Genomic DNA, 56,721 nt, shown 5'->3' with positions numbered 1-56,721 from the left:
GCGGCGAAGCCTTCCGGGTCGGTCTCGTGGACGGTGTGCCCGGTGTCCAGCTCCACAAGACGGGTCCCCGGCCGCCGCCCGGCCATGGCCCGCGCCTGCCCGGCGGTGAGGACGCGGCTGCGGCGCCCCCGCACGAGCAGCGCCGGGCAGGTGCTGCCGAGCCAGTCGCGCCAGTGGTCGCCGTTGAGCGCCCGCTGCGAGGCGGCCATGTCCGCGGGGTGGAAGGCGAGTCCCCAGCCGTCGGCGTACGCGCGCACCGCGCCGGACACGTGGGGGGCCGACGCGCCGAGCGCGCGCAGCAGCGCGGCCCGGGTGGGCGCGCGCCGGGGCCAGTCCAGGCAGAAGGACAGGTCCCCGTCCGGCGCGGCGCCGATGTCCTCGACGACGAGGGCGCGGACGAGGGACGGGTGCCGGGCGGCCAGTTGGTAGGCGTTGACGCCGCCGAGCGAGTGGCCGAGTACGACGGCCTCCGTCAGCCCGAGGTGGCGCAGGGCCGCCGCGGCGTCGTCGACGTAGCCGCGCCGGGAGTAGTCCGCGGCCCGGTCCGAGCGGCCGTGGCCGCGCTGGTCCAGGGCGAGGACGCGGTACCGCCCGGCGAGGGCCCGCGCCAGGGGCGCGAACGTCCGGCCGTCGGCGAAGTGGCCGTGCAGGGCGAGCAGGGCCGGACCGGGGCCGCCGTGGTCGCGGCAGTACAGGCGCCGGCCGTCGGCGAGGGGCACGCGGACGGGGGCGGGGGCGGAGGTCACAGGGACGTGGGCGGGGCGAGGTGAGGGCCGGGCAGGGAGGGCGTCAAGGGGCGCGTGCGGGCGTCAGGCGTCCGCATACCGGTCCCGCAGCTCCCGCTTGAGGATCTTGCCGCTGGCGTTGCGGGGCAGTTCGTCGACGAACAGGACGCGTTTGGGGGCCTTGAAGGAGGCCAGGCGCGCGCGGGCGTGGGCGATGAGGTCGGCCTCGGTGACGTCCGGGGCCGCCGCACCGCGGACCACCACGGCGGTGACGGCCTCGATCCAGCGGGGGTCGGGCAGGCCGATCACCGCCGCCTCGGCGACCCCGGGGTGGGTGTAGAGGGCGTCCTCGACCTGGCGCGAGGCGACCAGCACGCCGCCGGAGTTGATGACGTCCTTCACCCGGTCGACGACGGTGAAGTAGCCCTCGGCGTCGCGCACGGCGAGGTCGCCGGAGTGGAACCAGCCGCCGCGGAACGCCTCCGCGGTCTCCTCCGGCTTGTCCCAGTAGCCCTCGCACAACTGCGGGGAACGGTAGACGACTTCGCCCCGCGTGCCGTCGGGCACCTCCTTGCCGGAGTCGTCGACGACCTTCGCCTCCACGAACAGCACGGGCCGCCCGCAGGAGTCCATCCGGCCCTCGTGCTCGCCGGGGCCGAGGACCGTGGCGAGCGGGCCGATCTCGCTCTGGCCGAAGCAGTTGTAGAAGGCGAGTCCCGGCAGCCGGGCCCGCAGCTTCTCCAGGACCGGCACCGGCATGATCGACGCGCCGTAGTAGGCCTTGCGCAGCGCGCTCAGGTCGCGGGTGGCGAACTCCGGGTGCTGGGAGAGGCCGATCCACACGGTGGGCGGCGCGAACAGGCTGTCGGCGCGGCCCGCCGCCACGAGGTCGAGGATCCGCGTGGCGTCGGGCGCGTCGAGGATCGTGTTCTCGGCGCCCACCGCCAGGTACGGCAGCAGGAACACGTGCATCTGCGCGGAGTGGTACAGCGGCAGCGAGTGCAGCGGCCGGTCGGTGTCCTCCAGGTCCAGCGCGTGGACGGCGCTGACGTACTCGTGGACCAGGGCGCTGTGGCTCATCATCGCGCCGCGCGGCAGCGCCGTGGTGCCCGAGGTGTACAGGAGCTGCGCGAGGTCGTGCGTGGCGGGCCCCTCACCGTCGTACGGCGGGGCGGTGGCGAGCCGGGTGAGCAGGGAGTCGGCCGTGTCGCGCAGGGGCAGCACGCGAGTGCCGTCCGGCAGGCGGGGCGCGAGGCCGGGGTCGGCGAGGACGAGCCCGCTGCCGGACTGCCGGACGATGTAGGCCAGGTCGTCGCCGGTGAGGTTCTGGTTGACCGGCACGTGGACGAGGCCCGCGCGGGAGCAGGCGAGGAAGCCGATGAGGTAGGCGTCGGAGTTGTGGGCGTACGCGCCGACGCGGTCGCCCGGGGCGAGACCGCTCTCCCGCAGCACGCGGGCCGCCCGCGAGACGGCGTCGTCGAGTTCGGCGTACGTCCACGCGCGGTCGCCGTAGCGTACGGCGGTGCGGTCCGGGGTGCGGCGTGCGCTGCGCCGCAGGACTCCGTCGACTGTGCTGCTGCGGACATCTGCCATGGCGTGATCCTGCGGGGGCCTGGGGCGGGGGTCAAGACACCTGCGGTGGTCGGCCTCCCCTGCGCAGCCGCCCTCTCCTGCACCTTGAGCGTCCCTCGACCCCGGCGCGGGCCGCGCCGCCCGCCCGGGCCGCGCCGCGGCGGGGCCCTCCCTCCGGTGCCGCCGGGCCCGCGTCTTGCCCAGGCCTTCGTCCCTCGGTGTGTGCCTCCTCCGGTCGTGTCGCAGGGTGCGGAGCCGTCGTGGCTGGTCGCGCAGTTCCCCGCGCCCCCAACGGGGCGCCACCACGCCCGGGCCCTCGCGTCACAGGCTGCGGAGCCGTCGTGGCCGGTCGCGCAGTTTCCCGTGCCCCTTCGGGGTGCTGCTTTCGGTCACTTCCCCGCTCGTCCCTCCAGACACTCCCGCCCGGCACTTGTACGCTCCAACAAACCCTTCCCTCATGTCAGTTGGGAGGCACGATGCGCTTGCGTACCAGAACCGCCGTGGCGGTCGGCACGGCGTTGTTGACAGTTCCCGCACTGCTTCCGCCCATCGCTGCGGCCGCGCCGGAGCGGGGTGAGCGGCCGTCGGGCGGTGGGCTTTCGGCCACGATCCGCTACACCGAGTACGGCGTCCCGCACATCCTCGCCAAGGACCACGCGAACCTCGGCTTCGGCACCGGCTGGGCGCAGGCCGCCGACCAGGTGTGCGTGCTCGCGCGGGGCTTCGTCACCGTCCGCGGGGAGCGCTCGCGCCACTTCGGGCCGGACGGCGACCCGGGCGGCGACCTGTCGTCGGCGGCCACGAACCTCTCCAGCGACCTGTACTTCCGGGGTGTACGGCAGGCGGGCACCGTGGAGAAGCTCCTGCGGCAGCCCGCGCCGCGCGGTCCGAGCCGCACCCTCAAGGAGCTGACGCGGGGCTACGCCGCGGGGTACAACGCGTGGCTGCGGCAGCACCGGGTCACCGATCCGGCCTGCGCGAAGGCCGACTGGGTACGGCCGGTGTCCGCGCTGGACGTGGCCCGCCTCGCCTACGCGGTGTCGGTCCTCGGCGGGCAGGGACGCTTCTCGGACGGCATCACCGGAGCCCGCCCCCCGGCCGCCGCGGACACGCGCCGCGCGCCCGACCCGCGGCAGGCCGCACAGGCGGCGCGCCGGCTGCTCGCCGCCGGGGCGGACGGCGCCGACATGGGCTCGAACGCGGTGGCGTTCAGCGGGCGGACCACCGCGTCCGGCCGCGGGCTGCTGCTCGGCAACCCGCACTACCCCTGGCAGGGCAGCCGCCGCTTCTGGCAGTCGCAGCAGACCATCCCGGGCGAGCTGAACGTCTCGGGCGCCGCGCTGCTCGGCACCCCCGTCATCAACGTCGGCTTCACCCGCCACGTGGCGTGGAGCCACACCGTGTCCACCGGCGTCCCCTTCACCCTGCACGAGCTGACGCTCGACCCCGCCGACCCGACCGCGTACCTCGTCGACGGCGAGCGGGAGCGGATGACGCGGCGCACGGTGACCGTGCCGGTGCGGGGCGGCGCCCCGGTGACCCGCACCCAGTGGTGGACCCGCTACGGCCCGGTCGTCACCTCGCTCGGCTCGCAGCTCGCGCTCCCCTGGACGACGCGTACGGCGTACGCCCTGAACGACCCCAACGCGGCGCAGCTGCGCACCGCCGACGTCGACCTGCGCTTCGCCACGGCCCGTTCCACCCGGGACGTGCTGCGCGCGCTGCGGGAGCGGCAGGGCCTGCCCTGGGTCAACACGGTCGCCGCCGACCGCCACGGGCACACCCTGTACACCCAGTCGCAGGTCCTGCCGCGCGTCACCGACGGCCTCGCGGCGCGCTGTTCGACACCGCTGGGCAGGCAGACGTACCCGGCGTCCGGCGTGGCCGTCCTCGACGGCGCGCGGCGCGCGTGCGCGCTCGGCACGGACAAGGACGCACTCCAGCCCGGTGTCTTCGGCCCGTCGCGGATGCCCACGCTCACGGACGCGCCGTACGCGGAGAACTCCAACGACAGCCCGTGGCTCGCCAACGCCGACCGGCCGCTCACCGGGTACGAGCGGATCTTCGGCACCGTCGGCACCGAGCGCTCGCTGCGCACCCGCGGGGCCGTCGAGGACGTGTCCGCGATGGCGCGCAGGGGCGGGCTGACGGTGGCGGACCTCCAGCGGCAGCAGTTCGCGAACCGCGTGCCCGCGGGGCACCTGGCCGCCGCCGACGCCGCGCGGGCCTGCGCGGCGCTGCCCGCGGGCTCGGCGCCGGGCAGTGACGGCAGGCCGGTCGACGTGCGCGAGGCCTGCGGCGTGATCGAGCGGTGGGACCGCACGATGGACACGGGCTCGCGGGGGGCGCTGCTCTTCGACCGGTTCTGGCGCGCGTTCACCGCGAAGGTGCCGGGCGCGCACCGGTGGAAGGTGCCGTTCAGCGCCGCCGACCCGGTCCGCACGCCGCACACGCTGAACACCGGCGCGCCGGGGTTCGCCACCGCGCTCGCGGACGCCGTGGCGGAGCTGCGCGCGGCGGGCATCCCGCTGGACGCCCGCCTCGGCGACCACCAGTTCCTGGTGCGCGGGGGCGAGCGGCTGCCCGTCCACGGCGGCCCCAACACGCTCGGCGTGTGGAACATGATCGAGGCCACGTGGCAGCCGCGGGCCGGCGGCTACACCGAGGTCAGGCACGGCTCCAGCCACATCCAGGCCGTCGGCTGGGACGCCTCCCCCTGCCCGCGGGCCCGTACCCTCCTCACGTACTCGCAGTCCTCGGACCCGGGATCGCCGCACCACGCGGACCAGACCCGCCTGTTCTCCGCCGAGCGCTGGGTGACCTCGCGGTTCTGCGAGAAGGACATCCGCGAGGCGCCGGGCCTGAGGGTGGTGCGGGTGCGCGAGCGCTGACGCCCGCGCGGCCCCCGGCCCCGTGTTCACGTGCCCGGAGGGGCGGACGAACCGGAAACGGCCCGTCCGCCCCTCCGGGGCGTTCGTTCGCTACGGAAGGCTGTGCACCTTCGGTCCGACGGCGTTCGACCACACGTGGCCCGCCGTCGCGTCCCAGTTCGTTGACCACGTCATGGCACCGCGCAGCGACGGGTACGTCTTCGACGGCTTGAAGGAGCCGCAGCCGGTGCCGCGGGTCAGGCAGTCGAGGGCGTTGTTGACGACCGACGGGGCCACGTAGCCGCTGCCCGCGCCGCGTGTCGACGCCGGGACGCCGATCCCGACCTGTGACGGGTCGAGGCCGCCCTCCAGCTGGATGCAGGCGAGCGCGGTCAGGAAGTCCACGCTGCCCTGGCTGTAGACCTTGCCGTCGCAGCCGAGCATCGAACCGCTGTTGTAGTACTGCATGTTGACGACCGTGAGGATGTCCTTCACGTTCAGCGCCGTCTGGAAGTACCCACCGGAGGTGGACTGCATGTCGATGGTCTGCGGCGCCATCGTGAGCACCATCTTCGGGCCCGCCTTCGCGGAGAGCTGGCGCAGCGCCTTCGTCATGTAGGTGGGGTTGATGCCGTTCTCCAGGTCGATGTCGACGCCGTTGAACCCGTACTCCTGCATCAGCGCGTAGGCGCTGTTGGCGAACGCGGTCGCGGAGGCGTCGCTGTTGACGGAGATGGTGCCCTTCTCGCCGCCGACGGAGAGGATCACGGACTTGCCCGCGGCCTTCTTCGCGGCGATGTCCGCCTTGAAGTCGGCGGTGGAGGCGTAGCCGACGGCCGGGTCCAGGTTGAAGGTGATCTGGCCCGGAGTGGGGGTGGCGTCGGCGAACGACACGGCGATGATGTCGTACTGCGAGGACACGTCCCGCAGCTTCTGCACGGTCGCGCCGTTGTCGAAGTTCTGCCAGTAGCCGGTCAGCGCGTGCCGGGGCACGGTGCCGTCGCCGCCGCCGTCGCCCTTGGGGGTGCGTACGGACACCGGCGACGACTTCGCCGACTCGCCCGCCGCGTTCGAGGCGCTCACCTGGAAGCTGTACGTGGTCTCCGGCGAGAGGCCGGTGACGGTCGCCGAGGCGCCACTGGCCGAGGCGACCTTCGTGCCGTCGCGGTAGACGGTGTACCCCGTCGCCGTGGACGACGGCGTCCAGGACAGCTCCACCGACGTGGGCGTCGTCGTGCCCGCCGCGAGGCCGGCCGGGACGGGGGGTATCTCGACCGGGTCCGGGCCGCCGCCCCCGTCGGGTCCGAAGACGCTCACGTCGTCCACGTAGTAGGCGCTCTGCCCGTACCAGCCGTGTGTGTACACGGTGACCGAGGTGGTGTTCGCGCCGGTGGTGAAGCTGGTGGAGAGCTGCTGCCAGGACGAGGTGCCCGGCGTCCAGGTCGACACGTCCGTGGTGCCGGTGCCGCGGGCGCCGAGGTAGGCGTAGCTGCCCTGCACCCAACTGCTCAGCTTGTACGTCGAGTTCGGCTTCACCGCGACGATCTGGGAGCACTCGGCGGTGCCCTGGCCGGACGGGGTGGCCTTGAGCGCCTTCGCGCCGCCGTGCACAGGGGACGTGACGGCGGCACCGCTGTTCGCGGCGCAGGTCCAGTTGCTCAGGTCCGCCTCGAACCCGGCGTTCTTGGCGACGTTGACGTCCGCCGCCGCGGCACCGGCCGCTCTGGTGCTCACGGTCTGGGCACCGGCCGCGCCGGTGTCCGCCGGCTGCGCGGGCACGGCGAGCGCGGTGACGGCGAGCGCGGCGGCCGCGCCGACGGCCGTCGCCGCGCCGATCCTCCGGCGGACGCCGGGTCTGTCCTGACGTACACGGCTCACGGGGGGCCTCCTGGGGGGAAGAGGTGGAGCACACGGGCGACGACGGTGGCCACCGCCACTCCGCGCATAGTTGGTCCAGACCAATCGAGTTGTCAAGACCTCTGCCCGACGCGCGTTCGGCGTGCGGCTGCGGGGCCAGGGAAGCGACGGGCCCTAGTCCCGCCGCGCGGGCCCGAAGGCGGGCGGTCTCCGGTCTCCCCCGGCAGGCCCGGCGTCGCCGTCCTTCCACTCCGGGTCACGGGCGCAGGGCACGGTGGCGCCGCCGGTGAAGTACTCGCGGTCCGGGTACCAGGTGAAGGACATGCGCTCGTCGCCGTCGTCCCGCTGGACGAACAGGTCCCAGGACCCGCCCCGCTCGCCTTCGCGGTAGGACGTGACGCTCCAGCCCTCGTCCCTGAGGAACCGGTGCAGGCGGCGCAGGCCAGGGACCGCCTGGCTCGCCGGCACGTGGTCGAGCGCCCACGTGTGACTCATCGAGTAGGCGCCGTCGACGATGTCGTCCTCGAGCCCCAGCAGGCCGCCGTCGTAGCAGAAGGCGGTGCCGAGCGTGTTCTGCGTGCTGACGCCGGTGTCCTTGACCCCGGGTTCTATGGTGCGCTTGAAGCCCATGACGGTGTAGGCCTCCTGGGACCGCTGGAGGGCACGGTCCGCCATCTCCTCGGGTGCGACGCGGGGGAAGTCCGTCGACGCCCATGAGCCCCATGCGAGCGTGCCGACGACAAGGAGCAAGCCGACGAGCGTGACGCCGCCACACCCCCAAGCGCCGAGGGGGCGGGAGGAGTCCCCGGGCTCGGGCGTGTCAGGGGCGGGCGCAGGGCCGGGCGCGGTGTCTTCCGGCATACGGGCACCCTAGGAAGGCGTGGCGGCACGGCGGATGGGTGCGGCGACCAGCTCGACGTGAGTACGCGTACTCAGGTGGCCTGCGCGGCGAGGGGTGTCCGCACCTCCCGGCGCGGCGGTGGGGGTTACGGTTTGTGTGTCACCCAGAGCAGTTCCGCCGGCCAGCGGTGTGCCCAGTCGGGTGGGTCGGTTGCGTTGTAGCCGTTGGGTGTTCCGCGGTCGGGGCGCGGCTCGATGAGGTCGTCGATGACGAGGCCCGCGCCGCGCAGGACCCTGACCCAGTCGCCGTAGGTGAGTTGGTAGCTGGTCGCGCCGTCGCCCTCGGCGATGGTGTCCAGACCGAAGTAGTCCTGCCGCAGCGTCGTGGTCACGCGGCCGGCGGCTTCGTCGTAGCACGCTTCGAACCAGGGGCTGGCGACGTTGAACACCAGGCGCCCGCCTCGGCGCAGGACGCGGGCGGCCTGCGGGACGGCCAGGTGCGGGGGCGCCCAGCTCAGCCCGCCGAAGTCGCAGAACACCAGGTCGAAGCTGTCGTCGGCGAAGGGGAGCCGCTCGGCGGCGCCCTGCACCAGCGGGTAGCGGTCCGTTCCCATCGCGCGGGCCGCCGCCGCGAGTTGGGCTTCGGACAGGTCGAGCCCGACCACGGTGGCGCCCTCGGCGGCGAGCGCCCTGGACCACTGGCCGGCGCCGCAGCCGAGTTCGAGGACGCGCTTGCCGGTGACGTCGCCGAGGGCGTGCAGGTGCGCGTCGGGGATGGAGTACATGCCCCACAGCCGGGGTGCGGCGCCGATCTGCGGGTCGTGTTCGTGCTGGTAGGCGCTGCTGATCCGGTTCCAGAACCGCCGGTTGGCGGGGATGCTGTCCACGCGTCGACTCCAGCACTGCCTGCCGGGGGCGGTCAACACGATTAAGGCATCGGCCGGCCCTCCCCCGGGCATCGCCGGCGTCGGCACCCGGTCACCACGGAGGCATATGCGGTAGTTGTCCGTACAACCATTCGCCTGCTCCACGGGTCGAACGCGCGACACACCGGCAACACCCGATGGGGGAGCTTTGAAGAAGTTCACGGCAGCGCTGACCACGACCCTCGTGGCCTCCTCTGCCACGCTGATCGCCGTGCCCGCGGCGCACGCGGGCGGCGGCGACTCCCGCGGCCGGACGGAGACGGTGCAGGAGGGCGGCACGATCTACGCCTCCTACGAGCACATGTCCTCCGCTTTCCGCCCGGAGGACGTCACGCTCAGGATCCACGAGAAGAACAAGTCCGAGGTCCTGGCCGACGTCCGCCTCGTAGGCACCGACAAGTGCCCCGCCACGAGCGACTGCTACGAGGACGTCTTCCGGTCCGAGCCCGTCACCCTGCCCGCCATGGGCTCCTACGTGATCGACGTCGTGGCCAGGGAAGGACAGCCGGACGAGGTCGTCCAGCGGGCGACCGGCCACCTCAACTACGGCCTCAACCCCAGGCTGACCCTCAGCAGCGACCACCCGTGGGCCTCCTACGACAACCGCACCGTCAAGGTGTCCGGATCCCTGGTGGCCGAGGACCCGCACACCCACGAGGTGAAGCCGTTCACCGGGGTGGGCCTCTACTACCGCGCCCGGGAGACCCGAGACGAGGGATGGGTGTGGACGAACGACGCGGGGCGTTTCACCACCACCGCGTACCACGACGAGAACAGCCCCGCCGCCACCACGTTCGAGTACATGGTCGACGAGCAGTACGAGTCGCTGAGCCTTCCCTTCCGCAAGCAGGAACTCAAGTTCGAGGTGGACGCCCCCACGGGCACGGTCACCGCCCCGTACGGCAGTGAGATCCCCGTCCGGGGCAAGCTCACCCGCGTCGCGGACGACGGCACCGAGAAGCCCCTCGCCGCGGAGGTGCGGATCGGCACCGGCCCCGGCGCCGGCACCATCGCGCGGACCGGCCAGGACGGCATCCTGACCACGGGCTACACCGTCAGGCAGGGCGGGCAGGTAAGTATCCGGCCGACCGAGTCGAACTGGTTCACCGCGCCGGAACCGCACTCCTTCACGGTGGCCAGGCCCTCCCGGACGAGCAAGCTGTCGAACGTCGAGGGCAAGGTGGACAAGTACCGCAAGGTCACCTTCACCGGCAAGCTCGGCGTCACGGAGGGCTCGTACCCGGCGGGCACCAAGGCGGAGATCTCCATCGACCACCGCCCCGCGGGCGGGTCCTGGACGAGCACCGGCACCTTCGACGCCGCGTACGGAGCCTCCTTCACGGCGTCCTCGCCGAAGAAGGCGGACTCGGGCGCCCAGTGGCGGCTGCGCCTCGTCCACGCGGGCGTGGACGGTACGAGCGTCAAGCTGGGGCGCGCGTACACGAAGATCTGGAACGACGGCGTCTCGCCCGAGGGCGTGCGCAAGGGCGCGACGCTCACCGCCAAGGGCGGCCTGATGCACAAGCCGGGCTCCACCTGGCGGCCGTACGCCGGGCAGCGGATCCGCGTCTGGTTCAAGGCCAAGGCGGCCGGTTCCGCGTGGAAGGAGCTGGGCGGCACCAAGACGCGGAGCGACGGCACGTTCAGCAAGAAGTTCACCGCGCAGCAGGACGGCACCTGGCAGATGCGGTACACGGACACGGCCCCGACCCACTACGCGGACCACGGGACCGAGGACTACGTCGACGTCCGTTAGCGAAGCCGCGTCCGCCGGCGAAGCCCACGTCCGCCGGCGAAACCCGCGTCCGCCGGCGAGCGGCGACCGCGTACCAGGCGGCCTCCCGGAATCCGTCCGGGAGGCCGCCTTCGCCAGTGGCTCCGGGCCCTGTTCCCCCTGCGGGAGCGGCGGCACCGGCGCGTCCCGCGGCAGTACCGCCGCACGCCGGGTCCACGGCGATGGCCGCGGGGCGCTGGTGCGCGCCCGCCCTCATGTGGTTGTCTGGCTCCATGACCGTGCTCGTGACCCGCCGCCACGTTGACTACGGGCGTGTCACCACCACGTGTTGTCCGACCGCGAGCTGAGTCCGCGCTCCGGTCCTCGGCCAGTTCCCCCTCCCCCGCACAGGGACGTCCGCCGCCCGCGTTCCGGGCGTGCCTGACCGCCCTGTGGTTCTCACGCGTCCCGTTCCGCCGCACCACGGGGCGACTCCGCCGCCTTCGCGCAAGGGAGTACCACCATGAGCCACCCCATCGACTCCGTCACCGCCGGCCACACCCCCGACGAGCCGCCCGCCGGGCCCGACACCTCGGCCTGGTCGTTCGAGACCAAGCAGATCCACGCCGGGGCGGTGCCCGACCCGACGACCGGGGCCCGGGCGACACCGATCTACCAGACGACGTCGTTCGTGTTCCGGGACACGCGGCACGCCGCCGACCTGTTCGCACTGGCCGAGCCCGGCAACATCTACACCCGTCTCCACAATCCCACCCAGGACGTCTTCGAGCAGCGCGTCGCGGCCCTGGAGGGCGGGGTCGCGGCCGTGGCGCTCGCCTCCGGGCAGGCGGCGGAGACCCTGGCGATCCTGACGCTGGCGGGCTCCGGCGACCACATCGTCTCCAGTACGTCGTTGTACGGCGGCACCTACAACCTGTTCCGGCACACGCTGCCGAGGCTCGGCGTCACGGTGTCGTTCGTGGACGACCCGGACGACCTCCAGGCGTGGCAGGCGGAGATCCGGCCGAACACCAAGGCCCTGTTCGCGGAGACGCTGGGCAACCCCCGAGGCAACGTGCTCGACGTGCGGGGGGTCGCGGACGTGGCGCACACGGCCGGATTGCCGCTGATCGTGGACAACACGGTCCCGACTCCCTATCTGCTGCGGCCCGTCGAGCACGGCGCGGACATCGTCGTCCACTCGGCGACCAAGTTCCTCGGCGGGCACGGCACGGCCATCGCGGGCGTGGTCGTCGACGGGGGAACCTTCGACTTCGGGGCGCACGCCGAGCGGTTCCCGGACTTCACCGCACCCGACCCCAGCTACCACGGGCTGCGGTACTGGCCCGCGCTGGGACCGGGTGCGTTCGCCGTCAAGCTCCGCGTACAGCTCCTGCGCGACCTCGGCCCGGCCCTGTCCCCGCACTCCGCCTTCCTGCTCCTGCAGGGCGTCGAGACACTCAGCCTGCGGATCGAACGGCACTCCGCCAACGCCCAGGCGCTGGCCGAGTGGCTGGAGCAGCGGGACGAGGTCGCCGCCGTGCACTATCCGGGCCTCGAGTCCAGCCCGTGGTACGAGGCGGCGCGGACGTACCTGCCGAACGGTGCCGGCGCCGTGGTCTCCTTCGAGCTGCGGGACGGCGTCGAGGCGGGCAAGCGGTTCGTGGACGCTGTGGAGCTCTTCAGCCACCTCGCCAACATCGGTGACGTACGCAGCCTCATCATCCACCCGGCGTCCACCACGCACAGCCAGCTCGACGAGGAGCAGCTCGCGGCCACCGGCACCTCCCCCGGCCTGGTGCGCCTGTCGGTCGGCATCGAGAACCTCGCCGACCTCAAGGCCGACCTGGAGGCGGGGTTCCGCGCGGCGAAGGGCGCGTCCTGAACACCGTACTGACGCCGTCCGAGGTCCCCCTCCCGCCGGCCTCCGGGGCCTGGCGGGAGGGGGACCCGCCCGGGCGTCGCCAGTGGTACGAGCGCGAGGCACCGCTTCCCCTGGAAGCCGGGGGTGAACTCCCGGGCGTGCGGCTCGCGTTCGAGACGTGGGGGCGGCTCGCTCCCGACCGCTCCAACGCGGTGCTTGTCCTGCACGCCCTGACCGGCGACAGCCACGTCGTCGGCCCCGCCGAACCCGGGCACCCCACCCCCGGCTGGTGGGACGGGCTCATCGGCCCCGGGCGCGCGCTCGACACGGGCCGCTGGTTCGTCGTGGCTCCGAACGTGCTCGGCGGCTGCCAGGGCAGCACCGGCCCGGTGTCGCTCTCCCCGGACGGCCGCCGCTGGGGCGGTGGCTTTCCCCGCCTGACGCAGCGTGACCAGGTGGCCGCGGAGACGGGCCTGGCCGACACCCTGGGCATCGACCGCTGGGCCCTGGTCGTCGGCGGGTCGATGGGCGGGATGCGGGCGCTGGAGTGGGCCGTGTCGTATCCGGGACGGACGCGGGCGCTCCTGCTGCTCGCCACGTCGGCCGCGGCGAGCGCGGAGCAGATCGCCTGGGCGAGCATCCAGCTCCGTGCCATCCGCGACGACCCGCACTGGCGCGGCGGCGACTACCACGACGCCGGCCCCGGACGCGGCCCGCACGCGGGACTCGGCCTGGCCCGTCGCCTCGCCCACGTCACCTACCGCAGTGAACGGGAGCTCCAGGCCCGCTTCGGCCGGGCGCCGCAGGGTGCGGAGCACCCCTGGAGCGGCGGCCGGTACCAGGTGGAGTCCTACCTCGACCACCACGCCGCCAAGCTCGTGCGCCGCTTCGACGCGGGCAGCTACGTCACGCTGGCAGAGGCCATGAACAGCCACGACATCGGTCGCGGCCGAGGCAGCACGCGCGCCGCCCTGAGCCGTGTGACGGCCAGGACCCTCGTGGCGGGCGTCGACTCGGACCGCCTCTACCCGCTCTCCCAGCAGGCGGAGTTGGCCGCCGGCATACCCACAGCGGACCACCTCCGGGTGGTCGAGTCCCCGTACGGTCACGACGGCTTCCTCATCGAGGTGGAACAGGTCGCCGCACTCGTGAGCGAACTCGTCGGCTAGACCGCGCGGGGTGGCCGCGTGGCGTGTGCGGCGGGCCGCAGGCAGATGCGGCTCCGCGCCCGGCAGCAGGAGCAGCCTGCGCTGGAGTGCGACGCGGGGTGAGCCGAGCAGGTGCGTGAAGGAGAAGCGGGGCGGGATCAGCCCGGTAGCGGGCGTAGCCGAGGCGCTCGGCCCGCTGTGCGAGGTCCAGGGAGGTGCGCAGGGCGTCGGCTGCCGTCGAGCCGGAGGGGATCGGGACCAGGTCGAGAACGCCGAGGGCGGTGTCAGGCAGGGGCGGACTCCTGGGTGAGCGGTGGCGCCGGAAGCACGGGGCCCCATGCGAAGGGCGGGTCCGGGATCTCGCGGCGCAGCACGGGGGCGACCTCGGACTGGAACAGCTCCAGGGAGGCGCGGTGCCGGGCCTCCGTCAGCCCGCCGGCCTCGGCGTGCAGGTGCAGCACGGTGTGCCCGAACTGTTCTCCGGTGACGGGGTCCGGGCGGTGCGCGATCAGGGTGATGGCGAGGAACTTCACGAGGCCACCCGGCCGTGCACGGAGTCGGGGTGGGTGAGGCCGAGGTGGTCGCGGAGGGTCGTGCCCTCGTACTCGGTGCGGAACACGCCCTGTTCCTGCAGGAGCGGGACGACCTTGTCGGCGAAGCCGTCCAGGCCGGTGGGGGTGGTGTGCGGGACGAGAATGTAGCCGTCACTGGCGTCGGCCTGGACGTGGTCGTTGATGGTCCTGGCGATGGTGGCCGGGGAGCCGACGAAGGTCTGCCGGTTGCCGGTGTTGATGACGAGGTCGCGGATGGACCAGTGGTGCGCGGCGGCCAGTTCCCGCCACTCGCGGGCGGTGGCCAGCGGGTCGCGGTACATCCGGACCTGGGCGCGGCCCTGGGAGATGTGGTCGGTGCCGACGTCCGGGTCGATGTCGGGCAGCGGGCCCTCGGGGTCGTAGGAGGACAGGTCCCGGTTCCAGACGAACTCCAGGTGCTTGATGGCGGTGGCACCGCTGACCTGCTGCCGGCGCACCTCCTTGGCGAGTTCCGCGGCCTCTTCGTCCGTATCGGCGAGGACGAAGGTGGCGGCGGGCAGGATCAGCAGGTCGTCGTGGCGGCGGCCGTACGTGGCGAGACGCCTCTTGACGTCCGTGTAGAAGGCCTTGCCGCCCTCCAGGGTGGCGTGCCGGCTGAAGATGGCGTCGGCGGACGAGGCGGCGAACTCGCGGCCCTCCTCGGAGTCACCGGCCTGGAAGACGACGGGCCGGCCCTGCGGGGAGCGCGGGACGTCGAACTGGCCGTGGATGTCGAAGTGCTGCCCGCTGTGGACGAAGGAGCCTGCTTTCGCGTCCCGCAGGAAGACGCCGGTGGCCTGGTCGGCGAGGATCTCGTCGCCGTGCCAGGAGTCGAAGAGCTCGGTGGCCGTGGCCAGGAACTCCTGGGCGCGGGAGTAGCGCTCCTCCTGGGGGAGGAAGCCGCCGCGGCGGAAGTTCTCGCCGGTGAAGGCGTCCCAGGAGGTGACGACGTTCCAGGCGGAGCGGCCGCCGGAGAGGTGGTCGAGGCTCGCGAACTGGCGGGCCACCTCGTACGGCTCGTTGAAGGTGGAGTTGATGGTGCCGGTCAGGCCCAGGTGCTCGGTGACGGCGGCGAGCGCGGCGAGGACCGTGAAGGTGTCGGGGCGGCCGACGACGTCCAGGTCGTAGAGGTGTCCGCCCTGTTCGCGCAGTCGCAGCCCCTCGGCGAGGAACAGGAAGTCGAACTTGGCGCGTTCGGCGGTCCGCGCGAAGTAGGCGAAGGAGCTGAACTCGATGTGGCTGCCGGCCTTCGGGTCGCTCCACACGGTGGTGTTGTTGACGCCGGGGAAGTGCGCGGCCAGGTGGATCTGCTTCAGCGGCTTGCTCATGGCGGGTGCGGTCCTTCCGGCTCAGGCGGTCGCGGCGTAGCGGTTGGCGGGGCGGGCGAGGCCCAGCAGGCCGCGCAGGGTGTCGGCCTCGTAGGCGGTGCGGAAGACGCCCCGGCGCTGGAGTTCGGGGACCAGGCCGCGGGTGATGCCCGGCAGGTCGTGGCCGGCGACGGCCGGCCGCAGGCGGAAGCCGCCGAGGCCCGCCTCGGCGAGTTCCTGCAGCAGGTCGGCGAGTTGTACGGGCGTACCGGCGAACACGCGGGCGTCGCTGGTGTACGGCTCCCCCGCGAGGGCGTCGAGGCGCGCGCGGCGGTCTTCCGCGGCGCTCTGCTCGTCGTCCAGGAAGACCACCACGTCCCCGAAGACGTGGAGGGGTTCGCCCGCTCGCCCGGCGGTCTCCTGCTCGGCGCGGATCTCGGCGACGGCGGCGCGGGCCTGCTCGGCGTCGTGCGGGGTGGTGTAGCCGATGTCGGCCTGACGGGCCACGAGCCGGTACGGAACGCTCTGGTGGGCGAGGGCGGTGACCAGCGGCTGGCCCTGCGGCGGGCGCGGGGTGATGGACGGGCCCTTGACGCTGAAGTACGGGCCCTCGAAGTCGATGTAGTGCAGTTTCTCCCGGTCGATGAAGCGCCCGGTGGCCACGTCACGTATCTCCGCGTCGTCCTCCCAGCTGTCCCACAGCCGCCGTACGACCTCCATGTAGTCGGCGGCCTCGTCGAACAGGTCGGTGAGGCGTTCCTGTCCGGCAGGGCTCCGGAGTTCCGCGAGGCTGGTCGGCGGGAAGGTGCGACGGCCGAAGTGGGCGGCCTCGTGCGGGCGGGCGGACACCTGCACCCGCAGGCCCGCGCGGCCGGTGCTGACGTAGTCGAGGGTGGCGATCGCCTTGGAGATGTGGAACGGCTCCGTGTGCGTGGCGGTCACCGTCGGCACCAGGCCGATGTGGCGGGTGAGGGGCGCGACGCGGGAGGCGGTCAGTACGGCGTCGAGCCGGCCGCGCACCCGGTCCGTACGGCCGTCCGGCTCGCCGTAGTGCGAGGACTGCAGGGCGAGGCCGTCCTCGAAGGTGACGAAGTCGAGCAGGCCGCGCTCGGCCTCGGCGACCAGGTCGGCCCAGTACCCGGCGGTGAACAGGTCCCGGGGGCGCGCGACTTGCTCGCGCCAGGAGGCGGGGTGCCAGCCGGTGCCGTCCAGGGCGACGGCGAGGTGCAGGTGTGCGGGAGACGTGCGCGAAGGGGAGGGTGCGGACACGAGGGTGCCTTCCTGGAGGTCCGTAGGAGATCGCCGGCCCACGGTGATCGGGGCGCACGGCGCTGGGGGACGGGTCAGGAGCAGGAGCGACAGAGGGCGCCGGCCACGCGCTGGAGGTCGATGTGGGGCCGGCCGTGGAGGCGCACGGCACGCGGGGCACCTGTCACCCGGCCCACCTCCACGTCCTCCACGTCATCGCCTTCGACCAGCACAACGGCGCGGCTGTGCCGTTTCTTCCAGGACGGCGGCTGCGGTCGTCGCGGATGGTGAGGGACATGGTCAGGCAGTCTCCGGGGGGCGGCTCGGGGTGTCCGGCGGGCACGGCCGCCCGGCGCGGTACCGGGCGGCGTCCCCAGGGGGAAGTGGGCGCTCCTGGACGGGGTGCGGCGGGTCAGCGGGGAGCGAGGAGGCGTCCCGGGTTCTCCAGGACGTACCGGGCCACGTCCGTGCCGAGCGCGATCCCAGCCTCGTCGGCCGACCGGGTGTGGATGCCGGAGAAGACCCGCGCGTCGACGTTCTCGTCCGAGAGCTGCTTCCACGTGGTGTAGGTCCGGCTCACCCCGGGAGCGGTGGGGCTGGTCAGTGCGAGCGGAGCGGTGCGCGGGCCCACGAGTGCCGACAGGACGGTCTGCGCGGCGCCCGCGTAGGTGGTGTGGCCACTCGGGTGGTCGGGATGCGCGGGGGTGGTGTGCAGCGGCGTCCAGCCGGGGTCGGGGTCGATGCCGCCGGTGCGGATCGCGGTCACGGGGCGCCAGCGTTCGTAGGCGTACTTGCTGTCGGAGGTGGCGATCTGCGTGTCCACCAGCGCCACGTGGAACAGCGCGACCAGCCGCGCCTGCCCGGCGATCCCCTGGTCCGTGCGGGAGAGCGCCACACGCAGCGGCTCGGTGTAGAGGGTGAGGGAGGAGCCGGACCAGAAGGTGGCCGTCCCGGTCTGGTGGGCGCTGCGCACCGTACTGTCGACGGCGCCGTACGCCCGCACCTCCGCGAGGTCGGCGGCGTAGCGCCGCGAGCCGAGGGCGGGCGGCGGGCCGAGCCGGAACTGGCTCTGCGTCCTGAGCAGGAACGGCTCGGCGAGACGGTTGCCGTACTGGATCGCCGGCGCGTGGTCGGGTGGCGTCGGCTGCCATACACCCGGCGCCGCGGGCTTCACCGGGTAGGGGGCGTTGCCCGAGGCGGGGTCGAGTCCGTCGCCCTGCCTCGACGCGAGGACGACGTCCGCCTGTCGCTCTCCGGCGGTGACGCCCCGCTTCTCGGCCGGGCCGTCGGGAATCGCGTCGAGGGTCTCCTTGAACGTCGCGTCGAGCTGCTCCTTGCGGCTCGGGGCCAGCGTCACCAGCGCGCGGTGCACGGCCCCGGCGAGCGCCGCCTCCTGGTACGCGCCGCGGTCGACACCGGCGGGCACGCTCCGGACGGCCCGGGCGGCCGCGAGCCAACTGATGGCCCACGTACGGCTGTTGGTTATCTGCGTGGGCGCCCCGGCCGTCGCGACGGTCTCGGCTGTCGCGTCGTACCAGGCGAGAGCCGTGGACGCACGGCCGGCCGCCGAGGCCTGCGGAACGGCGACGGACGCGGCCAGCAGCGCCGCCGCGCCGAGGGCGATGAGGGCGGGCCGGATGCTGGTCGAACGCACGTGTGCTCCTTTCGCCGGGGTGTGGGTCCGGTCCGCGTCCGGGGCGCGGAGGCGGGAGACGTCGGGGGCAGGCAGGGCTGTGGACCGGGCCATGGGAGGGTTCCTTCGCAGCAGGGCTGACGCGGGCGCCGCACGGCTACGCCCGACGAGCGGCTGCTCGAGGGCGAGAGAGGGCTGCGGTCAGAGGGAGACGAACGAGAAGAACGCGAAGAGCACGAAGAGCGCGACGAGCGGGATCGCGAGCCGTCGAACGGCGATCAGCAACAGACCTGGTCGAACTGGTCGGCGCGGCGGCTCACCCAGAACGGGTCGAGCAGCACCGTGTGTGCCGGGCCAGTGGTCTCCATGCCCGGATCAAAGCACAACAAGGAAGGATGCGTCCACCATGCGTCCACGATGCGTCCGAGCGGCGACGAGCGCCTGCTCACAGCACACGTTCACAGCACCCGCCACAGCGCCCGCTCACAGCGCATCGTGGAGGAACAGCCGTACGGCGCCGGGCGCCCCGCGCCCGGCGCCCGCTCGCGGGTGGAACCGCGCGGGGTGGGCACGCGCGGGCGCGGGGCCGGCCCTCACCGTGCCGCGCGAGGCGGTTCGAGGCGGACGACGATCCCCTTCGACGTGGGCTGGTTGCTGATGTCGGCGACGCTGTCCAGCGGCACCAGGACGTTCGTCTCCGGGTAGTAGGCGGCGGCCGAGCCCTTGGCGGCGGGGTAGGACACGACCTCGAAGTTCTCGGCACGGCGCTCGGTGCCGTCCTCCCAGACGCTCACCAGGTCGACGCGGTCGCCCTGGGCGAGGCCGAGTTCGGTCAGGTCGGCCGGGTTGACGAGGACGACATGGCGGCTGCCGTGGATGCCGCGGTAGCGGTCGTTGTTGGTGTACGGGACGGTGTTCCACTGGTCGTGCGAGCGCAGCGTCTGCAGCAGCAGGTGGCCCTCCGGCGCCCGGGGCACGACGCGCTCGTTGCGGGTGAACAGGGCCTTGCCGACCTTGTTGGGGAACACGCCCTCGTTGACCGGGTTGGGCAGTTGGAAGCCCCCGGGGCGGGTCACCCGGGCGTTGTAGTCGTGGAAGCCCGCCACGACGCGGGAGATGCGGTCGCGGATGGTGCCGTAGTCGCCCTCGAACGTCTCCCAGGGGATGTCGGGCCTGCCGTCCAGGGTGCGGCGCGCGAGCCGGCACAGGATGGCGACCTCGCTGAGCAGCAGCGGGGAGGCCGGCTCCAGGCGGCCCTGGGAGGTGTGCACCTCGCTCATGGAGTTCTCGACGGTGACGAACTGCTCGCCGTCGGCCTGGACGTCACGCTCGGTGCGACCCAGGGTGGGCAGGATCAGCGCGGTGTCGCCGCAGACGGTGTGCGAGCGGTTGAGCTTGGTGGAGATGTGGGCGGTCAGCCGGCACGAGCGCATCGCCTCCTCGGTGACCTCGCTGTCGGGCGCGGCCCGCACGAAGTTGCCGGCCAGGGCGAGGAAGACCTTGACCCGGCCCTCGCGCATCGCCTTGATCGCGTTCACCGAGTCCAGGCCGTGCGGGCGCGGCGGGTCGAAACCGAACTCCTCCTTGAGGGCGTCGAGGAAGGTGTCCGGCATCTGCTCCCAGATGCCCATGGTGCGGTCGCCCTGGACGTTGCTGTGGCCGCGCACCGGGCAGGCGCCGGTGCCGGCGCGCCCCAGGTTGCCGCGCAGCAGCAGGAAGTTGACGATCTCCCGGATGGTGGGCACGCCGTGCTTGTGCTGGGTGATGCCCATCGCCCAGCAGACGATGACGCGTTCGCTGCGCAGGACCTCGTCGCGTACCTGCTCGATCTCCTCGCGGGTCAGTCCGGTCGCGGCGGACACGTCGTCCCAGTCGACGGTGCGGGCGTGCGCGGCGAACTCCTCGAACCCGGTGGTGTGGGCGTTGATGAAGCCGTGGTCGAGGACGGTGCCGGGCCGGGCGTCCTCGGCCTCGAGCAGCAGGCGGTTGAGGGCCTGGAACAGGGCGAGGTCGCCGCCGGGCTTGATGTGCAGGAAGCGGTCGGCGATCTGGGTGCCGCGTCCGACGATCCCGCGCGGTTTCTGCGGGTTCTTGAAGCGCCGCAGCCCGGCCTCCGGCAGCGGGTTGACCGCCACGATCCGGCCGCCGTTGCGCTTGGCCTCCTCCAGGGCGGAGAGCTGGCGCGGGTGGTTGGTGCCCGGGTTCTGCCCGACCAGGAAGATCAGGTCGGCGTGGTGGAGGTCGTCGAGGGTGACGGTGCCCTTGCCGGTGCCCAGGGTCTCGCTCAGGGCGAAGCCGCTGGACTCGTGGCACATGTTGCTGCAGTCGGGCAGGTTGTTGGTGCCGAAGGCGCGGGCGAAGAGCTGGAGGACGAAGGCGGCCTCGTTGCTGGCGCGGCCGGAGGTGTAGAAGACGGCCTCGTCGGGAGAGGCCAGTGCCTTCAGCTCCCGCGCGAGGACGCCCAGGGCGTCGTTCCAGGTGATCGGCTCGTAGTGGTCGGAGCCGGGCCGTTTGACCATCGGCTCGGTGAGCCGCCCCTGCTGGTTGAGCCACATGTCGGAGCGGGCGGCGAGGTCGGAGACGCTGTGCTCGCGGAAGAAGTCGGCGGTGACCCGGCGCGTGGTGGCCTCGTCGTTGATGTGCTTGGCGCCGTTCTCGCAGTACTCGTTGCGGTGGCGGCGGCCCGGGGCCGGGTCCGCCCACGCGCAGCCGGGGCAGTCGATCCCGCCCACCTGGTTCATGGTCAGCAGGTCCACACCGGTCTTCTTCGGTGAGGTCTGCTCCAGGGAGTACTCCAGCGCGTGCACGACCGCGGAGACCCCGGCAGCCCACTTCTTCGGCGGCGTCACGGAGAGGGTGGTCTCCGGCTCCTCACCGGACGGGTTCTGCATCGATTCGCCTTTCTCTGTCCGCTCTCGCGCGTACGGGTTCTCGCGTACGGGTCTTCTCGCGTACGGGGCGCCGCTCAGCCGACGGGCCACTGGGCCACGCGGCTCCGGGGCGGTTCCGGGTGGTCGTGCTGCACGCGGCCGTTGCGGATGGTGCCGCGCCAGGCCCCGCCCTCCTGGCCGAGGCCCTCGATGAACCGCTTGAAGTTCATGAGTTCGCCGCGCACGAGGCGGGCGGCCAGCCGGGTCGCCCGGCCGGATCGGGTGAGCACCCGCGCGGCTCCCGGCGGCTCCAGGAGCATCCGGACGGTGATCGCCGTGCCGCCGGCCCGCGTCGGCGTGAACTCGACCTCGCCCTGGTGGGAGGGGTGCTGCCGCATACCGCGCCAGGCCAGGTAGGCGTCGGGGTCCTGCTCCACGATCTCGACCGCGAAACGGCGGCGCAGGGGCCCGTAGCCGAGGGTCCAGGCGGTCACGGTGGGCCTGACCTGCTCGACGTCCCGCACCACGCCCGAGAAGCGCGGGAAGGACTTGAACTGCGTCCACTGGTTGTACGCCGTCCGCACCGGCACCGCGACCTCGACCGTCTCCTCGACGTGCTGCTCGCGCAGCGGCCGACGGCGCGTGCCGCCGTCGCCTCCGCTAGCCGCCGTCCCCAGCGGCGCGGGCGGCCGGGCCTGCTGGGCGTCGTCTTCATGCGTCGCCATCGTGGTCTCTCCTCCGGGCGGAGAACCAGGCGTCCGGGGACCCGGCCTCCGCTCACGCGTCGGGGCTTGTTCCCGGTACCCCCGTCGTGGGTCTTGAGTCACTTCGATACGCCCGTGTGCCTCGCGGTTCCGGTTACGGGGGACCGGTGCCGGGCGGGTCACCGGGGCAGGGCCGCCGTGGCGCGGGCCGGGTCGGCTTTGGGGTCCGCGGTCCGGCATACGGGTTCCGGCCGGTAGCCGTGGGACATCGGCTTCCCCGCACGTTCGCTTCGGTCGCCTTCAGTTTCACCCCCTGCGGGTCCGCTCGCCACTCACCGTGATCATGCGTGTGACCGGCGGTCGCTTGAGGGGCGTCGGCGATGCCGTCGGTACGGGTGGGGGTCGGCGGGCGGGGGCCCGCGCCGCCGCCGTGGGTGATGGCCGATTCCCGACTCGGCCCCGCGTCTACATGGACATGCCAGCACGGAAGGTGGTGACGTAGTGCGTGGGCACTCCTGTGCGGCGGCCGGTTCACCACACCACGAACCCATGCGCACCCAACGCCGAGGTGAAGGGACGATCGATGAGCGACCGGACGCACAGCACATCATCGAACCGGGACACGGGGCCCGCGGCCCCCGGGGCACCACACGGCGGGAAGGATCGCTCCTGGTTCCGGCGCACGGGCCCGGCGCACCGGCAGCCCCGGACGACAGCCCGCCCGTTGCCGGCGCTGGTGGCCACGGCGGCCCTGCTGACCGTACCCCTGCTGCCGCTCCCGGCGGCCCACGCGGACGCACCGGCCACGACGGCGGCGGCAACCGCGGTCGGGCCGACCGCCACCGACCCGACAGGGAACGACGACACAGCAGGGAACGTCGGCACGGCGTCGACGACCTCCGGCCGGTCGCGCGAGGCGGCGCGCGGCGGTGACGACGCAGGGCGCGGCGGCGAGAAGTGGCGGGGCACCTGGGCGACCTCCGTGCAACCGCCGGGGCGGACGCTCCTGCCCAACTGGTCGCAGGAGGGCTTCGAGCAGCAGTCGCTGCGCCAGGTCGTGCGGGTCAGCATCGGGGGCGCCGCCGTCCGCTTCAAGCTCTCCAACCGTTACGGCTCCACCCCGTTGCGGGCGGCCGGGGCCGCGGTCGGGCGGACGGCCGAGGGCGCGGCGGTGTGTGAGGGCACCAGCAGGACCCTGACCTTCGGCGAGGAGAAGGCGGTGACCGTCCCGGCCGGTGGCGACGTGTTCAGTGACGCCCTGCGGATGCGGGTCAAGCCGCTGGAGTCGCTGACGCTCACGCTGTACCTGGCCGAGCCGACCGGCCCGGCCACGTACCACATGTCGGCCTTGACCACGAGTTACCGGGCGGCGGGCGACCTGCGGTTCGACGAGAGCGGCGAGGCGTTCACCGACACCTCCGTGTCCTGGTACTACGTCGCGGACGTCGAGGTCAGGGGCGGTCCGACGGGGCGCCGGAACGGGGTGGTGACGTTCGGGGACTCGATCACCGACGGTTTCGCCTCCACCGTGGACGCCGACAATCGCTATCCGGACGAATTGGCGGAGCGGTATGCCCGCGAGGGCCGGCCGCGCGGCGTCCTCAACCACGGGATCAGCGGCAACATGATCACCTTCGGTACGCCGGGCACGGGTGAGAGCGGCGTCGACCGCTTCAGGAAGGACGTGCTCCCCGAGTCGGGCGTCAGCACGGTCGTCGTGCTGGAGGGCATCAACGACGTCGGTCTGAGCGAACTCCCGGGCAGTCCGGTCCCGGACGTGTCGGTCGAACAGCTCGTCGCCGCCCACCGCGACGTCATCGGGCAGGCCCGCGCCAAGGGTCTCAAGGTGATCGGCGCGACCCTCACGCCCTTCAAGGGCGCCGTGTACTTCAGCGAGCGCGGCGAGGCCAAGCGGGAAGCGCTCAACGAGTGGATACGTACGTCGGGCGCGTACGACCGCGTCATCGACCTGGACCGGGCACTGGCCGACCCCGCCGACCCGGACCGGCTCGCCCCCGCGTACGACAGCGGCGACCACCTGCACCCGAGCGACGCCGGTTACCACGCCATAGCCGAGGCGATCGACGTCGACTCGCTGTAGTGGACCGAACCCGGGCATCCGGCGTCCGGCACGTGTCCCCTGGAGCGCCCGGTGCTGCCGAGGCGGCAGCACCGGGCGCGTGCGACGCTAGGACTCGCCGGTGATCCTGGCCGAGCCGATCGTCGCCGCGGCGATCTCCCTGGCGGCGGTCCGGGTCGACGAGTTGGCGTTCAGACTGCTCAGCGAGGTCTGGTTGAGCGCGTGGACGACGAACTCGTAGGTGTTCACCGTCGAGGGCGAGCACGGCCCCTGGTAGCCGTAGAGGCTCGCGCTGCCACGGTAGTAGACCTGCCTGGCTCCCGCCGGGGTCGAGGGCTGGTACTTGTGCTCGACGTTCTGGGGCAGCGAGGTCGTGCTCGCCGGGATGTCGTAGATGACCCAGTGGATGAGGTTGGCGTTGTCGAGGTCGCGCATGACGATCGCGTAGCTCTTGGCGGCGGCCGGAGCGCCTGACCAGCTCAAGGGAGGGGATTCGTTCCTCTTGGCGGGGTCGTTCCCTCCCCCGCTGGTGCACTCGTGGACCTTGGGGATGACGCCGCCGTTGGCGAACGCGGTGCTGGACAGGGCGAACGCGCTCCGGTTCTCCGACGGCGCCGACGGGACCGAGGAAGCGGTGGCCGGCGAGAGGCCGACGGCCCCGGTGACGAGCAGAGCGCACAGCGCGATCCTTGCACTTCTCACTGGAGGCTCCCGAGGATACTTGTGGCCGCTTGGATGTCCGTGGCGCAAGAGGGGTACTCGTGCGGCGGAACCAGCCTATGAATCCCGGGTTCTGACGTCATGTCACTTATCGACCCGATCGCTGTACTTTTCTCGCCCCCGCTGCGTCATCTCGGACACGCCGGTCCATTGCCCATGGGTCGACCTCCGGACGGTCGTCGGCCCGGCGGCTGGAGGGCCGCCGGGCCTGTTCGGTGCCGAGCGTGGTGGCGTTCGGTGGTGGGGGGCGGTCAGACCCAGATGGACAGGCGGGCGGTGGTGGGGGTGGCGTCACAGAAGTAGCTGACCGCCTGGCCGCGGGCGACGTAGTCCTTGCCTGCTGCGTCGCAGGCGGCGGCGCTCGGGTACATGCCGACGTAGACGTACCCGGCGGCCTGGGCGGACGGGGCGAGCAGCAGGGCGGCTGCGGCCAGCAGCCCGGTCAGGCTCAGGGCCGAAATCACTTTGCGCATGGGTGTGTTGCTGCCTTCCTGTTCCGGTGGCGAGCACTCCGGTCGTGATGGTCCGGTGCGTGGTAAGCAGCTTCCTGCACTGTTGGACCGGAGGGCAATGGTCGAGACCAATGAACTTGGCCGGAAGTTGTCGGAGCAGCCCTGACCGGGCGGATGGTCCGCGGATCTCCGACCGGGCAGTAACGGTGTCCACCGGTTTTCGAGCGCTGCTTGCCGCGAGCTATGCCGTGGTCGGCCAGGCCCCGCGGTCCAACAGCTCGAGGACGAGTGCGGCGATGTTCCACGCATCGTCCTCGCCACGGTGATGGCGGCCTTCGAGCGGCAGTCCGGCGATCCGCAGGGCGTGGTCCATGCCGGGTTTCCTGCGCAGCCCGTAGGCCGCGGCGAAGACGGCCTTGGCGTTGGTGTGGCTGCTGCGCTCCACTGGGTGGCCGAAGGGGTAGGCCACCCCGTCGGCCCGGCTCTGCCGAGCGAATTGCCGGCGGTCGTACTCGCCCCAGCTCGCCCAGGGGCGCTCCCCGGCCTCGTACTCCTCGACGAGGATCCGACATGCCTCGGCGAAGGTGACGCCCCTTTCCACCTCGGCCTGTGTCAGGCCGGTCAGCTCGGTGCAGAAGTCGCTCACCGCCGACCGGGCGGGGCGTACCAGGACACGGTGGCGGGACACGCGGCGCCGTGCCGACACGTCCACGACGGTGAGGCCGATCTCGATGATCTCGTGCACGGAGCCGGGCGGCGGCTGCCCGTCCCAGCAAGTGGCCTCTACATCGATGACGTTCAGCAGAGCGGGTTCGGGGCGCATGGGGCCGAGGGTAGGCAGGCGTGCCCGGACGCGTCACCTCGTTTCCGTCGGCACCCGCCGCGGTCGTTCCCATCGGCGCGGCACAGGGGAACACGCTGAGTCAGACGAGGAGGGAGCGTCCCGTCGGGGCGAGTCGGAGCGTGCTGGGGCGAGCGGTCACGGCGCGCTCGACGGCGGGCAGGATCTCGTTCCGCGCGCGGGGGTCGGCCCGCAGGGCGGCGAGGTGGCGGCGGTGCGCGTGCTCGTCGGGGTACGAGCCGAGGACCACGACGGCGTTCTCACCGGTGCGGACCGGCAGCCGTGGAAAGGTGTTGGGCGCGGTCTCGGTGGCCAGGACGGCCAGCGGCGCGGGTCCCGTCGCGCGCAGCACGGGCAGCAGGCCGTCCCGGAGCAGCGCCACCCCCTCGTGCTGTCCGGGCGGGAAGGACCACACCATGGCGGCCACGAAACGGTCCGGCGCCGGGGCACCCGGCCGCGGCCGGTCGGCGGGCCGGACGGCGGGGCCGCTCCCGGGTGACAGCGGCCGCAGCAGCAGGACGTCGTCGGAGTCGAGCATCGTGGCGTTCGCCCGCGCCCCGTGCTCGGCCCACACCGGACCGTCGTAGAACGCCGTCAGCGCGTGCCGGCGCGCCGCCATGTCCGGGAAGCCGCGCAGCCAGACGAAGCGGTCGGGGTCGTCGAGGTCCCGGAACTGGCCCAGCACGGTCATCCCGGTGTCCTCCTGGGTCTCGACGAACGCGCGGTCGAAAAGGTCGATCAGCTCGTCGCGGCGGCCGGGGCGCAGCGTGTACTGCCGCAGCTCGATCACGGCGAGACCACTGGTGAGGCGGTCGGCGGGACGGTCGGTGAGGTGGTCGGTGGGCACAGGGGCTCCTGTCGGTGCGTGGGTGCGGGGTGGTGTCCCGGCCCGGGCGGCCGGAACAGGGTGGGAGAGGGGAAGGGAGGCGAGGCGGGTCGACGGTAGGCGGCCCGTGTGACAGGGGCTGTCAGGGTTTCGGGGCAGGATGGGCGCATGTCCGCCGGCCGTCTGCTGTCGTTGCTGCTGTTGCTCCAGTCGCGGGGCCGTGTGACCGCGCGAGCGGTCGCCGAGGAGCTGGGCGTGTCGGTGCGGACCGCGTACCGGGACGTGGCGCGGCTTCAGGACGCCGGGGTCCCGGTGTACGCGGAGCCCGGCCGCGGCGGCGGCTACCGGCTGCTCGACGGCTACCGCACCCGGCTCACCGGGCTGAGCGAGGGCGAGGCCCGGGCGCTGCTCTTCGCCGGGCTGCCCGGCCCGGCCGCCGACCTGGGGCTCGCGGCGGAGGTGACGGCGGCGCGGCTGAAGCTGCTCGCCGCGCTTCCGGCCGGGCCGCGGGAGGAGGCGGAGCGGACGGCGGCGGTGTTCCACCTGGACGCGCCCGGCTGGTACCGGGAGCCCGAACCGGCGCCGCACCTGCCGCTGCTGGTGGACGCCGTGCTCACCGGGCGCGCGGTGGACGTGCGCTACCGCCGCTGGCGGGAGCCGCGAGAGGTGCGGCGCCGCCTCTGCCCTTACGGCCTGGTCCTGAAGTCCGGTACGTGGTACCTGGTCGCGGCCGCGGAGCAGCGGACCGCGACCTACCGCGTCGCCCAGGTCCTCGACGCCGTGGTGAGCGACGAGCGCTTCGACCGCCCCGCGGACTTCGACCTGGGCGCGTACTGGGCGTCGTACCTGGACGACTTCGAGACGCGCCGCTACACCGGCACGGCCACCGTCCGCCTGTCCCCGCGGGGGCTGCGGCGCCTGCCCGACAACGTGCCGCCGTACGTGGCGCGGGCGGCCGAGGCCGCCGCGGGCGCCCCCGGCGACGACGGCTGGGTCGAGACGGTCATCCCCGTCGAGAGCGTCCCGCACGCGTGCGGCGAGCTGCTGCGGCTCGGCGCCGACGTCGAGGTCGTCGCGCCGCCCGAGCTGCGCGCGGCCCTGGCCGGCACGGTGGCCGCCCTCGCCCGGACGTACGGAGTGCGCTGACGCGGGCCGCGCGTCCAGTGACCGGGCCGCACGGCCGCGGGCCGGGGGGACGCCCGTGGCCCGTCCGCTCTCGGCAGAGTTCCTGTGCCCGGCGCGCCCCGCCTGCCACGATGGCCGCATGAGCGAGACGCGTACCGTCCTGCGCAGGCTCGATCTGGGGTACTTCGTGCGTCCGGCGGCCGAGGCGGGCGGGCCGGAGCCACGGGTGGAGCCCGCGTTCGCCTACCTGGTGCGGCACGAGCGGGGGCTGCTCCTGTTCGACACCGGGATCGGCGAGGCGGGGCCCGACGCCGAGGCGCACTACCGGCCCCGGCGGCGGCCGCTGCGCGCGGCCCTGGCGGCCGCCGGGGTGGGCCTGGACGACATCGCGCTGGTGGTCAACTGCCATCTGCACTTCGACCACTGCGGCGGCAACCCGCTGCTGTCGGGGCGGCCGGTGTTCGTGCAGGAGGCCGAGCTGGCCACCGCGCGGCGGGGCGGCTACACGGCCGACCAGCTCGTCGACTTCCCCGGCGTGCGCTACCACGAGCTGTCGGGCGAGGCGGAGGTCTGGCCGGGGGTGTGGGTGGTGCCGACCCCGGGCCATACGGAGGGGCACCAGTCCCTGGTCGTGCGTGGTGCCGACGGCGTGGTGGTGCTCGCGGGCCAGGCACGGGACCAGGCCTCGCAGTTCGGTGCGGACCAGTTGGCCCGGCGGGCCGCGCGGGACGGGGTCGCGGCCCCGCTGCCGGCGTATCCGCCGTGGCTGGACCGGGTGGCCGCGTTCGAGCCGCGCCGGGTGTGCTTCGCCCACGACGCGTCGGTCTGGGAGCCGTCGTAGGGATGCCCCCCTGCTCCGAGGTGACGAGTCGTCAGATCGCGGAGGTGTCGCGGCCCTCCCAGTAGGGCGCGCGGAGCCGCCGTTTGTACAGCTTGCCGTTGGGGTCCCGGGGCATCGCCGTGACGAAGTCGACGCTCTTGGGCCGCTTGTAGCCCGCCAGGTGCTGAGCGCAGTGGCGCAGGATGTCGGCGGCGAGCGCGTCGTCGGGCGCGTGCCCGGGCGCAGGTTCGACGACGGCCTTGACCTCCTCGCCCCAGTCGTCGTGCGGGATGCCGAACGCGGCGGCGTCGGCCACGGCCGGGTGCCCGAGCAGGGCGGACTCGATCTCGGCGGGGTAGATGTTGACGCCGCCCGAGATGATCAGGTCGATCTTGCGGTCGCGGAGGAAGAGGTAGCCGTCGTCGTCCAGGTGGCCGAGGTCGCCGACGGTGAAGAAGTCGCCGATGCGGTTCTTGCGCGTCTTCGCCTCATCCTTGTGGTACGCGAAGCCGCCCGTGGTCATCCGCATGTAGACGGTGCCGAGTTCGCCCGGCGGCAGCCGGTTGCCGTCGTCGTCGAAGACCGCGAGTTCGCTGATGGGCCACGCCTTGCCGACGGTGCCGGGCTTCTTCAGCCAGTCCCGGGCGGTCGCGAACGCGCCGCCGCCCTCGCTGGCCGCGTAGTACTCCTCGACACACTCGCCCCACCAGTCGATCATCGCCCGCTTCACGTGCTCCGGACAGGGCGCCGCCCCGTGCAGGGCGTGGCGCAGGGACGACACGTCGTACGCGGCCCTGGTCGCGGCGGGCAGCGCGAGCAGGCGGTGGAACTGCGTCGGGACCATGTGGGTGTGCGTGCACCGGTGGGTGTCGATGAGGCGCAGCATCTCCTCGGGCGTCCACCGGTCCATGACGACCAGCGGGTGGCCGATGTGCAGGGCGGCACCCGCGAACTGGAGGACTGCGGTGTGGTAGAGCGGCGAGCACACCAGGTGCACGTTGCCGTCGAAGGGCTTGATGCCGAAGAAGCCGAGGAAGCCGCCGAGGTGGGACTCCTCAGGGGATGTGCCGGGCAGCGGGCGGCGGATGCCGCGCGGCCGTCCCGTCGTACCGGAGGTGTAGTTCATCACCCAGCCGAGCGTCCGGTCCCGCGGCGGTGACTCCGGCTGCCCGTCGAGGAGTTCGGTGTACGGGCGGAAGCCGGGCACGTCGCCGACGGCGTACCGGCGCGGGGCCGGGAGTCCGGCCTCGTCGGCGGCGGCGGTGGCCGCGGCGGCGAACCGCTCGTGGGCGATGAGCACCCGGGCGCCGGAGTCGGCGACGATCCAGGCGATCTCGGGGCCGACGAGGTGGTGGTTGACGGGCACGAGGTAGAGACCCGCCTGGGTGGCGGCGAGGTACGCGGTGAGGAACTCGGCGCCGTTCGGCAGGACCACGGCGAACGCGTCACCCTGCCGCAGGCCCGCCGCGCGCAGCCCGTGCACCAGCTGGTTGGCGGCGGCGTGCAGGCGGCCCGCGCTCCACCGGGCGCCGTCGGGCGTGGTGAGGACGGTCCGGTCGGGGTCGGCCGACGCCTGGGCCCAGAAGCCGTTCGGCGGAGTACTGCTGGTCATCGGGGGCCTCCTCGGGTTCGGGTCCGCTGGGGTGCCTGTGCCGCGGGTGGCGGGTGCGTGTGCCGCCGGTGGGGGGTGCCTGTGGCGCTGGCGCCGGGTGCCTGTGCCGTCGGCGCCGGGTACGTGTGCCGCTGGTGCCGGGTGGCGCGGGTGGGCCGTGCGCGGGCTGGCGTGTCCGGTGCCGTGGGGCGCCGCGTGCGGGCGTACGCCTCCGGTGGCGTGGTGGGGTCCGGCGACGGCGCCCGCGTGGGTCAGGACCTTCCGGCGATGCGGTCGAGCCGGGCGACGGCGCGCTCGAAACCGCGGGTCAGGTCGTCGAAGACCTCCTGGACGCCGCGCTCGCTTGTCATCCGGCCGACGATCTGCCCCACGGGCGTGCCGAGCAGCGGCTCCACCTCGTACCTCTGGATGCGGGACACGGCGTCGGCGACGAGCAGCCCTTGCAGCGGCATGGGCAGCGGTCCGGGGCCCGCGGGGTCGTCCCAGGCGTCGGTCCAGGCGGTGCGCAGCTGGCGCGCCGGTTTGCCGGTGAGCGCGCGGGAGCGGACGGTGTCGCCCGAGCCGGCGGCGAGCAGCTTGCGCGTGAGCGCCGGGGAGTGCAGGTCCGCCTCGGCCGTGGTGAGCCAGACGGAGCCGAGCCAGACGCCCTGGGCGCCCAGGGCGAGCGCGGCGGCGACCTGTTCGCCGCTGCCGATGCCGCCCGCGGCGAGCACGGGCAGCGGCGCGACGGCCTCGGCGACCTCGGGCGTCAGGACCATCGTGGCGATCTCGCCGGTGTGGCCGCCCGCCTCGTAGCCCTGCGCCACCACGATGTCGATGCCCGCGTCGGCGTGCTTGCGCGCGTGCCGGGTGCTGCCCGCGAGCGCGGCGACGAGCACGTCCCGCTCGTGGGCGCGCGCGATCACGTCGGCGGGCGGTGAGCCGAGCGCGTTGGCGAGCAGGGCGAGCGGGTAGTCGAGGGCGACGTCGAGCTGGCCGCGGGCGACCTGCTCCATCCAGCCGGTGATGCGCCAGCCCGCGGCCTCCCCCTCGGCCGGCTCGGGCACGCCGTGCCGCGCGAGGGTGTCCTTGACGAACTGCCGGTGCCCTTCCGGGATCAGCGCCTCGACCTCGGCCTCGGTGACGCCCTCGACCTTCTTCGCGGGCATCACCACGTCCAGGCCGTAGGGCCTGCCGTCCACGTGGTCCTGGATCCAGTCGAGGTCGCGCGCGAGGTCGCCGGGCGCGGTGTAGCGGACCGCGCCGAGCACGCCGAGACCCCCGGCCCTGCTGATGGCGGCGGCCACCGCGGGGAACGGCGTGAAGCCGAAGACGGCGTGCTCGATCCCCAGTCGCCTGCTCAACTCCGTCTGCATGGGCGCAGGATGCCGCAGCCGCCCGGACGACGGAAGGGATTTTCTGATGTTGCGTCAGATTTGCGCGCGCGGCGTGGCGTCCGCGACCAGGAGACGGCTGACCGATCGGTCAGATCACTGACCGATCGGTTAGAGTGCGGTCGGAGCGACGCCCCGCACGACAGGGCGCGCCGTGAGCACCCCTGGAGGGAACGTGACGGACATGAGGCGTGAACGCACGACGTGCTGTGTGGTGGGCGGCGGACCGGCGGGCATGATGCTCGGCCTGCTGCTCGCCAGGGCCGGTGTCGACGTGACCGTCCTGGAGAAGCACGGGGACTTCCTGCGTGACTTCCGCGGGGACACCGTGCACCCGTCGACGCTGCGGCTGCTCGACGAACTGGGCCTCGGCGAGCGCTTCGCCGAGCTGCCCGCGCGCAGGCTCCACGAGATGCGGATGCGCATCGACGGCACCACGGTCGTCGCGGGCGACCTGCGCCGCATCCCGGGGCGCCACAAGTACATCGCGATGGTCCCGCAGTGGGACTTCCTCGACCTGCTCGCGCGCGCCGCCGCCGAGGAACCGACGTTCACGCTGCGGATGCGTACAACCGTCTCGGGGCTGCTCACCGACGCGGACGGCCGGGTCACCGGGGTGACGTACGAGGACGAGCACGGCGCCCCCGGGGAGCTGGCCGCGGACCTCACCGTCGCCTGCGACGGCCGCGACTCGCGCGTACGGCGGGCCGCGGGGATGACGCCCGAGTACTACGAGGTACCCATGGACGTCTGGCAGGTACGGGTGCCCGCGCCGCGCGACGCGGCGAAGGACGGCCGGGTCTTCCTGAGCATCCGTGACGGCCAGGTCGCCGCCACCATGGACCGCGGCGACTACTACCAGACCTCCTACCTCATCGAGAAGGGCGCCGACGCGCGGCTGCGGGCCCACGGCATCGAGTGGTTCCGCGAGCGGCTGGGCGGGCTGCTCGACTGGGACGCCGAGGCACTGCGCGGGATCCGCTCCTGGGACGACGTGAAGCTCCTGGAGGTCACCATGGGGCGGCTGCGCCGCTGGTACCGCGAGGGGCTGCTGTGCATCGGAGACGCCGCGCACATCATGTCGCCCGTCGGCGGCGTCGGCGTCAACCTCGCGGTGCAGGACGCGGTGGCCGCCGCCCGCGTCCTCGCCGGCCCGCTGCGGCGCGGCCGGGTCACCGCGGCGGACCTGGAGCGGGTGCAGAAGCGACGCCGGCTGCCCGTGGCGGTGACGCAGCGGTCGCAGCGGGGCGAGCACGACATGCTGCTGCGCCCCGCCCTGGCCGGGACGCTTCGGGGCGACCGGCTGCCGCTTCCGCTCAGGCTGCTCCAGAAGGTGCCGCCGCTGCGGACGGTCACCGGCTACCTGGGCGGGGTGGGCGTACGGCCGGAGCACGCGCCGGAGTTCGCCCGGCGCTGACCGCGCGGCGGCGCGCCGCCCGCCACCACGCGGCCCGTCCTCGGCACTTGGCCCCGGCTCGGGCTTGAGGGCGCCCCGGCTCGGGCCTGGAGGCGCACCGGTCTCGGCCCGGCGGACCGCCGTGACCCGGCCTGCCCCGGTCAACCGCGGGCCGGTCGTCAGCCGCCGCTCTTCCGCAGCACGTCCTCGGCGATGGCCTGCTCCTTCACCCGCCGCCGCTCCTTGCGCGACCACGCCCTCGTGTCGCGCGGCTCCACGTACGGCTCCCGCGTCTCCGGCAGGCCGCCGCTGATCGCGCGCTGGCGGGCGAGCTCGGCGTCGAACTCCAGACCCAGGAGGACGGCCAGGTTCGTCAGCCACAGCCAGACCAGGAAGATGATGACACCGGCGAGCGTGCCGTAGGTCTTGTTGTACGAGCCGAAGTTGGCGACGTACAGGGCGAACCCGGCGGAGGCGATGAGCCACAGGACGACGGCGAGGGCGCTGCCCGGGCTGATCCAGCGGAAGCCCGCGGTGCGGGCGTTGGGGGCACGCCAGTACAGCAGCCCGATCATCACGACGACGAGGACGAACAGCACCGGCCACTTGGCGATGGCCCACGCGGTGAGCGCGGCGTCGCCCGCCCCGATGGCGTCCCCGGCACGCTCGGCGAGCGGTCCCGTGAACACGACGATGAGCGCGCTGATGGCGAGGAGCACCATCAGGACGATGGTGAGGCCGAGCCGCAGCGGGGTCAGCTTCCACACGGGGCGACCCTCGGCCATGTCGTAGACGGCGTTGGCCGCGCGGATGAAGGCGGCTACGTAGCCCGACGCGGACCAGACCGCCGCCGCGAGCCCCAGCAGGGCCACCACTCCGCTGACCCCGCCCCGGTCCTGCAACTGCCGTACGGCGTCCGTCAGCAGGTCACGCACCGCGCCCGGCGCGAGGTCGTCCAGGTTCTTGAGGACGGTGCGCGTGGCGGACTCGCCGATCACGCCGAGGACGGACACGAGCAGCAGCAGCGCCGGGAACAGCGAGAGCACGCCGTAGTACGTCAGGGCGGCCGCGCGGTCGGGCAGGTCGTCCTCCATGAACTCCTTGGCGGTGCGGCGCAGCACCGCCCACCAGGAGCGGGCGGGGAGCTGCCCCGGCTCGTCCGGAGCGGCCTCTTCCACCTGCCGACCGGGCCCTTCCTCCGCCTGCCGCGCCGCGGCCTCCGCCGTGTCGTCGCGGCGCCCGCCCCGCTCCGGGTCCTCCCGTACGCCCTGCCGTGTGTCCTGCCGTGTGTCCTGCCGTGTGTCCTGCCGCGGCACGTCGCCCGCGGTGGCCTCGTGCCGGGGGTCGTCCGCGGCGGTGTCCCGCCGGTGCGCCGGACCGGGCGTGTCCGCTTCGTTCCGCTGATCCGTCTTGTCCGTCCGCTGCGCCCACGCGTCGGCGTCCCGCCGGTGCGCGCGCTCGTCGCCGTCTGTCATACGGCACGGGTGTCCCGTCGCGGCCGCGCCAATCAGGTCCGTACGTCTGGCGTGTACGCGCTGTGTTCCGATCAGCGCGGCGGGTACCCGGCGCGGCGTCCGACATCAGCACTCTGCCCGAGGAGAGACCATGGATCGGACCGATCAGCCCCACGAGCCCGGCGGCCAGGGCACGACGACGGCGGGTGGCGTGGCGGACGCCGCCCGCGAGGGCGCGGCCGACGTGGTGCACGAGTCCGTCGCCCAGGGCCGGGACCTGTACGAGCGGCTCCGCGAGCAGGCCGTGGACGAGGCCGAGGCGCAGACGCGGCGCCTCGCGGCCACCCTCCGCGAACTGTCCATGGAGCTGCGGCACATGGGCGACAGCGCCAAGCCGGACTCCCCCGCGGCCTCGCTGGTGCGCCAGCTCGCGGGCGGCGGCCAGCGCGTCGCGGACCGCCTGGAGCACCGCGGTACCGGTGAACTGCTGGATGACGTACGGCACTTCGCCCGGCGGCGGCCGGGCCTCTTCCTCGCCGGTGCGGCGCTCGCCGGGTTCGCGGCGTCGCGCGTCGGGCGGGGCGTGAGCGCCGCCGGTTCGGCGCCGTCGCACGAGTCTCCCGCGCCGGAGGAGGGCACCAGGGCTCCCGCGCCCCGGCGTGAGGTGCCCGCGTACGCGCCCGACCCGGCTCTCGCGCCGGGCGAGGGGCCGCCGCCCGCGCCGCGCCTCGGCGCTCCCGCACCGGGGATGCCCGCCCCGGGGGTGCCTGCCCCGGGCACCCCCGCGCCGGGTGCTCCCGCGCCGGGGATGCCCGAGCCGCCCGCGCCGCCGCCCACGACGGGCCGGGGGTGGTGAGCGTGTCGGCACCGCACCCCGACCGGCCGCTGGACCGGCACACGGCACGACCACCGGCACCGCCTGCGGACGCGGACGCGCACGCACCGGGAGCCGCCCCGCCCCCGGCGCCCGCGGTGCCGCCCGCCCCGCCCTCGGCCCCCGCGCCGACGGAGACGGCGTCGACGACAGCGGCACCGGCAGCGGCAGCGGCACCGGCAGCCGCACCGGAGGGCGCACCGGAGGGCGCCGCCCATCACACCCGCGCCCGCGACGCGTCCATCGGCGAGCTCGTCGGCGACGTCACGCAGGACCTCACGCACCTGGTGCGCACCGAGATCGAGCTGGCCAAGGCCGAGCTGAAGGAGCGGGGCGGCACCGCCGGGCAGGCCGCGGGCCTGTACGGCGGCTCCGGATACGCCGTGGGCCTGGCGCTCGCCCTGGCGAGCCTCGCCGCGGTGTTCGGCCTGGACCACGTCATGGACCGCGCCTGGGCCGCGCTCGTCGTCGCCGCCGTCTGGGCGGTGGTGGGCGCGGTCCTGTACGCCACCGGGCGCCGGCGGATGCGCGCCGTACAGCTCACGCCCGAGCGCTCGCTCGACTCACTGAAGGAGGACGCCAAATGGGCCCGACACCCGACGAGCTGAGGCAGGAGACCGAGGAGACCCGCGCGCATCTGAGTGACAGCGTGGACCGCCTCGCCGAACGGATCAGCCCGCAGCGCGTGGTCCGCCGCCGCGCCTCCTCCGCGCGCCACCGCGCCACCGCCGTGCGGGACCGCGTGATGGGCACGGCGCACACCACTGCCTCGCGCACCGGCGGCACCGTCGAGGACGCCACCGGGCGGGTGCGCGAGCAGGCCGGGCAGGTGCCCGACCAGCTCCGCGAGCGGACGCAGGGCAGCCCGCTGGCGGCCGGCCTCATCGCCTTCGGCGCGGGCCTGCTCACCGGTGCGCTCTTCCCGGCCACGAACGCCGAGGCCCGCGTCGGCCGGCAGGTGCGCGAGCACTCCCCCGAACTCCTCGAACCCGTCAGGGAGACCGCGCGGGAGGCCGTCCGCGGGGCCGGGCAGGAGCTGCGCGAACCGGCGCGCGAGGCCGCGCGGGCGGTCAAGGACACGGCGAGGGACGCCGCCAGGTCCACCCCGCCGCGCGCCCGCGGGGCCGAGTGACCTTTAGGCCCCCACGGATCACCGCGCCCGCGACCACCACCCACGTACGGGCCGCCTCGCCCGGCACACCCGTACGGACCACCCCGGCCGCCGCACGGCGGCCGGGGTGCCAGAACGCCTCGGAGGTCAGCCCCCGTCGTCGTGCCCCCACTCGTCGGGGCCGCCCCCGCGCCACTCGATGAGGGGCGACACGGCGACCTCCACCGGGTCGATGTCCAGGCCCGCGCGGCGCAGGAACTCGGCGACGTCGGTCACGTGGTGCGCGAGGCCGACGTCCTGTCCGCGCACGTCCACCCGCCGCCCGCCCCGCGGGCCCGGCCGGTGTACGACGATCGGTGCTTCTGCCATGCCTCCAGCGTGCGCCCGCCGGGCACGGCGCGCGATCGGCGCGCCGCCCGCACAAGGCCGAGTAAGGCGCCAGGACGCGTCCCCGCGCGCGCCTGGCCGGTGTCCTGGTGGCGGCCTTGCGGAGACTTAGGACCGCGGCGGCCCGCCGAGCACGGCCACGGCCACGGCGTCACCTCATGGCCTCCACGCCCGCGACGAGCATGGTCAGCACCGTCTCGAACAGGTCGTCCGGCGGCTCCGCCGCGGAAGCGGCCGCGAGGCGGCGCAGGTGCGGGAGTTGCGCGTCCGCCGTCGGGTCCGGTGGTACGCCGGTCCACGCGGCCGGGTCCGCACCCGCCGGTGGCCGGTCGTGCCAGGCGTCCCAGACCTCGGTGAACCCGGAGACCTGGAGGACGGTGATCGTCCAGGCCCGGTAGGCGTTCCGCGGGGAGAGCCCGAGGTCGAGGAAGAACCCCACGAGGGCGTCGTCGGGCCGTGACATCTCCGTGGACGCGAACGGGGTCAGGTCCTCGGCGCGGGCGAGCGCCAGCATCCCCGGGTGGGCCCGGTACCAGGCGCGCAGGGCGCGGCAGTAGGCCCGCAGGCTCTCCTGCCAGCGGGCGGTGTCCAACTGCGGCCGGGGGCGGTCGCCCTGGCACACGGCCACGATCTCCTTGAGCAGGTCGCGCCGGTCGGCCACGTAGTTGTAGAGGGCCCGTGGCGACACACCGAGGCGGGCGCCGACAGCGCGCATCGTCAGCTCACTCGGGCCCGCCTCGCCCAGGATCTCCAGGGCCGCCCGGGCGATCCTCTCCCTGGTCAGGGTGGGCCGCCCGTTGCGGAACTCCGGCCGGCTCCGGGTCCGGCCCTGGCTCGGGCCCTGGCCCTGGCCCTGCTCCTGGCCCGGGCTCCGGCTCCCGTGTGCCGCGGCCGTCCCGGCGTCGTCTGTTGTCGCCACCCCGGCATCGTAACCGCCCTTGAACTTCACAGTGCGTTGACTTTAAGGGCGATGACGGCTTAGGTAACCCTCACCAACTTCGGTGACCCTTCGGGAGGTTGACATGCAGTGGTCGGTGGTCCTCGGCTACGGTCTGGGATACGGGCTGGTCCTCAGCGTGCTGTTCACCGCGGCGCTGTTCGCCGGGGCGGCCCTGAGCAGGGACTTCCTGCTGAACGACTATCCGCCCGCGATCCAGCGGCGGTACGGCAGACCGAAGAGCGCCCGCGGCCGCCGGGTGGCGGTGCTCTTCGGCGTCTTCGTCTGGGCCGTGTGCGCCCTGCCTCTCCTGACCGCGGCCATGATCGGCCTCGACGGCGCGCTCGACGACGGCCTGGAGTTCCTCCCCGCGGCCGTCTGCGGCGCCCTCGTCTTCGCCACGCTGACCGCCTGGGACCTGCTCGTCGTCGACTGGGCCATCCTCGCCGGCCTGCGCCCCCGCCTGCTGGTCCTCCCCGGCACCGAGGGGATGCCCGACTACCGCGACCTGCGCTTCCACCTCGACGCCGCCCTCAAGGGCACCCCCCTGATCCTCGCCGTGGGGCTGCTCACCGGGGGCGTCGCCGCGCTGCTCGCCTGAACCGGGACGTCGCCCCGCTGCTCACCTGGACCGGGGGCATCGCCCCGCTGCTCGCCTGGACCGGGGGCATCGTCCCGCTGCTCGCTGAGCCCTCAGGGGGCCCGGAGCGTCACCGCCGCCTTGTAGGTACGCAGGACCGGGGCCGTCTCGACGCGTGCCACCGCCTCCCACCGCACGCGCTGCGTGAGGTAGACGTGCAGTGCCTCCGCGTCCCGGCACAGGGCGTGCGCGACCACGTTCGTCGGCCCGGTCGTCGCCGCGACCAGCGCCAGTTCCTCGTGCTGGGCCAGGGCGGTCGCCACCGCCTCCACGTGCGCGGGCGCGACCTGCATCCACAGCAGCGCCGACACCGTGACCCCCACCACCGCCGGGTCCACGTCCACGTCGAAGAACAGCGCGCCGCGCGACCGGAGTTCGGCGAGCCTGCGGGCCGCCGTCGCCGCGGTCGTGCCGGTCGCCGCCGCAAGGCGCGCGTAACCCGCCCGGGCGTCCTCGCGCAGCGCGGCCAGCAGCGCCCGGTCCGCGTCGGTCAGCAGGTACGGCGCCTCTCCTCCGGGCCGTGCGAGGCGTCCGCCGGCACCGGCCGTGTCCTCCGCCGCGCGCAGCCGGGCCTGCTGGTCCTGGTCCAGGACGTTCACCCGGCCCCGCCACGCGGTCGGCCCGCCGAGGTAGGTGTGCAGCAGGTAGTGGGCGGAGACCGAGGTGATCCCGGCCGTACGGGGGATGTCACGCAGCAGCAGCGCGTGCGCGTCCGGGCCGGACGGTGCCGTGTGGATGATGGCCACGATCTCCGTGCCGCCGGAGGTGAGCCGCACCCACGAGGTGTCCGGCCGCCGCGCCAGCGCCACCGCGATGTCGTGCGCGCTGCGCGTCGCGGCCGTCAGTCGTACGAACCACTGGTGCGTGCCCGCGCTGCGCGGTGTCGGCAGCGCCACCACCCGCAGTCCGGCCCCCGCGTGCAGACGGCGGTAGCGGCGGACGACGGTCTGCGTCGACGAGCCGAGCACCTCGGCGACGAGCGTGAACGGCGCCCGCGCGTTCACCTGCAGGGCATGGATCAGACCCCGATCCAGATCATCCAGTACGAGCATATTCAGCAAACTAGCGGTGCCCGATGGAAGAAAACGCCTATCCCCCGAGAAGAAAAGGAAGCCCGTGCGGGCGGCCGGGCACGGTGGTCACCGATCAGCGCGACCCGACCCGTACCACCCGTATCCCAGGGGGAACCACATGTCCCGCACCACCGGCGCGTCCGCCGCCGTGCCCGCCGCACCGGGCACACCCGCCTCCGCCGCAGCGCCCCCGCCCTGCCGGTGGCGGTGGATCGCGCTCGCCGCGCTCCTCGCCGCCGAGGCCATGAACCTGCTCGACGCCACCATCGTCCAGGTCGCCGCCCCCGTCATCCACGCCGACCTCGGCGGAACGAGCACGACCATCCCGTGGTTCAGCGCCTCTTACACCCTCGCCTTCGCCCTCGGCCTGCTCACCGGCGCCCGCCTCGGCGACATACACGGCCGCAAGCGCGTCTTCCGCGCCGGGGTCGTCGCGTTCGCCGTGGCCTCCCTGGCGTGCGCGCTGGCTCCCACCGCCACCGCTCTCCTCGTCCTGCGCGCCCTGCAGGGGGCCGCCGCGGCCGCTGTCATCCCGCAGACGTTCGGGCTGATCCGGGCCATGTTCACCGGCGCGGAACTGTCCAAGGCCCTCGGCCTGATCGGCCCCGTCATGGGGCTGTCCGCCGTCGCAGGACCCGCGCTCGGCGGCGTCCTGACCCACGCCGACCTGCTCGGCGCCTCCTGGCGCGCCGTCTTCCTCGTCAACCTCCCCCTCACCGCCGTCGTCCTGGCGGCCGCGCCCCGGCTGCGCGAGGACCGCGCCCCCGTCCGGCCCCGGCTCGACCCGGCCGGCACCGCGCTGTCCGTGCTCGGCACCGCCCTGCTGGTGTGCCCGCTCGCCACCGGCCGCCCCGGGGCCGCGGCGTGGGCGCTCACCGCCGCCGGCGCCTGCGTGCTGACGGGGTTCGTCGCCCAGCAGCGCCGCACCGCCCGCGGCGGCAGGGCTCCGCTGGTCGAACCCGCCCTGCTGCGCGGCCGCGCCTTTCCCGCCGCCCTGGCCACGTCCACGCTGTTCTTCGCCGTGATGAACGGCGTCATGACCACCGTCGTCCTCCACCTCGAACTCGGCCTGGGCGACGGGCCCCTCACCGCCGGGCTCAGCCTGCTGCCCTGGTCGGCGGGGCTGGCCCTCGCCTCCTGGGCCGCCGGAAGCCATCTCGTCCCCCGGTACGGCGTCCGCGTCCTGCACACGGGCATCGCGACCTTCGCCTGCGGCCTGGCCGCCGCCGCCCTGGCCTACCGCACCGCCGCTCCTGACGCCTACCCGGCGGCCCTCCCGTTCGCCCTCGCGCTGGCAGGCGTCGGCTCCGGGCTGTTCACGCCGCCGTTCTTCACCGCCGCGCTGGCGGCCGTCGGGCCGCAGGAGACCGGCTCCGCGGCGGGCCTGCTCAACGCCGTCCAGCAGCTCGGCGGAACGCTCGGCGTCGCCGTCATCGGGGGCGTCTACCTCGGCACGGCCGGCGGCTCCGGCACCGCGGCCACCCACGCGCTCGGTGTGGCCGCGGTCCTGCTGGCGGCCACCGCGGCGGCCGCCCGCGCCATGACGGCGCGCCGCGCCCGACCGGACGTACCCGCCGACGCGGCCGGGGACGAGGCGGCCTGACGGGGCGGCACGGCTGCGACGCCCACGGGGCCGCGCCCCTCACACCCGCGGGCCCCCGTCGGCCTCGATCGCGTGCAGGGTGAACGTGACCAGTTCGTCCGCCGCCGCGTCCAGGTCCAGGTCGGGGTAGGCGAGCCAATGGCTGATGACGCCGTCGATGGCGCCGCCGACGGCGAGGGACAGGACGGTGGGGTCGAACGGGCGGAAGTGGCCGTCGCGCTGGCCCGCCGCGAGGAGGTCCGCCAGGGCCTGCCAGCGGCCCGCCGTGTCGTGGCTGCCGGGGGTCTTCAGCCGGGTGCCGCCGTGGTCGTCGAGGAGCATCTCGGTGATGACGCGGACGTGGCGGCGGTTGTCCCGCTGGTAGCCCACCATGGCGCGGACGTAGGCGACGACCGCGTCACGCGGGTGGGGCGCGGCCGCCACCCGCTCGGTCACGTACGCCGTGAACTCCTCCAGGACGTGGGCGAGCGCGGCCCGGGTGAGGTTGTCCTTGGAGGTGAAGTGGTAGAGCACGGCCGCCTTGGACACGCCCGCCAGCTCGGCGATGGCCGACAGGGACGTCGACGGGTAGCCCTTGGTGGAGATCAGGTCGATGGTGCACTCGACGAGCTGGCGGCGGCGGGCCTGTTCGGTGAAGGTCGGCGCGCCCGCGCCGCGGCCGTCTCGTCGGGCAGCCATGGTGGGTACCTCTCGCTCGTCGTCGCGCACGCGTGGGACCGTACTCCCGCACCGGCGAAATCCGACGGTACACCAGCGCCGTACGCCTCTGACCAGCGGTGGTCCGCGTGCGGCCGGGACCGGTCGGGGGCCTCAGAGGCCGAGGACGGCCATGGCGGCGTTGTGGCCGGGGATGCCGCTGACGCCGCCGCCGCGGCGCGCGCCCGCCCCGCACAGATGGACGTTCGGGTACGCGGTGGCCACGCCCCAGCGGTCGTCGGGGGCCTCGTCGTCCGCGTACGGGAAGGCGAGGTCGCCGTGGAAGATGTGGCCGCCGGGGAGGCGCAGCTCGCGCTCCAGGTCCAGCGGGGTCTTCGCCTCCAGGCACGGGCGGCCGTCCGCGTCCGTGGCCAGGCAGTCGGCGATCGGCTCGGCGAGGTGCGCGTCCACCTGGGCGAGCGCGGCGGCCAGGAGCTCCTCGCGCGCGGTGGCGTTGTCGGCCGCGAACAGCCGGGCGGGGGCGTGCAGGCCGAAGAGCGTCAGGGTCTGGTAGCCGCGTTCGGCCAGGTCGGGACCGAGGATGGTGGGGTCGGTGAGGGTGTGGCAGTAGATCTCGGAGGGCGGCGCCGAGGGCAGGCGCCCGCTCGCCGCCTCGGCGTGGGCCCGGGCCAGTTCCTCGTAGCCCTCGGCGACGTGGAAGGTCCCGGCGAAGGCCTCGTGGGGGTCGACGGCGGGGTCGCGCAGCTTCGGCAGCCGCTTCAGGAGCATGTTGACCTTGAGCTGGGAGCCCTCGGCGGGCGGGGGCGGCGCCTGCCCGGTGAGGGCGGCGAGCTCCTGCGGCGAGGTGCCGGCGACAACGTGCCGTGCGGCGACCGTGCCCTCGCCGTCGGCGGTGCGGTACGTGACCTCGGCGCGGCGCCCGTCGGTCTCGACGCGGACGGCCTCGTGGCCGGTGCGCAGCTCGGCGCCCGCGGCGCGGGCGCGGTCGACGAGGGCGCGGGTGAGGGCGCCCATCCCGCCGACGGGCACGTTCCAGTCGCCGGTGCCGCCGCCGATGACGTGGTAGAGGAAGCAGCGGTTCTGCCGCAGGTCCGGGTCGTGGGCGTCGGCGAAGGTGCCGATGAGGGCGTCGGTGAGGACGACGCCGCGCACGAGGTCGTCGGTGAAGCGGGCCTCGATCGCCGTGCCGATCGGCTCCTCGAACAGGGTGCGCCAGACCGTGTCGTCGTCGACGGCCCGGCGCAGCTCCGCCTTGCCCGGCAGCGGTTCGGTGAGGGTCGGGAAGATCCGGCGGGCCGCGTGGCCGGTCAGCGCGGCGAACTCGCGCCAGGCCGCGTAGGCGCGGTCGTCGCCGGTCAGCCGGGCGAACGACGCCCGCGTCCGGGCCCGGCCACCGCCCACGAGGAGCCCGGTGGGCACGCCGCCGCGGACGGTGGGGGTGTACGAGGACACGTCGCGGGCGCGCACCCGGAAGTCGAGGTCCAGGTCGCGGACGACCTTCCTGGGCAGCAGGCTCACCAGGTACGAGTAGCGGGACAGGGCGGCGTCCCGACCGGGGAAGGGGCGGCTGGAGACCGTGGCGCCGCCGGGCTCGCCCAGCCGTTCCAGGAGCAGCACGGAGCGGCCCGCGCGGGCCAGGTAGGCGGTGGCCACCAGGGCGTTGTGGCCGCCGCCGAGCACCACGGCGTCGTAGCTGGATCGCATGTCTCTTCGTAGCACGGATGTGTGCCCGTGTACGTCTTTCCGTACGGGTGCGCGGGGCGCCCGGCCGGAACCGGACCCCGTGCGGGTGCGCGGGTCACGGCCGGAACCGGACCGCCGCCGCTGGTTGCCCTCCCGGGACCGGGCGCCCGGCCGGGCGCGTGCTCAGTGCCCGCCCGTGACCCGCTGCCGGCGCAGGGCGGCGACCCGGTGGTAGAGGGCGGCGGCTTCGGTGCCGCGGCCCAGTTGCTCCAGGCAGTGGGCCTCGTCGTTGCGGCTGGCGAGGGTGTCGGGGTGGTCGGCGCCGAGCACGCGCTCGCGGGCGGCGGCCACGCGGCGGTACTCGGTGAGCGCGTCCGCCCAGCGGCCGAGCCAGCCGAGGCCGACGGCGACCTCGCGGCGGCTGACCAGCGTGTCAGGGTGGTCGGCGCCGAGCACGCGCTCGCGGATGGCGCACACGTCGCGGGCCTCGGCGAGCGCCTGCTCCCAGCGGCCCTGGCGGCCGAGGTTGACGCCGAGGCCGTGGCGGGCGCGCAGGGTCTCGGGGTCGGCGGGGCCGCTGACGCGGGTGCGGTCCTCGATGAGGGCGCGGTACAGCTCGAGGGCCTCGGCGCTGCGGCCCAGGCGGCCGAGGCTGATGCCGACCTCGTAGCGCGCGGCGAGCGTGTCGGGGTGGTCGGCCCCGAGGGCCCGCGCGCGGGCCTCGGCGACCTCGCGGTAGGTGTGCAGGGCTTCGGGCCAGCGGCCGAGCTGGCCGAGGGTGTACGCGACCTCGTAGCGGGTGACGAGGGTGTCGGGGTGGGTGGGGCCGAGGACGCGGGCGCGGGCGGCGGCGACGTCGCGGGCCAGCCGGTAGGAGTCCTCGAGACGGCCGAGGCGGCTGAGGTTGAAGGCCAGGTTGTGGCGGCAGCGCAGGGTGTCGGGGTGGTCGGGGCCCGCGGTGCGCTCCCGGGCGGTGAGCACCGACGTGTACACCTGGTGGGCCTCGAAGTGCCGGCCGAGGCGGCCGAGTACGTACGCCGTCTCCTGGCGGACGGCGAGGGTGTCGGGGTGCTCGGCGCCGAGGACGCGCTCGCGGCCCTCGGTGACGCGGCCGTACTCGCGCAGCGCGTCGGCGGTCCTGCCGGTGCGGCTGAGCGCGAACCCGACCTCGTACCGGCTGGTCAGGGTGTCGGGGTGGTCGGGGCCGAGGAAGTGCTCGCGCTCGGCGGCGACGGCGCGGTGCACCTCGCCCGCCTCCGCCCAGCGGCCGAGGCGACCGAGGTTCAGGCCGGCGTTGTGGCGTCCGGTGAGGGCGGCGAGGACGTGTGGCGGCGGTGCGGGACGGGCGGGGGCGGGCGGCGGGACGGGGGTGTGGCGGCCGGTGGCGCGCGGGATCCACTCGCCGGTGAGGCCCGCGGCCGCGTCCGGCGGGGCGGTACGCAGGACGGCGCCGGTGGCCTTGTGGCCGGTGGTCATGCCGCGGGTCCAGGACGGCAGGGACGGCTCGGGGCGGCTCACGGCGGCGCGGCGGCGCTCGGCCGGTGGGTGCGGGAGGCGGCGCAGGGACGGGCTGACGACGGTGGGCACGTAGGTGGCCGGGGCGGTGGCGCCGCCGCGGCCCGCGGCGATGCGGCGGCCCAGCTCGCGGGCGTCGCCGGGCCGGTCGTCGGGCTGCTTGGCGAGCAGGTCGAGGACGATCCGGTCGAAGAACTCGGGAAGTTCGCCGCGGCGGCTGCGCGGCGGCTCGGGCGGGGTGTCGCGGTGGCCGACGAGGATCGCCCAGGCGTCGTCCAGGTCGAACGGCGGGGCGCCGGTGGCCAGTTCGTACAGGACGCAGCCGAACGAGTACAGGTCGCTGCGCTGGTCGACCTCGGCGCCGCTGATCTGCTCGGGCGACATGTAGTGCGGGGTGCCCATGGCGATGTTGGTGTTGGTCAGGCGGGAGGTGAAGCCGATGTCGTGGCCGAGCCGGGCGATGCCGAAGTCGCAGATCTTCACCGCGCCGTCGGTGAGCCGCATGATGTTCGCGGGCTTCAGGTCGCGGTGCACGATGCCCTGTTCGTGGGTGTAGGCGAGGGCGGACGCGACCTGGTCGGCGATGTCCACGACGTCGGCGACGGGCAGCGGGTGCTGGCGGTTGTCCTCCAGGAGCTGGCTGAGGTTGCGCCCCTGGAGCAGCTCCATGACCAGGAAGAGGACGCCGTCGCTCTCGCCGAAGTCGTGCACGACGGTGATGCCGCGGTGCTGGAGCGCGGCCGCCACCCGCGCCTCGCGCCGGAAGCGCTCGCGCAGCACGCGCGTGAACGCCGGGTCGTGCTGCGGGCCGAGCGGCTTGAGGCACTTGACGGCGACCTTGCGGCCCAGGGACTCGTCCCGGGCGCGCCACACCTCGCCCATGCCGCCGCGGCCGATGAGGTCGAGCAGCCGGTACCTCTCCTGGATCAGCCTGGTGTCCCCCGACTCTGGCATCTCGTGCTGTCGCCCCCGTCGCCTCGTCGCGCCCTCCCCGGCCCGTCCAGTATGGCGGCCGGTCCCTCGACTTTGTACGGCGCGGGGCGGCTGCCCGGGCCGAGCCGGGCCATGGCGCCGAGGATGTTCTTGGGCGGCAGTTGCCAGCGCAGCCGCGCGGGGACGCGGCGCAGCAGGGTGCCGGTGGTGACCAGGCGGCGGGTGACCGTTTCGGGCGGTGGCGCGGGCCTGCCGTACAGGGCGTGGGCGTGCCGGGGCAGGGCCGCGTAGGCGAGGTCCGCCACGCGCCGCCACAGCAGGGCGCGGGCGGGGACGAGCAGCGGGTGGGTGGGCGGGCGGCGCAGGAAGGTGTCGACGGTGCGGGCCTCCGGTCCCGCGGCGAGCTGGGGGCGCACCCGTGCGAAGTACGCGGCGAGTTCGCCGGTGGAGGCGGGGACACCGGCCGGGTCGAGGCCCACCAGGCGTGCGCTGACGCGGTGTTCGGCGACGTACCGGTCGGCGGCGGCGTCGCTGAGCCGGAAGCCGGAGCGGCGGACGACGTGCAGGTAGGAGTCGATCTCGGCGCAGTGCACCCACAGCAGCAGCTCGGGTTCGTCGACGCCGTACCGCTCCCCCGTGTCCGGGTCGGTCGCGGACAGCAGGGTGTGGATCTTCCGCACCCGGGCGCCCGCCTTCTCGGCGGCCTCGGTGGTGCCGTACGTGGTCGTGCCGACGAAGCGGGCGGTGCGCAGCAGGCGGCCCCAGGCGTCCCGGCGGAAGTCGGAGTTCTGCAGGACGCCGCGGACGGCGCGCGGGTGCAGCGCCTGGAGGTACAGGGCGCGCACCCCCGCGACCCACATCATGGGGTCGCCGTGGAGCTGCCACGTCACCGACGAGGGCCCGAAGAGCCCGGGATCCGCGCCACGCATGCCCCCACCTCCTGCAGGCAGGGTACGCGCGGCGGCGGACCGGGGGGCGCTCAGCCCTCCTGCGGGGTGGGCTCCGGCAGCGATTCGCCGGTCTCCAGCAGGGTCTTGAGGCTGGAGAGGAGGGCGGCCCAGCCGTCGTGGATCATCTCCAGGACGGTGCTGCTCGGCTCGAAGCCGTCGTGGACGACGGTGAGTTTGACCGTCTCCCCCTGCGGTTCGATGGCGAAGGTCACCTTGGAGCGCTTCTCGGCGGAGATCTTCGCGAAGGTCTCGTCGTCCATGCCGACGGCCGCGGCGAACTCGGGCGTGAAGGTGTGCCAGGTGTAGGACAGGCGCCGGTACGGCTCGCACTCCAGGACGACCTGCTCGGGGTCGGTGCCGGTCAGGCCCCGGCCCTCCCAGGCCATGGTCGAGCCGGGCTGCCAGTCGGTGCGGAACTCCAGGCCCCAGTAGCGGCGCGTGAACGCCGGGTCGGTCAGGCCCTGCCAGAGCTTCTCCGGGGTGGTCCTGATGTACGTGGTGTAGACGAACGCGGTGGGGTCGGTGGCACTCATGGTGCTGCTCTCCAATGCGTGCTTGAGGTCGGCGAGCGCGTGCGCCCGCGCGCGGTCGTAGCGGCTGATCCAGCGGTCGGCGATGGCGTTGATGGGCTCGGCGTTCAGGTAGTGGAGCTTCTCCCTGCCCCGCCGCACGGTGGTGACCAGGCGGGCCGCCTCCAGCAGGGCCAGGTGCTTGCTCACCGACTGCCGGGCCATGTCGAGGCCCGCGCAGAGCTCGCGCAGCGTCTGACCGTTGCGGCCGTTCAGGCTGTCGAGCAGCCGCCTGCGGCTGGGGTCGGCCAGCGCCTTGAAGACCTCGTCCGTCTCGGTGTCCATCCCCGCCCTCCCATATGCAGCCTCTTGGCTGCATAAAACGATAGGCAGCCGTTCGGCTGCATGTCAAGGCGTCCCGCCGCGCCGGCGCCCTCCGCCCCCGCGCCACTCACCTCCGTACGGGAGGCGTGTCACGCGCGGGACACCGTGCAACCTTTGACGGCTTCGGGGTGTCAGAAGCGGTGAACCGGCGGTGAACTCCCGGCGTCCCCGTGGGGCGCCGGGGCGTGCGCCTGCCGACCTCCGAGCAAAGGAATGTGGAAAGCCTTATGTCGCGAGCACGTCGCCGAGCCCGTCTCACCACTCCCCTGGTCGCCATGTCCTTGCTCACGGGCGGGCTGACGATCTGGTCCCTCGGGCAGAGCCCGGCCGAGGCCGCCACTCCCGCCGCCTCCGCCGCCGGCCGGACGGCCACCGCCGGGGCCACGGACGACTTCAACGGCGACGGGTACGCCGACCTGGTCGTGAGCGCCCCGGGCGCCACCGTCTCCGGCAAGAAGAAGGCCGGGTACGTGGCGGTCACCTACGGCTCCAAGAACGGCCTCGACCCCGCGCGCAAGAAGCTCCTGAGCCGCTCCACCAGCGGCGTGCCCGGCGCGGCCACCACCAAGCAGGAGTTCGGCCGCACCGTCACCAAGGGCGACCTGGACCACGACGGCTACACCGACCTGGTGATCGGCTCCGGCTGGAAGAACACCGGCGCGGTGATCGTCTGGGGCTCCGCGTCCGGCCTCACCGGCGGCACGAAGATCGACACGTACGGCTTCGCCCCGCAGGCCGGTGACTTCGACGGCGACGGCAGGACCGACCTGGCGCTCTTCGCCCACGTGACCTCGTACGGCGACGACCCGGTCGACCAGCGCGCCGCCCTCTGGAAGGGCCCGATCACCCGCACCGGCAAGCCGGCCGCCACCTTGGACTTCATGGACAAGTCGCAGTGGTGGAGCTACGGCCACGACCAGCGCCCCGACCCGAACTGCGCCCCGGAGCCGGACAAGCCCGAGAGCTGCATCGACGGGCCCCGCTCCGTGGAGGGACCGGTCGTGCCGACGGCCGTGGGCGACATCAACGGCGACGGCCGCGCCGACATCGCCATGAACGACTACTACGGCGACGGCGAGTGGGGCAACAGCGTCCTGTACGGCACGCCCACCGGTTTCAAGCGCGGTGACGCGCCCGGCTCCCGCGGCGCGCTGGCCGTCGGCGACGTCAACGGCGACCACTACGACGACCTGGTCGTCGGCCGGGGCGACTACGAGTCCAAGGCCGTGGTCGCCTTCGGCTCGAAGAGCGGCCTGAGGCTGGACCAGGGTGAGCTGCAGAAGTTCGACCAGGACCTGCCCGGCGTCCCGGGGGCCGAGGAGGACGGCGACGACTTCGGCGCCTCGGTCGCCGTGGGTGACGTCAACCGCGACGGCTACGCCGACGTCGCCCTCGGCGTGCCCGGCGAGGACGTGAACGGCGTGGCCGACGCGGGCTCGGTCGTCCTGGTCCGCGGCAGCGCCTCCGGTGTGACCGGCACCGGCGCGCAGGCCTTCCAGCAGGACACGGCCGGAGTCCCCGGGGTGGGCGAGAAGAACGACCGGTTCGGGCACGCCACGGCGCTGCTCGACGTCACCGGTGACGGCCGCGCCGACCTCGCGGCGTCCTCCGCCCACGAGAACGCCGACGCGGGCGCGCTGTGGTCGCTGCGCGGCACGGCCACGGGCCTGACGGCCAAGAAGGCCGTCGCGTTCGGGCCGAAGGACCTCTCGGCGCCGCACGTCTCGGCCCTCTTCGGGAGCGCGCTCCGCTGACCCGGCCCCGGCCCGGCCGGGGGGGCGGGGCGGGGTGGGGGGACAGCTCCCCCCGCCCCGCCCTTTCGTCTGGGGCTCCGCCCCTCTCCCCCACATCGGCGCGGTGGGCCCGTTGAGCCCAACAGGACCCACGGGGTGGGATGGAGAGAAAGAACGAGCGAGGACACCAGTGCCTCCTGGCGTGCGCCGACACCAGGGCTCGGCGGCAGGTGCTTTCCCAGGGCGGCGGCGCGCACACGTCCGGACCGGTGAGATGTCCGGGGACGTCGGCGTCTGCGGGCGCTCCACCCAGTCGCCGTCTGCCGCACGTTCTGCGGCAGTGGGCGCGACTGTCCCCCTGCCGACACCTCCGTCGCCGCTACGTGCGCAAGCCGGAGCGCTTCCCCGCCTACACCGCCATCGCCGCGACCCGCAACTCACCGCGTCCGGGGTCGGTTGCCACCGCGACCGGCCCGGCACCGCACACGCCTGGCACTGGTGCCCGGGCTGGCTGGCCACCGCTGGCCACTACAGCCGCCCGTTCTCCTGCCCTTGGGATCGAGAACTCGGAGCGGCTCGGACGCGTGATGGATGAGAGGCCATCTCACATGGCTGTTCGACTGAACCTGCGCCGGGAGGTCTGCGGGCTGACGCCGGTGGTGCGCTTGAAGCGGTCACGGAAGGTGGTGGGTGATCCGAAGCAGCATGTCCGTCGAAGGCACCGTCGCCGGCGACCCGATCACCGTCCCCGCGCGTATGTTTCCCGCAACGCCACGCCCGCGCCGACGCCTGACTGATCGCTTCGATCCCGCTGACCGCGACGGCCGCCAGCGTAGGGACACTCCCGATCCTGCCCCACCCGGGACCGCGCCCTGACCGAGACGTCGGTGCTCGCGCTGCGACAGCTCGGCCGCGCGGCACCCGACGGTCAGCCAGGACATCGTCCGTTCGATGGTCCAGCGGCGCCGGCCCAGCCGGGTGGATGATGCGATGCCCTTGCGGGCGAAACGATGCCGGATGCGGCGCTTGCGGAGCCATCGGCGCAGGTCGGCGTAGTCATAGCCCTTGTCGCCGTGGAGTTGAGCGCCGGTGCGCGGTCGGCCCACTGTGGTCAGTGAGGTTTGAAGTCGGGGTAGTAGGCCGCGGCAGCGGTTGCGGTGTCGATGTTCCGTGGGAAGAGGGCGGCTTCGTAGGCGCGGATGGCCGCGTCGATGTCCTTGGGCTGTTCAGCGATGGCGTTGCCGAGCTGGCCCGCGTCGAAGAGTGCCCAGTTCGCCCCTTCGCCGTCCGGCGGGGCCAGGTGGGCGGCGTCTCCGATGAGCGTGACCCCAGGTACATGTTCCCAGCGGTGCCCGATCGGCAGCCCGTACAAGGGGCGGAAGATCGGCGGGATGTCACTGTCCGCGACCAGGGCGACGAGTTCCGGTGCCCATCCCTCGAACATCGCCGCGACCGTACGCGCGGCCGCAGGGCCGTCATGGAAGTCGATGCCGTCGAACCAGTCGAGCGGCTGGTCGAACATGGCGTAGGAGTGCAGGGTGTCCGCGCGCTCGCGCTGCACGCCGAGACCGATGCGGGTGTTTTCGTCGTAGGCGGTCATCGACCCGCCACCGACCAGGGCCAGGGTGGCGGGGTGCCGGGTGTCGCTCTCATACAGGTACGTCTCGACCATCGAGCGTCCGGCATAGGCGGGCGTGGCGTCGGAGAGCAGCGGCCGGACCTTCGACCAGGCCCCGTCGGCACCGACGAGGATGTCGGTGACCATCGTCGATCCGTTGGCGAAGGTCACTTCGTGACGACCGTCGGCGAGGGTCCGAACGCTCCGAGTCCTGTGGCCCCAGACGACGCAGCCGGAAGGCAGGGAGTCCAGCAGCAACTGTCGCAGCTCGCCACGCTGCACCTCGGGACGGCCTCCGGCAGGGTCATCGGGCTGGTCCGCCAGGATGGTGCCGTCAGGTGCCACGTCGCGGGACGCCTGGCGGCCTTCGAGAACGAGGGACCGGAAGCCGTCCATCAGGCCGGCGGCACGGATCCCGTGCTGTCCGTTGTAGTCATGGATATCGAGCATGCCGCCTTGGCCCCGGGCCAGAGCGGACGCCTCCGCTTCGTACACCGTGGACGGGATTCCGTGAACCGCCAGGGTTCGTGCCAGTGTCAGGCCCGCAAGACCGGCACCGATGATCGTGATCTGAGGCATACCCGCGTTCCCTTACTGCTGGTGGATGAACCGGAGGTCCTGCTCGCGAGACTCCGGCCGCCGGGCGGAGCAGCGGAGCCGGGTCAGGGAGAGCTGGGTGGCTCGATCCGGGAGGCGAGCCGTTCCAGGAATTCGTGGAGCCGCGCCCGCTCCGCGGAGCCCAGCGGCGCGAGGATCGACTCCTCGACACGGTCCATGGCCTCTTCGAACCCCTGGATCAGCTCGGAGCCCGCTGGAGTGATGTGCACCCGACGGCTTCGCGTGTCATCCTCCTGTGCCCGGCGCTCCACGAGTCCGCGCCGCTCGAGTCCGGCCAGGAGCCGCGAGACGCTCGGCGCACTGGTGCGCATGGCCCGCGCGACGTCACGCTGAATGGCATCCGGGTTCTTCGACAGGTACGCCAGCACGGCGCTCTGCTCGTGCGTGAGTCCGCGTTCCCGTATCCAGTTGTCACCGATGCGCCGCTGCCCCCACACCACCCACCGCATCAGCTCCAACGTGCTTCCCCGCCGCACACCATCCATAGTTAACACGCTAACTGTTGCGGAGCTAACAATCAAGCCCCCTTGAGCTTGGCGCGGTCCGGCACCCGGGGCAGGACCCGCACGGTGCGGACCGCGCCGGTGCCGACGGTGTTGTTCGCCGTGGCGACGATCCGCACGGTGATCAACCGCGGCTGGGTGGCGTAGGCCGGGGAATTCGGGCGCAGGCGAGCCGCCCGAGCTCCTGGTGGAACGCGACGGCCGCGACGTGGCGGGGTGGTTGCGGGGCGACGACCGCAGCGATGTCCGTCCACGTCCGTCCACCGGTCCAGGACGCTGCCGTCGGCGGCCGGGAATTCCCGGGCCCGGTCGGTCTTCAGCCCGGTGAGGACGGCGGCGTACCCGGGGCCCCCGCCCGTTCCGCTGCACGGTCGTCGCCCGGCGCCGGCGCGGGGCGCGGGCCTCGCCGTCATTGATCCGCGCGGCCAGCCGGGCCTGCCGCACAGCGACCCGGACGAGGCCGACGCCCGACAGCCTCGGGGTGCCGTCGCCGCTGCTGCAGGTCCGTCGGTGGTGATCTTCTCGGTCACCTCGGGCTTCCTACCGGTGTCCGTAGGTCATCAGCGAGCTGCAGGAGCCGTCGCGAGCAGCGAGCCGAAGATGAGGACGAGCACCACGGCGGCCACCGCGAGCCCCGACTCATCGCCGCCCAGGGCAGGACCACCCGACACCCGCCCTCGCGTATGGCAGGTCGTTACCTGCCCGATGCTTCCTGGCGGGCGGCCGCGCTCTTCCACGAGATCGTCAGCGTGCGGCCGCTGCCCGCGTGCAATGCGACGTTCGCCGCGCTCATCGCGATCTCCTACATGCAGGCATCCGACAGGATTCGTGGGGATCTGGAGCGGGGCGCGCTGCCGGTCGGTGCCCGGCGCAGCCCGCAGCGCCTCCTCGTGGAAGAGGCTCTCGTCCCGTATCTCTCGGCCGAGCCGGACCTCACGCCCCCGGCGATCGACAGCGGCGGCGACCCTGCGATGGCCGCTTGGCGAGCAAGCACTGGAAGAACTACAACAGCGATTACCGCAAGTACGACAACGACTGCACCAACTGCATCTCTCTCCCCCCCCCGGCCACGCGGAAGCGGCGGGAACACAACATCAAGCACACGAGGATTGCACCAAGAACACGGGCGTTGTTGCGGTCCCAGTCCGCTTGCAGGACATCTGCGAGGCCCATGTCCCGGACGGATCTCAGGTGGTGGGTTCGCTTGGGCAGGGACCGGTACCTCACGTATCGCACGCCCAACACGCACAACGGGAGGGCACCGTGCAGAACTACGTCCAGGCCCTGAACGACCGTGACACGAAGGCTCTCCTCGCAGGGGGCGCCGCTCCCGACAAGCCATGGTCGCCATCACGAAGGCGCCCTTCGCGTACGAGCTGATGGGCGACTACACGGGCAAGGCCGCGCTGACCGCCTGCGACGAGGGCGGGAAGACCGTGCGCGAAACGGTCGACCTCATCCACGAGGACGGCCACTGGCACGTAGTCCTCTTCGAGTGGCCACAAAGCGACAAGGTGACCTCGGCGACATAGCCCCGCCGCAAACGCATCGCCCGGCCGGCCGCCCACCCGGCGGATCGCCTTTCGGGCCGGTCCACGGCAACTCCCGAACCGGGGGTAGCGTGATCGGTATGACGGCTGGAGGCGCGGCGGCAGATGGCGAAGTACTGGTCGGCGGGATGGCGAACGCGGGGGCGGTCTTCCGCCGGGGGCGGTTTGTCCAACGCCCCGCGCCGCGCAACGCCCGTGCCCTTCACGTCCACCTTCTCGCACTCAAAGAGCACGGCTTCGAGGGGGCTCCCACCCCCGTCCGCCTCACGGCGGACGGTCGCGAGCATCTGACCTTCGTCCCTGGCGACGTGGCACTGCCACCGTTTCCGCGCTGGGTGCTGACGACAACCGCCCTCGAATCGGTGGGGAATCTCCTGCGCCGCCTGCACCAGGCCGGCGCAGCCATCGAGGTCGACCCCGACGCCGACTGGCCCACGGAACTCGCCGATCCGGCCGGAGGATCGCTGCTGTGCCATAACGACGTGTGCCCGGAGAACGTCGTCTTCCGCAACGGTCGCGCTGCCGCGCTGATCGATTTCGACCAAGCGGCCCCGGGCCGCCCCGTCTGGGACCTGGCCATGGCCGCCCGCTACTGGGTACCCATGCTCGATCCCGCGTCCGCGACCACCCTCAACCCCGGCGAACTCGATGCCTTCGCACGACTACGGATCCTTGCCGACAGCTACGGCCTCTCAGCAGCAGACCGCACCGAGTTGCCCGGCGTCATCGAGCAGGCCACGGAGGTCTGCCGGGCCTTCGTCGCCCACCGCGTCGCCAACGAAGAGCCCGCCTACCTCCAAGCACTGGAAGAACACGGCGGATGGGACCGCTGGGACCGCATCCAGACATGGCTGACAGCCGAGCGCGATCAGTTCACGGCCGCCCTGCTGCGCTGACCCACCGCGAGGTGGAAGAACAGCGGAGATGCCCCGGCGCGGCGCAGTCGTCCTGCGCGGCCGAGGCCAGGACTCTCCGGTGCGGCCCGGCGCGATTCCAGCCGGTCCGGCGTTCGAGGACGAGGCCGGAGGCCGGTGGAGGGCGGGCGGATGGCAGAGGAGCCCTGCCGGTCCGGCTCAGGCCGCGGCTTCGAGCAGCCTCTCCGCGTCCGCGACCGCACGCGCCAGGGCGCCCGGGTCCGGCCGGAGCCGGGCCACGGCGGTGTCGACGCCGCGCAGGCCCGCCCGCCGCAGCAGCCGCTTCTCGTTCGTGGTCCACTCCCCGCGCGCGGCGAGCACGGCATGGGCCGTCTCCATGGCCGCGGTGGCCAGCGCGCCCGCGACCTCGGTGGCCTGGCCGCGGGGCACGTACGCGCCCTTGGCGTACCGGAGGGTCAGGGCGGCCCGGCCGCGCCAGAACGGCGGGGCCGCCTCGCGCAGCGCCCGCGGGTAGGCCGGCCGCGGCAGGCTGCCGCTCAGCACCTCGTTGACGGCGAGTTCGGCGACGAGGAGGTAGCTGGGGATGCCGGCGAGGTGGAACATCAGCGGCTCCCAGTGGAAGCGCCCCTCCTCGGCCTCGGCCACCTGGTGCTCCACGACGGCGAGATCGCGGTAGTGGACGTCGACGTGGCGGCCCTCGACGGTCAGCCAGGCCCCGCCGTTGAAGACGCCCCCGCCCCAGTCGCCGATCCCGGACACCTCGCCGTCCCAGCCCACGGCGCGCAGGTCCGCGGGGTCGAAGCCGTCGCGGTAGTACACGGCGAAGTCCCAGTCGCTGTCGGGGGTGTGGGTGCCCTGGGCGCGGGAGCCGCCGAGGGTGACGGCCCGTACGCCGGGCAGGGCGGCGAGCTGCCGGGTGACGGAGTCGAGGAAGCGCGCGTCGGCCGGGGTGCGGTGGAGGTCAGTCATGGGGTGTCCGTTCGTGTGCGGGGATGACGGGCGTACGGGCGTACGGGCGCACCGCCGCGACGCCGGAGCGAAGGCTCGGAACGGCGTCGTGCGGACCGGTGCGGAGGTCATCGCCTACTTCATGGGGCGTGATCGTACGCCGCGCGCCGCGGACGGACGAGAGGGCCCCTCGGACGGGGGCCGGAGCAGGCGCCCCCCGGAGCAGAGGCCGGAATGACGACGCCCCGCCCCCTCCCTGGTCGGGAGGTGGCGGGGCGTCACCGCGCGGTCAGGACCGCGGCCGTACGTTCCAGGCCGCGACGACGGGCGTGCCGTGCTCCGTCGACAGCCGGCTCACCGTGCCCGTCGCGAGCTGGAACAGCCGCCCGTCGGCGGGCGCGAGCCCGAGGCGGCGGGCGGTGAGCACGCGCAGGAAGTGCCCGTGCGCGACCAGGACGACGTCGCCCTCGTCGGCCGCGAGGGCCGCGTCCACGCGGGACAGGACGCGGTCGGCCCGCTCGCCGACCTCGGCCGGCGACTCCCCCGGGTGCCCGTCGGGGCCGGGCGGCACGCCGTCCGTCCAGAGGTCCCAGTCCGGCCGGGTGCGGTGGATCTCGCGGGTGGTGACGCCTTCGTACGCGCCGTAGTCCCACTCTCGGAGGTCGTCGTACGGGGTGGCCCCCGCCAGGCCCGCGAGGTCGGCGGTGCGGACCGCGCGGCGCCGCGGGCTGGTGAGGACCAGGGCGAAGGGCCGTCCGGCGAGGAGCGGGGCGAGGGACTTGGCCTGTTCCTCGCCGTGCGGGGTGAGGGGCTTGTCCGTCCAGCTGGTGTGCTGGCCGGACAGGCTCCACTCGGTCTCGCCGTGCCGGACCAGCAGGAGGTCGCCCATGGCGCCGTGCCCCCTTTGTCGTGGTGGATTGCTTCTCGGTTGCTTATGGGTGGGTGGTGGAGGTACGTGGACCGGAGCGGTGCGTGGATCGGTGCGGTGCGCCGGTCAGTGCTCGCTCTTGGACTCGACCGCGTGGCCGCCGAACTGGTTGCGCAGCGCGGCGATCATCTTCATCTGCGGCG

The 56,721-nt window shown here is 73.7% G+C and carries 46 protein-coding genes and 4 pseudogenes (1 of these 50 only partly in view); 17 read left to right on the top strand and 33 right to left on the bottom strand.

What is annotated here, in order from left to right; all coding sequences use genetic code 11:
* Both QK440_RS04770 and QK440_RS04765 read right to left on the bottom strand, forming a co-directional pair.
* Positions 1–746, bottom strand: partial view of an alpha/beta hydrolase gene (locus QK440_RS04770; protein ID WP_282791680.1) — the 5' portion only. It extends 31 nt beyond the left edge of the window; only the first 746 of its 777 coding nucleotides appear in the window; its start codon is at positions 744–746; the stop codon falls past the left edge of the window.
* Positions 747–809: 63 nt separating this feature from the next.
* On the bottom strand, positions 810–2,318 hold the full coding sequence (locus QK440_RS04765; protein WP_282791679.1) for an acyl-CoA synthetase: 1,509 nt from the start codon (positions 2,316–2,318) through the stop codon (positions 810–812).
* Positions 2,319–2,773: 455 nt separating this feature from the next.
* On the opposite strand from QK440_RS04765, the gene QK440_RS04760 reads away from it, so the two are divergent.
* Positions 2,774–5,188, top strand: coding sequence for a penicillin acylase family protein (locus QK440_RS04760; protein ID WP_282791678.1), 2,415 nt, complete (start codon positions 2,774–2,776; stop codon positions 5,186–5,188).
* A 90-nt stretch (positions 5,189–5,278) separates the two neighbouring features.
* Here the strand turns inward: QK440_RS04760 and QK440_RS04755 are convergent, their stop codons facing one another.
* The 3 genes from QK440_RS04755 to QK440_RS04745 form a co-directional block, all read right to left on the bottom strand.
* Positions 5,279–7,045: a glycoside hydrolase family 18 protein gene (locus QK440_RS04755; RefSeq protein ID WP_349239263.1), complete on the bottom strand. Its 1,767-nt coding sequence runs from the start codon at positions 7,043–7,045 to the stop codon at positions 5,279–5,281.
* A gap of 153 nt (positions 7,046–7,198) precedes the next feature.
* Positions 7,199–7,885, bottom strand: a complete 687-nt coding sequence (locus tag QK440_RS04750; protein ID WP_282791677.1) for a hypothetical protein — start codon at positions 7,883–7,885, stop codon at positions 7,199–7,201.
* Positions 7,886–8,010: 125 nt separating this feature from the next.
* Complete coding sequence (locus QK440_RS04745; RefSeq protein WP_282791676.1) at positions 8,011–8,751, bottom strand: class I SAM-dependent methyltransferase; 741 nt, start codon at positions 8,749–8,751, stop codon at positions 8,011–8,013.
* 187 nt (positions 8,752–8,938) lie between these two features.
* Here QK440_RS04745 and QK440_RS04740 point away from each other — a divergent pair, with 187 nt between their 5' ends.
* The 3 genes from QK440_RS04740 (at position 8,939) to QK440_RS04730 (ending at position 13,537) form a co-directional block, all read left to right on the top strand.
* Positions 8,939–10,546, top strand: coding sequence for a hypothetical protein (locus QK440_RS04740; RefSeq protein WP_282791675.1), 1,608 nt, complete (start codon positions 8,939–8,941; stop codon positions 10,544–10,546).
* Between the two features lie 481 nt (positions 10,547–11,027).
* The gene (locus QK440_RS04735) at positions 11,028–12,389 is read left to right on the top strand and encodes a bifunctional o-acetylhomoserine/o-acetylserine sulfhydrylase (RefSeq protein WP_282791674.1); all 1,362 of its coding nucleotides are present in this window, start codon (positions 11,028–11,030) and stop codon (positions 12,387–12,389) included.
* Complete coding sequence (locus QK440_RS04730; protein WP_282791726.1) at positions 12,386–13,537, top strand: homoserine O-acetyltransferase; 1,152 nt, start codon at positions 12,386–12,388, stop codon at positions 13,535–13,537. Before QK440_RS04735 ends, QK440_RS04730 begins: the two co-directional genes overlap by 4 nt.
* Positions 13,538–13,588: 51 nt before the next feature.
* Here QK440_RS04730 and QK440_RS04725 read toward each other — a convergent pair.
* From QK440_RS04725 to QK440_RS04695, 8 genes and pseudogenes are all read right to left on the bottom strand, one after another.
* Positions 13,589–13,808 (bottom strand): annotated as a pseudogene (locus QK440_RS04725) (hypothetical protein); the annotation flags it as partial.
* Positions 13,801–13,995: pseudogene (locus QK440_RS04720) on the bottom strand (LLM class flavin-dependent oxidoreductase); the annotation flags it as partial. The pseudogenes QK440_RS04720 and QK440_RS04725, both read right to left, overlap by 8 nt.
* A gap of 50 nt (positions 13,996–14,045) precedes the next feature.
* Positions 14,046–15,416, bottom strand: a complete 1,371-nt coding sequence (locus tag QK440_RS04715; protein ID WP_282791673.1) for an NtaA/DmoA family FMN-dependent monooxygenase — start codon at positions 15,414–15,416, stop codon at positions 14,046–14,048.
* A 21-nt stretch (positions 15,417–15,437) separates the two neighbouring features.
* Positions 15,438–16,664, bottom strand: a complete 1,227-nt coding sequence (locus QK440_RS04710) for an LLM class flavin-dependent oxidoreductase (RefSeq protein ID WP_282791672.1) — start codon at positions 16,662–16,664, stop codon at positions 15,438–15,440.
* A gap of 74 nt (positions 16,665–16,738) precedes the next feature.
* The gene (locus tag QK440_RS41345) at positions 16,739–16,810 is read right to left on the bottom strand and encodes a putative leader peptide (RefSeq protein WP_349239264.1); all 72 of its coding nucleotides are present in this window, start codon (positions 16,808–16,810) and stop codon (positions 16,739–16,741) included.
* A 245-nt stretch (positions 16,811–17,055) separates the two neighbouring features.
* Positions 17,056–18,297, bottom strand: a complete 1,242-nt coding sequence (locus QK440_RS04705) for a vanadium-dependent haloperoxidase (protein ID WP_282791671.1) — start codon at positions 18,295–18,297, stop codon at positions 17,056–17,058.
* Between the two features lie 572 nt (positions 18,298–18,869).
* Positions 18,870–21,167, bottom strand: coding sequence for an FdhF/YdeP family oxidoreductase (locus tag QK440_RS04700; protein WP_282791670.1), 2,298 nt, complete (start codon positions 21,165–21,167; stop codon positions 18,870–18,872).
* 74 nt (positions 21,168–21,241) lie between these two features.
* Entirely contained in the window at positions 21,242–21,871 is a 630-nt protein-coding gene (locus tag QK440_RS04695; RefSeq protein ID WP_282791669.1) for an SRPBCC family protein, read from the bottom strand.
* A 703-nt stretch (positions 21,872–22,574) separates the two neighbouring features.
* Here QK440_RS04695 and QK440_RS04690 point away from each other — a divergent pair.
* On the top strand, positions 22,575–23,951 hold the full coding sequence (locus QK440_RS04690) for an SGNH/GDSL hydrolase family protein (RefSeq protein WP_282791668.1): 1,377 nt from the start codon (positions 22,575–22,577) through the stop codon (positions 23,949–23,951).
* An 87-nt stretch (positions 23,952–24,038) separates the two neighbouring features.
* Here the strand turns inward: QK440_RS04690 and QK440_RS04685 are convergent, their stop codons facing one another.
* The 4 genes from QK440_RS04685 to QK440_RS04670 form a co-directional block, all read right to left on the bottom strand.
* Positions 24,039–24,632, bottom strand: a complete 594-nt coding sequence (locus QK440_RS04685; protein ID WP_282791667.1) for a YbhB/YbcL family Raf kinase inhibitor-like protein — start codon at positions 24,630–24,632, stop codon at positions 24,039–24,041.
* 269 nt (positions 24,633–24,901) lie between these two features.
* Positions 24,902–25,123, bottom strand: a complete 222-nt coding sequence (locus QK440_RS04680) for a hypothetical protein (RefSeq protein ID WP_282791666.1) — start codon at positions 25,121–25,123, stop codon at positions 24,902–24,904.
* Between the two features lie 220 nt (positions 25,124–25,343).
* The gene (locus QK440_RS04675; RefSeq protein WP_282791665.1) at positions 25,344–25,925 is read right to left on the bottom strand and encodes a 3'-5' exonuclease; all 582 of its coding nucleotides are present in this window, start codon (positions 25,923–25,925) and stop codon (positions 25,344–25,346) included.
* Between the two features lie 100 nt (positions 25,926–26,025).
* Positions 26,026–26,790 carry an NIPSNAP family protein gene (locus QK440_RS04670; RefSeq protein ID WP_282791664.1) on the bottom strand — a complete coding sequence of 255 codons (765 nt, stop codon included), beginning with the start codon at positions 26,788–26,790 and terminating at the stop codon, positions 26,026–26,028.
* Positions 26,791–26,937: 147 nt separating this feature from the next.
* On the opposite strand from QK440_RS04670, the gene QK440_RS04665 reads away from it, so the two are divergent.
* Together QK440_RS04665 and QK440_RS04660 are read left to right on the top strand one after the other, a co-directional pair.
* Entirely contained in the window at positions 26,938–27,915 is a 978-nt protein-coding gene (locus tag QK440_RS04665; RefSeq protein WP_282791663.1) for a WYL domain-containing protein, read from the top strand.
* 118 nt (positions 27,916–28,033) lie between these two features.
* On the top strand, positions 28,034–28,735 hold the full coding sequence (locus QK440_RS04660; RefSeq protein ID WP_282791662.1) for an MBL fold metallo-hydrolase: 702 nt from the start codon (positions 28,034–28,036) through the stop codon (positions 28,733–28,735).
* A 31-nt stretch (positions 28,736–28,766) separates the two neighbouring features.
* Here the strand turns inward: QK440_RS04660 and QK440_RS04655 are convergent, their stop codons facing one another.
* Entirely contained in the window at positions 28,767–30,326 is a 1,560-nt protein-coding gene (locus QK440_RS04655; protein WP_282791661.1) for an acyl-CoA synthetase, read from the bottom strand.
* Between the two features lie 251 nt (positions 30,327–30,577).
* A complete protein-coding gene (locus tag QK440_RS04650) occupies positions 30,578–31,681 on the bottom strand; it encodes a nitronate monooxygenase (RefSeq protein ID WP_282791660.1) in 1,104 nt (367 codons plus the stop codon).
* Positions 31,682–31,883: 202 nt separating this feature from the next.
* Between QK440_RS04650 and QK440_RS04645 the strand changes: the two genes are divergently transcribed.
* Positions 31,884–33,116: an FAD-dependent oxidoreductase gene (locus QK440_RS04645; RefSeq protein ID WP_282791659.1), complete on the top strand. Its 1,233-nt coding sequence runs from the start codon at positions 31,884–31,886 to the stop codon at positions 33,114–33,116.
* A gap of 158 nt (positions 33,117–33,274) precedes the next feature.
* Here QK440_RS04645 and QK440_RS04640 read toward each other — a convergent pair whose 3' ends face one another.
* Complete coding sequence (locus tag QK440_RS04640; protein WP_349239262.1) at positions 33,275–34,570, bottom strand: YhjD/YihY/BrkB family envelope integrity protein; 1,296 nt, start codon at positions 34,568–34,570, stop codon at positions 33,275–33,277.
* 130 nt (positions 34,571–34,700) lie between these two features.
* On the opposite strand from QK440_RS04640, the gene QK440_RS04635 reads away from it, so the two are divergent.
* The 3 genes from QK440_RS04635 to QK440_RS04625 are packed head-to-tail and all read left to right on the top strand — an operon-like array spanning position 34,701 to position 36,555.
* Positions 34,701–35,405 (top strand): hypothetical protein, encoded by a 705-nt coding sequence (locus QK440_RS04635; RefSeq protein WP_282791658.1) that lies wholly within the window; start codon positions 34,701–34,703, stop codon positions 35,403–35,405.
* A gap of 2 nt (positions 35,406–35,407) precedes the next feature.
* Positions 35,408–36,031, top strand: coding sequence for a phage holin family protein (locus QK440_RS04630; protein ID WP_282791657.1), 624 nt, complete (start codon positions 35,408–35,410; stop codon positions 36,029–36,031).
* Entirely contained in the window at positions 36,007–36,555 is a 549-nt protein-coding gene (locus tag QK440_RS04625) for a DUF3618 domain-containing protein (protein ID WP_282791656.1), read from the top strand. Before QK440_RS04630 ends, QK440_RS04625 begins: the two co-directional genes overlap by 25 nt.
* Before the next feature lie 126 nt (positions 36,556–36,681).
* Here QK440_RS04625 and QK440_RS04620 read toward each other — a convergent pair whose 3' ends face one another.
* Together QK440_RS04620 and QK440_RS04615 are read right to left on the bottom strand one after the other, a co-directional pair.
* Positions 36,682–36,903: a hypothetical protein gene (locus QK440_RS04620; RefSeq protein ID WP_282791655.1), complete on the bottom strand. Its 222-nt coding sequence runs from the start codon at positions 36,901–36,903 to the stop codon at positions 36,682–36,684.
* A 169-nt stretch (positions 36,904–37,072) separates the two neighbouring features.
* Positions 37,073–37,840 carry a TetR/AcrR family transcriptional regulator gene (locus tag QK440_RS04615; protein WP_282791654.1) on the bottom strand — a complete coding sequence of 256 codons (768 nt, stop codon included), beginning with the start codon at positions 37,838–37,840 and terminating at the stop codon, positions 37,073–37,075.
* A 103-nt stretch (positions 37,841–37,943) separates the two neighbouring features.
* Between QK440_RS04615 and QK440_RS04610 the strand changes: the two genes are divergently transcribed.
* On the top strand, positions 37,944–38,459 hold the full coding sequence (locus QK440_RS04610) for a hypothetical protein (protein WP_282791653.1): 516 nt from the start codon (positions 37,944–37,946) through the stop codon (positions 38,457–38,459).
* 92 nt (positions 38,460–38,551) lie between these two features.
* On the opposite strand, the gene QK440_RS04605 is transcribed toward QK440_RS04610, so the two are convergent.
* The gene (locus tag QK440_RS04605; RefSeq protein WP_282791652.1) at positions 38,552–39,550 is read right to left on the bottom strand and encodes an Lrp/AsnC family transcriptional regulator; all 999 of its coding nucleotides are present in this window, start codon (positions 39,548–39,550) and stop codon (positions 38,552–38,554) included.
* Positions 39,551–39,689: 139 nt separating this feature from the next.
* Between QK440_RS04605 and QK440_RS04600 the strand changes: the two genes are divergently transcribed.
* Entirely contained in the window at positions 39,690–41,174 is a 1,485-nt protein-coding gene (locus QK440_RS04600; RefSeq protein ID WP_282791651.1) for an MFS transporter, read from the top strand.
* Positions 41,175–41,213: 39 nt separating this feature from the next.
* Here the strand turns inward: QK440_RS04600 and QK440_RS04595 are convergent, their stop codons facing one another.
* The 5 genes from QK440_RS04595 to QK440_RS04575 all read right to left on the bottom strand — a co-directional run bounded on the left by QK440_RS04595 (position 41,214) and on the right by QK440_RS04575 (position 47,766).
* Positions 41,214–41,852 carry a TetR/AcrR family transcriptional regulator gene (locus QK440_RS04595; protein ID WP_282791650.1) on the bottom strand — a complete coding sequence of 213 codons (639 nt, stop codon included), beginning with the start codon at positions 41,850–41,852 and terminating at the stop codon, positions 41,214–41,216.
* 132 nt (positions 41,853–41,984) lie between these two features.
* A complete protein-coding gene (locus QK440_RS04590) occupies positions 41,985–43,535 on the bottom strand; it encodes an NAD(P)/FAD-dependent oxidoreductase (RefSeq protein WP_282791649.1) in 1,551 nt (516 codons plus the stop codon).
* A 162-nt stretch (positions 43,536–43,697) separates the two neighbouring features.
* The gene (locus tag QK440_RS04585) at positions 43,698–45,983 is read right to left on the bottom strand and encodes a serine/threonine-protein kinase (protein WP_282791648.1); all 2,286 of its coding nucleotides are present in this window, start codon (positions 45,981–45,983) and stop codon (positions 43,698–43,700) included.
* A complete protein-coding gene (locus QK440_RS04580; protein WP_282791647.1) occupies positions 45,956–46,891 on the bottom strand; it encodes an oxygenase MpaB family protein in 936 nt (311 codons plus the stop codon). Before QK440_RS04580 ends, QK440_RS04585 begins: the two co-directional genes overlap by 28 nt.
* A 50-nt stretch (positions 46,892–46,941) precedes the next feature.
* Entirely contained in the window at positions 46,942–47,766 is an 825-nt protein-coding gene (locus tag QK440_RS04575) for a metalloregulator ArsR/SmtB family transcription factor (protein ID WP_282791646.1), read from the bottom strand.
* Positions 47,767–48,032: 266 nt separating this feature from the next.
* Here QK440_RS04575 and QK440_RS04570 point away from each other — a divergent pair, with 266 nt between their 5' ends.
* Both QK440_RS04570 and QK440_RS04565 read left to right on the top strand, forming a co-directional pair.
* The gene (locus QK440_RS04570) at positions 48,033–49,559 is read left to right on the top strand and encodes an FG-GAP-like repeat-containing protein (RefSeq protein ID WP_282791645.1); all 1,527 of its coding nucleotides are present in this window, start codon (positions 48,033–48,035) and stop codon (positions 49,557–49,559) included.
* A gap of 323 nt (positions 49,560–49,882) precedes the next feature.
* Positions 49,883–49,969, top strand: a pseudogene (locus tag QK440_RS04565) (IS5/IS1182 family transposase); the annotation flags it as partial.
* A gap of 498 nt (positions 49,970–50,467) precedes the next feature.
* Here QK440_RS04565 and QK440_RS04560 read toward each other — a convergent pair.
* The 3 genes and pseudogenes from QK440_RS04560 to QK440_RS04550 all read right to left on the bottom strand — a co-directional run.
* A pseudogene (locus QK440_RS04560) lies at positions 50,468–50,620 on the bottom strand (IS5/IS1182 family transposase); the annotation flags it as partial.
* Between the two features lie 29 nt (positions 50,621–50,649).
* Positions 50,650–51,735 carry an NAD(P)/FAD-dependent oxidoreductase gene (locus QK440_RS04555; protein ID WP_282791644.1) on the bottom strand — a complete coding sequence of 362 codons (1,086 nt, stop codon included), beginning with the start codon at positions 51,733–51,735 and terminating at the stop codon, positions 50,650–50,652.
* Between the two features lie 83 nt (positions 51,736–51,818).
* Positions 51,819–52,259 (bottom strand): MarR family transcriptional regulator, encoded by a 441-nt coding sequence (locus QK440_RS04550; RefSeq protein ID WP_282791643.1) that lies wholly within the window; start codon positions 52,257–52,259, stop codon positions 51,819–51,821.
* Between the two features lie 1,358 nt (positions 52,260–53,617).
* Between QK440_RS04550 and QK440_RS04545 the strand changes: the two genes are divergently transcribed.
* Complete coding sequence (locus QK440_RS04545; protein WP_282791642.1) at positions 53,618–53,809, top strand: hypothetical protein; 192 nt, start codon at positions 53,618–53,620, stop codon at positions 53,807–53,809.
* Between the two features lie 98 nt (positions 53,810–53,907).
* Positions 53,908–54,723 (top strand): phosphotransferase, encoded by an 816-nt coding sequence (locus QK440_RS04540; RefSeq protein WP_282791641.1) that lies wholly within the window; start codon positions 53,908–53,910, stop codon positions 54,721–54,723.
* A gap of 177 nt (positions 54,724–54,900) precedes the next feature.
* Here QK440_RS04540 and QK440_RS04535 read toward each other — a convergent pair whose 3' ends face one another.
* A complete protein-coding gene (locus QK440_RS04535) occupies positions 54,901–55,671 on the bottom strand; it encodes a nucleotidyltransferase domain-containing protein (protein ID WP_282791640.1) in 771 nt (256 codons plus the stop codon).
* A 268-nt stretch (positions 55,672–55,939) separates the two neighbouring features.
* A complete protein-coding gene (locus QK440_RS04530; RefSeq protein ID WP_282791639.1) occupies positions 55,940–56,539 on the bottom strand; it encodes a histidine phosphatase family protein in 600 nt (199 codons plus the stop codon).
* Positions 56,540–56,721: the final 182 nt, after the last annotated feature.

Source organism: Streptomyces sp. CC224B, from assembly GCF_030010595.1.
Taxonomy (GTDB): domain Bacteria; phylum Actinomycetota; class Actinomycetes; order Streptomycetales; family Streptomycetaceae; genus Streptomyces; species Streptomyces longispororuber.
This window is presented reverse-complemented; position numbering and strand designations above follow the sequence as displayed.

Excerpts from the sequence above, each read along its gene's own strand:
- QK440_RS04765 (WP_282791679.1), bottom strand. The coding sequence starts at position 2,318 with ATGGCAGATGTCCGCAGCAGCACAGTCGACGGAGTCCTGCGGCGCAGC.
- QK440_RS04760 (WP_282791678.1), top strand. The coding sequence starts at position 2,774 with ATGCGCTTGCGTACCAGAACCGCCGTGGCGGTCGGCACGGCGTTGTTG.
- QK440_RS04750 (WP_282791677.1), bottom strand. The coding sequence starts at position 7,885 with ATGCCGGAAGACACCGCGCCCGGCCCTGCGCCCGCCCCTGACACGCCC.
- QK440_RS04735 (WP_282791674.1), top strand. The coding sequence starts at position 11,028 with ATGAGCCACCCCATCGACTCCGTCACCGCCGGCCACACCCCCGACGAG.
- QK440_RS04715 (WP_282791673.1), bottom strand. The coding sequence starts at position 15,416 with ATGAGCAAGCCGCTGAAGCAGATCCACCTGGCCGCGCACTTCCCCGGC.
- QK440_RS04700 (WP_282791670.1), bottom strand. The coding sequence starts at position 21,167 with ATGCAGAACCCGTCCGGTGAGGAGCCGGAGACCACCCTCTCCGTGACG.
- QK440_RS04695 (WP_282791669.1), bottom strand. The coding sequence starts at position 21,871 with ATGGCGACGCATGAAGACGACGCCCAGCAGGCCCGGCCGCCCGCGCCG.
- QK440_RS04680 (WP_282791666.1), bottom strand. The coding sequence starts at position 25,123 with ATGCGCAAAGTGATTTCGGCCCTGAGCCTGACCGGGCTGCTGGCCGCA.
- QK440_RS04675 (WP_282791665.1), bottom strand. The coding sequence starts at position 25,925 with ATGCGCCCCGAACCCGCTCTGCTGAACGTCATCGATGTAGAGGCCACT.
- QK440_RS04665 (WP_282791663.1), top strand. The coding sequence starts at position 26,938 with ATGTCCGCCGGCCGTCTGCTGTCGTTGCTGCTGTTGCTCCAGTCGCGG.
- QK440_RS04660 (WP_282791662.1), top strand. The coding sequence starts at position 28,034 with ATGAGCGAGACGCGTACCGTCCTGCGCAGGCTCGATCTGGGGTACTTC.
- QK440_RS04655 (WP_282791661.1), bottom strand. The coding sequence starts at position 30,326 with ATGACCAGCAGTACTCCGCCGAACGGCTTCTGGGCCCAGGCGTCGGCC.
- QK440_RS04650 (WP_282791660.1), bottom strand. The coding sequence starts at position 31,681 with ATGCAGACGGAGTTGAGCAGGCGACTGGGGATCGAGCACGCCGTCTTC.
- QK440_RS04645 (WP_282791659.1), top strand. The coding sequence starts at position 31,884 with ATGAGGCGTGAACGCACGACGTGCTGTGTGGTGGGCGGCGGACCGGCG.
- QK440_RS04640 (WP_349239262.1), bottom strand. The coding sequence starts at position 34,570 with ATGACAGACGGCGACGAGCGCGCGCACCGGCGGGACGCCGACGCGTGG.
- QK440_RS04635 (WP_282791658.1), top strand. The coding sequence starts at position 34,701 with ATGGATCGGACCGATCAGCCCCACGAGCCCGGCGGCCAGGGCACGACG.
- QK440_RS04625 (WP_282791656.1), top strand. The coding sequence starts at position 36,007 with ATGGGCCCGACACCCGACGAGCTGAGGCAGGAGACCGAGGAGACCCGC.
- QK440_RS04620 (WP_282791655.1), bottom strand. The coding sequence starts at position 36,903 with ATGGCAGAAGCACCGATCGTCGTACACCGGCCGGGCCCGCGGGGCGGG.
- QK440_RS04610 (WP_282791653.1), top strand. The coding sequence starts at position 37,944 with ATGCAGTGGTCGGTGGTCCTCGGCTACGGTCTGGGATACGGGCTGGTC.
- QK440_RS04605 (WP_282791652.1), bottom strand. The coding sequence starts at position 39,550 with ATGCTCGTACTGGATGATCTGGATCGGGGTCTGATCCATGCCCTGCAG.
- QK440_RS04600 (WP_282791651.1), top strand. The coding sequence starts at position 39,690 with ATGTCCCGCACCACCGGCGCGTCCGCCGCCGTGCCCGCCGCACCGGGC.
- QK440_RS04595 (WP_282791650.1), bottom strand. The coding sequence starts at position 41,852 with ATGGCTGCCCGACGAGACGGCCGCGGCGCGGGCGCGCCGACCTTCACC.
- QK440_RS04590 (WP_282791649.1), bottom strand. The coding sequence starts at position 43,535 with ATGCGATCCAGCTACGACGCCGTGGTGCTCGGCGGCGGCCACAACGCC.
- QK440_RS04585 (WP_282791648.1), bottom strand. The coding sequence starts at position 45,983 with ATGCCAGAGTCGGGGGACACCAGGCTGATCCAGGAGAGGTACCGGCTG.
- QK440_RS04580 (WP_282791647.1), bottom strand. The coding sequence starts at position 46,891 with ATGCGTGGCGCGGATCCCGGGCTCTTCGGGCCCTCGTCGGTGACGTGG.
- QK440_RS04575 (WP_282791646.1), bottom strand. The coding sequence starts at position 47,766 with ATGGACACCGAGACGGACGAGGTCTTCAAGGCGCTGGCCGACCCCAGC.
- QK440_RS04570 (WP_282791645.1), top strand. The coding sequence starts at position 48,033 with ATGTCGCGAGCACGTCGCCGAGCCCGTCTCACCACTCCCCTGGTCGCC.
- QK440_RS04555 (WP_282791644.1), bottom strand. The coding sequence starts at position 51,735 with ATGCCTCAGATCACGATCATCGGTGCCGGTCTTGCGGGCCTGACACTG.
- QK440_RS04550 (WP_282791643.1), bottom strand. The coding sequence starts at position 52,259 with ATGGATGGTGTGCGGCGGGGAAGCACGTTGGAGCTGATGCGGTGGGTG.
- QK440_RS04545 (WP_282791642.1), top strand. The coding sequence starts at position 53,618 with ATGGTCGCCATCACGAAGGCGCCCTTCGCGTACGAGCTGATGGGCGAC.
- QK440_RS04540 (WP_282791641.1), top strand. The coding sequence starts at position 53,908 with ATGACGGCTGGAGGCGCGGCGGCAGATGGCGAAGTACTGGTCGGCGGG.
- QK440_RS04535 (WP_282791640.1), bottom strand. The coding sequence starts at position 55,671 with ATGACTGACCTCCACCGCACCCCGGCCGACGCGCGCTTCCTCGACTCC.
- QK440_RS04530 (WP_282791639.1), bottom strand. The coding sequence starts at position 56,539 with ATGGGCGACCTCCTGCTGGTCCGGCACGGCGAGACCGAGTGGAGCCTG.